The sequence below is a fragment of the Xanthomonas sp. NCPPB 1132 genome, from assembly GCF_056629235.1.
The window spans coordinates 3,720,211-3,777,527 of record NZ_CM152819.1 but is presented as its reverse complement, the minus strand read 5'-3'; the positions used below and the strand labels follow the sequence as shown (position 1 = coordinate 3,777,527).

Below are 57,317 nucleotides of genomic sequence, written 5' to 3'. Positions count from 1 at the left end.
GGCCTGGGCCGCGACCACACCCTGTTCGCGCTGGTCGACGGCAAGGTCGAGTTCTCGGTGAAGGGCGCCAAGAAGCGCCGCACCGTGAGCGTGGTCACCGAGGCGTAAGTCGCCGGTGTCCAGGGCCTGCGCCGTGGCGCAGGCTTGCTGACGAAAGCCCCGCTTCGGCGGGGTTTTTGTTTTGCGGCTGGGAATGGGGAGTGGGGAATCGGGAATGGCAAAGGCGCCTCCCGTGAACTCGCCCTGTCCTGGTTGCGTCAGGCAATGCAGTGATGGATTTTGCCGATCTGCGGCTGCGACATAGAATCGTCGCCGCGGTGACGGCTCGCTTTTTCCATTCCCGATTCACCATTCCCCATTCCCGGTTGTTATCCATGAAACTCGTAGACGAAGCGGAAATCCAGGTCACGGCCGGCAATGGCGGCAATGGCTGCATCGGCTTTCGCCGCGAGAAGTTCATCCCGCTGGGTGGGCCCGATGGCGGCGATGGCGGCAACGGCGGCAGCGTGTGGCTGGTCGCCGACGAGAATCTCAACACCCTGGTCGACTTCCGCCATCAGCGCGCGTTCCGTGCGCAGCGCGGCGAGAACGGCATGGGCCGGCAGATGTACGGCAAGGCCGGCGAGGACCTGACCATCACCGTGCCGGTCGGCACCGTGGTGATCAACGTCGAGACCGACGAAGTCATCGGCGACCTGGTCGCGCACGGCGACCGCCTGCTGGTCGCGCAGGGCGGCAAGGGCGGCCTGGGCAACATGCACTTCAAGAGTTCGGTGACGCGCGCGCCGCGCAAGGCGACGCCGGGCGAGGAGGGCGAGGAGCGCACGCTCAAGCTGGAGCTGAAGCTGCTGGCCGACGTCGGCCTGCTGGGCTTCCCCAATGCCGGCAAGAGCACCTTCATCCGGGCGGTGTCCGCGGCCACGCCGAAGGTCGCCGACTATCCGTTCACCACGCTGTACCCGAACCTGGGCGTGGTCAGTGTCGAGGCCTATCGCAGCTTCGTGATCGCCGACATTCCGGGGTTGATCGAGGGGGCCGCCGACGGCGCCGGCCTCGGTGCGCAGTTCCTGCGCCACCTGCAGCGCACCCGCCTGCTGCTGCACCTGGTGGATCTGGCGCCCATGGAAGGCGGCGTGGACGGCGTGTCGCCGACCGAGCAGGTGCGCGCGATCGAGCGCGAGCTGCAGAAGCACGACCCGGAGCTGCTGGCCAAGCCGCGCTGGCTGGTGCTGAACAAGGCCGACCTGATGTTCGAGGACGAGGCGCGGGCGCTGGCCGAACAGGTCGTCACCGAGCTGGGCTGGACCCAGCCCTGGTACCTGGTCTCGGCGCTGGGCCGCGAAGGTACCTGGCCGATCATGAAGGACGTGATGGCGTTCTTCGATCGTCAGCGCGAGGACGCGCTGGATGCGGCCGCCGATGCCTCCTGAGTCCCGCGCCGTGCGACGGCGCGCAGCGTGGGATGACGCGCACACGAAAAACCCGGCCAAGGCCGGGCTTTTTCATGGTGCTGCCGGAAGCGTAGGCGCTTCCGGCGTCGACGGCGGCCGATCAGGCGGCGGTCTTGATCGCCTTGATGCGGGCGCTCAGGCGGCTCTTGTGGCGGGCAGCCTTGTTCTTGTGGATCAGGCCACGCGAGCTGAAACGGTCGAGGATCGGCTGGGCGATGGCGAAGGCGGCTTCGGCGCCGGCTGCGTCGTTGGCGTCCAGGGCCTTGATGACCTTCTTGACGGCGGTGCGCAGCATCGAACGCTGAGCCGTGTTGCGCGCGTTGCGCACGACGGTCTGCTTGGCGCGCTTCTTGGCGGACTTGATATTGGCCACGGTGGTGGTTTCCTGGAAAGCTGTGTGGTGGATAAAAACAAGCGGGAGAGTATGAAGCGTCCGAATATTCGCGTCAAGTCAATTGTCAAGAGGGCCGTCGCATGAGCCAGCCGCGCATGCTTCGCGGGCTGCTGTCGTTCAGCAGCATGACCATGGTGTCGCGCCTGCTGGGCCTGGTGCGCGACCAGGCCATCAACTACTCCTTCGGCTCGAACGCCACCAGCGATGCGTTCTGGGTGGCGTTCCGCATTCCCAACTTCCTGCGCCGGCTGTTCGCCGAAGGCTCGTTCGCCACCGCCTTCGTGCCGGTGTTCACCGAGGTAAAGGAAACCCGGCCGCACGCCGACCTGCGCGCGCTGATGTCGCGGGTGTCAGGCACCCTGGGTGGAGTGCTGCTGCTGGTCACCGCGCTGGGGCTGCTCTTCACCCCGCAGATGGCGATGCTGTTCAATCCTGGCTCGATCGACAATCCGGCCAAGTTCGGGCTGATCGTCGACCTGCTGCGGCTGACCTTCCCGTTCCTGCTGTTCGTGTCGCTGACCGCGCTGGCCGGCGGTGCGCTCAACAGCTTCCATCGCTTCGGCCTGCCGGCGCTGACCCCGGTGATCCTTAACCTGTGCATGATTGCCGGCGCATTGTGGCTGGCGCCGCGGCTGCAGGTGCCGATCCTGGCGATGGGCTGGGCGGTGCTGGTGGCCGGCGTGCTGCAGTTGCTGTTCCAGTTGCCGGCCCTGCGCGGCATCGACCTGCTGACCCTGCCGCGCTGGGGCTGGCAGCATCCGGACGTGCGCCGGGTGCTGACCCTGATGGTGCCGACCCTGTTCGGCTCCTCGATCGCGCAGATCAATCTGCTGCTGGACACGGTGATCGCCTCGTTCCTGTATGCCGGCTCGCAGAGCTGGCTGTCGCAGGCCGACCGCTTCCTGGAGCTGCCGCTGGGTGTGTTCGGGGTGGCCCTGGGCACGGTGATCCTGCCGGCGCTGTCGCGGCACCACGTCAAGACCGATCGCGCCGGGTTCTCCAACGCGCTGGACTGGGGGCTGCGTACCACCTTGCTGATCGCGGTGCCGGCGACCCTGGGCTTGATGTTGTTGAGCCAGCCGCTGGTGGCGACCCTGTTCCAGTACGGCAAGTTCACCGCCTTCGATACGCGGATGGCGGCGATGTCGGTATTCGGGCTGAGCTTCGGCCTGCCGGCGTTCGCCCTGCTCAAGGTGCTGCTGCCGGCGTTCTACTCGCGCCAGGACACGCGCACGCCGGTGCGTGCCGGCGTCGCCGCGCTGGTCGCCAACATGGCGCTGAACCTGCTGTTCCTGGCGATCCTGTACCAGTTGTGGGTGCCGGCCGAGTTGCGCGCGCAGGGCGTGCGTGCGGCGCTGGAGGCGGTGCCGGGCCTGCACCTGGCGCTGGGCCTGGCCAGCGCGGTGGCCAGCTACCTCAACCTGTCGCTGCTGTGGCGCTGGCTGCGCCGCGACCAGGTCTACCAGCCCAAGCCGGGCTGGGGCGGTTACCTGCTGCGGCTGGGCCTTGCCTGTGCGCCCATGATTGCGGTGCTACTGCTGGGTCAGCATTGGCTGCCGGCGTTCACCGGGATGGACAAGTGGCACCGCATCGGCGGCCTGCTGCTGCTGGTCGGCGGTGGCGGCGCGGTGTACCTGCTGGCGTTGCTGGCGCTGGGGTTCCGGCCGCGGGATCTGCGGGAACAGTGAGGCGCGGGGCCCGGGGCCCGGGGCTGGGCCCCAGGCCCGGGATTCGGGATTCGGGATTCGGGATTTTGCGCGGATGCGCGGGATGGCTTGAATTGCTTGCCTAAGACAACGCTGACGGTGTTCCAACCGGGCGCCATTCTTAGGGCGCACCGGGCTGCTGTTGCCGCTCATGGCACAACTAACCGATCGGCGGGAAGCCCAGCCCGCCTTCGGGTACAGCCAGATCGCCGCTCACAACGCCGTCCGCGGCAAGGCCTGCTGCATCCTCGGCAGGGCACGTTTCGGCGCGGCTGCCGGCAATTCCGCTCATCCGTCCTGATTCGCAGCAATTTGCCAATGCCTGCTGTTCCATCGGTCGATTCCGATCTCGCCTTCGTTGCTATCGGCACAGGCTGATCAGCGTTTTCCCAATGCGCCTTGCGCGTCTCTAATGGCCTTGACGAACCCCTGTTTGTCTTTCGGAGAGACCAGGGTTGTGTTCTGGCCGTGATGTATTTCAAGGCGATCAAGAGAGAGGGCTGGGCTGGAAACTGGATTTGATGAGGGCCTGATGTCGCCAATCTGATCCAGCGGTATGCGTTGCCTGAACGGGCCGCTGCGAACAATGAGGGCTTCTGGTCCAACGGTGTAAGCCGTGGAAAGCAGAAGCCAGACAGGCAGCACGACACCGATGACCATGACCAATGCCGCCGTTAGCAGGCCGCCATTGGATCGTCCATGCAGCGCAGCTGCGACGGTCACTAGAGAGACAGTGATCACTGTCAGCATGATGGCCGCTAACCACCAGTCGATCTTTGATCTAAACGTCATCACTTGCTCCGGCTCTCACTTTGAGGTGCTAGACCGCAGACCCTGAGTGAATAGGCCTGGACCGCGGATATCGCTGTTCCGAGTTGGGCCTCGTCGAAGCGGAAGAGGCCTGCACTGGCCATGGCGCGCATGAATGCATCCACTTCGCGTGAGATCAGGTCTCGATACACCTGGGTTTGAAGTTCCGCGTTACCAAGGATTGCTCCAAGCCGCAGCGTGCGCTGGCTGTTCCTAACCAACAGCGGATCAAGCCTTGTCATGCTTCCATTGAACGCACCTCCGCGATCGTCAACGAGTTGCGGGAGTTGTGGCGAACTGCCGGAGGTGCTGACCTGAGTAAGAACGGCAGCTGCAGAAACGACTGCCACCATCAGATAGACCACTGCGGTAACCGCGGCGCCGGCTGTCACGGCCGCAACACAAATGGTCACGGTTGTGCAGAACATAGGCGTGACGCGCCCAGAGGAAGTCAGATGGTAGAGCGCTGCCAAGTCGTCTTCCGTTGGGGTGCCGGAGCTGTGGGTGATGAGCTCCAGAAGTGCCTGGTCCTGTTCTTTTTCCGTGACCAGTCCTTCAGAGCGAAGAATCTTGGCGATTTCATCATAGTTCCCTTGCAGCGCAGTCGCGATGCGGTTGGTCAGCACCGACGTGTCGGGCTGCTCGAAGAGCCCGGCTGCCTTAAAGAGTTTGATTGCACCATCCCAGTCTGAATTCTCTAACGCGCGACGAACAGCTGGATCGCTTGCGCAGGCAAGCATCCTGGTGACTTCGCTATTGAGTATCTTGTCAGAGCCGTCGAGCCCATGGGATCGAAGGAATTTCTCTGGGGACGCACGGAAGCGGGTTGAATCTTCGCTAGAGGTCAATACGCCATCAACGACTTGTGCGACTCGCGCCAATTCCGCCCACGAATCAGCTGGAAGACCGGTCTGCGAAAGCGGAAGCATGAACCTTGCCGCCGCCTGGCCCCCGTCGGCTTGAACGCTCAGCGGGGTTCCGTAGAGTCTTTCGGAGCTGGCGCCGCTGGCGCTGGCTGTGGCGGCGACCGGAGCAACCAGGGCGGCCTGTATGAATTTCCTTCTCTTCATGTGGTCTCCTCTTCCTTGTCTGAGATGGGGGAGGTTTCTTTGCTCGAAGCTTCCAGGGCTCGCTTCAGGTAGAACCTTGTCATGACTTCCGGCGCAAGCTGCTGATAACGGGATAGCACTGCGCGCTTTACCTCGTCATTTTTATGAAGAATTGCGCAGGCTTGGCAGATGTGGACGACGCCATCAAGAATCTTGGCGGATTCCTTGCCTAGAACACTTTCGATGATCGCGTATGGACCATCCGTGTGTATCCAGAATTTGAGGAAGTCTTGGGACTGGCCGTAATAGAGTTCGTCCATGTTGCTGCCGTTACAACGGCCGAGGCGCATCTCTGGAATATGCTCGAGTGTCAACCCGCAGCACGCGGACAGGTTGTCGTGAGGCGTGACAACGACGTTTGAGAAGATCTGGTCGCAGCCATTTCTCAAGCTTTCGTGGTCGATTTCCTGGTCTCGATCGTCCGCGTCCTTGTGGAAGGGCATCCAGCTGTTGGACTGAATGCGTAGAAATCCGCCCCTGAGCAACTTCTGTACTCGTGGATCCGATGCCAGATGGCGATAGTGGCGGTTTCTTTCTTCGTCGGCCTCGACGGTGATCAGTGTTGGGATCATGCGGTCGGTGACGGCTTGGGCTGCGTTGATGACGCTGTCCTGGGAGACGAATTCCTGGTGATCTTTTCCGGTGCTGATGTTGAGTTCCGAGAGGCCTGAAGCCGCCAGCTCTGCGGCGACATGATGGGCGGATCGTGTTGTCTTGCCCCAGGAGCCATTCGAAACGATGCGTGTCAAGAGCCCTAGGCTCGTACACAAAGCAACGGCTTCATAAAGGTCCTCTTTCAGAAGGGTGGCCTCGCCGCCGCTGAAGACAACTATCTTGAGGTTCTGAAACTTACTCTTGGCTTCCTTGATGCGAGCCAGAAGCGCTTCGCGCTCGAGCCTTCCTGCTACTTTGGGGCTTGATTCGAAGCAACATTGCCTGCATGCAGCGGTGCAGGTGTATGTGCACAGAATCGTCAAGGTTTGAGGATCGATCAGGCGAGCGCGATAATCCCTTGTCTCAGTCATGAGATTTCCACTCCTTGGTCAGGGATTTCTATTCCGTTAGATATTCATGTTGATAGCATCGGTCGATGTCCTGGTCAAGCTCGACGCACATCGATAGTGGTGTACCGGCCACGTAATCGAGCTGGGCAGTGATCTCGCCTGAGTGCTTGGGCCGGACATGCGTGGCTCAGCGATCGACAGTCACGACCGACTGTTCGGACGCGTCTGTTCTCGTTGCGCCTCGGTGCACCGATCTCTTCAAGTGCGCGTGCCCCAGGTATGCGCGTGACCAAACCGCATGACGAAGCGCAGGTGCGTGGTCTTCTCCAGCCCGCGATGTCCAGTCCGGCACGCGCTCCCGGTATGGGGGGCGAAGAGCCGGCGCAGTGCCGTGCTGTCCAGCCGCGATGTCTCGCAGGCCTCGTCCGCCAGATCGAACCGGCGCTGCACGACTAGCCAAGTCCCAAGCCAAGCCCAGGCCCAGGCCCAGGCCCCCAGGCCCCAGGCCCCAGGCCCCTAGGCCCCCAGGCCCCCAGGCCCCCAGGCCCCCAGGCCCCCAGGCCCCCAGGCCCCCAGGCCCAAGGCCCAAGGCCCAAGGCCCAAGGCCCAAGGCCCAAGGCCCAAGGCCTCGGGTCCCGGGTCCCGGGTCCAGCCGTTATACTCAACGGTTACGCATCATCGGCCGGCGCGCTTCAGCGCCGGCGCTTCGGACCGAGGAATGAGCAGGCTGTTTAGAGACGTCGAGGGCGGGACTCTGTTCCCGCAGGGAAGCGTGGTCTGCATCGGCGCCTTCGATGGCCTGCACCTGGGCCACCGCGCGCTGGTGCGGCAGGCGATCGCGCGCGCGCGCGAAGCGGGCGTGCCGGCGGTGGCGCTGAGCTTCGAGCCGCTGCCGCGCGAGTTCTTCGCCCCGGCCGCGCCGCCGCCGCGGCTGACCCTGGCCCGGGCCAAGGTGCAGGGCCTGCTCCAACTCGGCATCGACAGCGTCGGCCTGCTGCGCTTCGACCGGCGCATGGCCTCGATGAGCGCGGAGGACTTCGTGCAGCGCGTGCTGGTCGAGCGCCTGCGTGCGCGCGAGGTCTGGATCGGCCCGGCGTTCCGCTTCGGCCACAAGCGCGGCGGCGACATCGCGCTGCTGCGTGCGCTGGGCGCCCAGCACGGCTTCGCCGCCGACGAGATCGCGCCGGTGCACCTGCGCGAGGAACGCATCTCCAGCACCCGCATCCGCGAGCTGCTGGTGGCCGGCGAGTTCGCCCATGCCGCCGAACTGCTCGGCCGCCCGTACGCGATCGGCGGGCGCGTGGTGCGCGGCAAGCAGCTCGGGCGCACGCTCGGCTATCCCACCGCCAACCTGCGGTTCGGCCGGACCCCGGCGCTGTCCGGCATCTACGCCACCTGGGTGCACGGGGTGGCGGCGCAGCCGTGGCCGTCGGTGTCCAGCTTCGGCACCCGCCCGACCGTGCAGGGCGTGGAGCCGCTGCTGGAAGCGCACCTGTTCGATTTCCAGGGCGACCTGTACGGTCGCCACATCGAGGTGGAGTTCGTCGCCAAGCTGCGCGACGAGGAAACCTTCGCCGATCTGCCGGCGCTGACCGCGCAGATGCACCGCGACGCCGCGCTGGCGCGGCAATTGCTCGCCGCCCCTGCGGTGGCGGGCCTGCCGCCCGTGTCCGCCGCCCCGCGTGCGGACCTCCCCCTGAAGACCACCGACCGGTAACTGCCCGTGACCCAGGACTACAAAGCCACCCTCCATCTGCCGGCGACCGAGTTCCCGATGCGCGGCGACCTGCCCAAGCGCGAGCCGGACATCCTGGCACGCTGGGAGAGCGAGGGCCTGTACACGCGGCTGCGCGACAACGCCCAGGGCCGGCCGCTGTTCGTGCTGCACGACGGCCCGCCCTACGCCAATGGCGCGATCCACCTCGGCCATGCGGTCAACAAGATCCTCAAGGACATCATCGTCAAGTCCAAGTACCTGTCCGGCTACGACGCGCCGTACATCCCGGGCTGGGACTGCCATGGCCTGCCGATCGAGATCGCGATCGAGAAGAAGTTCGGCAAGGTCGGGGTCAAGCTGGATGCGGTGCAGTTCCGGCAGAAGTGCCGCGAGTACGCCAACGAGCAGATCGACATCCAGCGCCGCGACTTCAAGCGCCTGGGCGTGATCGGCGACTGGGACAACCCGTACCGCACGCTGGACTTCCATTTCGAGGCCAACGAGATCCGCGCGCTGGCCAGGATCGTCGAGAACGGCCACCTGACCCGCGGCGTGAAGCCGGTGCACTGGTGCTTCGACTGCGGCTCGGCGCTGGCCGAGGCCGAGATCGAGTACGCCGACAAGCAGTCGCCGACGGTGGACGTGGCCTACACGGCCCGCGACGGTGCGGCGCTGGCCGCCGCGTTCGGTGCGACCCTGCCGGACGGTGCGGACGTGGCGGTGCCGATCTGGACCACCACGCCGTGGACGCTGCCGGCCTCGCTGGCGGTGTCGCTGGGGCCGGAGCTGGTCTATGCGCTGGTGGAAGGCCCGGCCCGCGATGGTCGCCGCCGCTGGCTGGTGCTGGCCGATGCCCTGGCCGAGCGCGCGCTGCAGCGCTACGGCGTCGATGAGGTGGTGGTGCATGGCCGCGTCGCCGGCGCGGCGCTGGAGCACCAGGTGCTGGCGCATCCCTTCTACGACGAGCGCGACGTGCCGGTGATCCTCGGCACCCACGTGTCCGATACCGACGGTACCGGCGCGGTGCACACCGCGCCCGGCCACGGCCAGGAGGACTACGCGGCGGTCAAGCCGTACGGGCTGCTGGAGCGCTACAACGCCGCGCAGATCAACCCGGTGGACGCACGCGGCGTGTACCTGCCGTCGACCCCCGCGGCCGACGGCACGGAACTGGCCGGGCTGCACATCTGGAAGGCCAACGACGTCATCGCCGACCTGCTGGCCGGGCGCGGGCTGCTGCTGGCGCGCGCCAGCATGGTCCACAGCTACCCGCATTGCTGGCGGCACAAGACCCCGATCGCGTTCCGCGCCACGCCGCAGTGGTTCATCTCGATGGAGCAGGCCAACCTGCGCGCCGAGGCGCTACAGGCCATCGAGGGCGTGCACTGGTACCCGGCCTGGGGCCAGGCACGCATCGCCGGCATGGTCGCCGGACGCCCGGACTGGACGATCTCGCGCCAGCGCACCTGGGGCGTGCCGATCGCGCTGTTCGTGCACCGCGAGACCGGCGAGCCGCATCCGCGCAGCACCGAGCTGATGCGCCAGGTCGCCGACCGCGTCGAGGAGGGCGGGGTGGACGTGTGGTACGCGCTGGACGCCGCCGAGCTGCTCGGCGACGAGGCGGGCGACTACGACAAGATCACCGACATCCTCGATGTCTGGTTCGATTCCGGCGTCACCCACGAGGCGGTGCTGACCGAGCGCGGCCTGCCCAAGCCGGCCGATCTGTACCTGGAAGGCTCCGACCAGCACCGCGGCTGGTTCCAGTCCTCGCTGCTGACCGGCGTGGCGCTGGACCACGCGGCGCCGTACCGGCAGTGCCTGACCCACGGCTTCACCGTGGACGAGCACGGCCGCAAGATGTCCAAGTCGCTGGGCAATGGCATCGAGCCGCAGGACATCATGAAGACGCTTGGCGCGGACATCCTGCGCCTGTGGATCGCCTCGGCCGACTACAGCAACGAGATGTCGCTGTCGCAGGAGATCCTCAAGCGCAACGCCGACGCCTACCGGCGCCTGCGCAACACCGCGCGCTTCCTGCTCGGCAACCTGCACGGCTTCAACCCGGCCGTGCACCTGCGGCCGCTGCCGGAACTGGTGGCGCTGGACCGCTGGATCGTGCACCGCGCCTACGAGGTGCAGGAGCAGATCAAGGCCGCCTACGCGCGCTACGACTTCGCCGCCATCGTGCAGGCGCTGCTGAACTTCTGCAGCGTGGACCTGGGTTCGCTGTACCTGGACGTGACCAAGGACCGGCTGTACACGATGGCCGAGGACTCGCTCGGCCGGCGTTCGGCGCAGACCGCGATGTTCCATGTGGCCGAGGCCTTCGTGCGCTGGATCGCGCCGATCCTGAGCTTCACCGCCGACGAACTGTGGGGCTACCTGCCTGGCGCGCACCTGGGCAACGTGCTGTTCGCGACCTGGTACGAAGGCCTGGCGCCGTTGCCGGAAGACGCGGCGCTGAGCGCGGCCGACTTCGAGCAGTTGCTGGCGCTGCGCGAGCAGGTGGCCAAGGTGCTGGAGCCGATGCGCGGCAATGGCGTGATCGGCGCGGCGCTGGAGGCGGAGATCACCGTCGCCGCCGACGCCGCCACCGCGGCGAAGCTGCAGCCGCTGCAGGAGGAACTGCGCTTCCTGTTCATCAGCGGCGACGTAGTGGTGCGCGAGGCCACGACCGACGAGATCTTCGTCAGCGCCCAGGCCACCGAGAAGCCCAAGTGCGTGCGTTGCTGGCACTACCGCGCCGACGTCGGCGCCGATCCGGCGCACCCGGAACTGTGCGGCCGCTGCGTCAGCAACATCGAAGGACCGGGCGAGGAGCGCCGCTGGTTCTGAGTCCTGTCCCCGGCCACGCGATCTGCGCGCTGCCGGGGCCAGCGGCGGCGCCGTGGCTGCGGCGCCGGCCGTCCTTCCTTTCCTTATTCGCCCAAGGCGGACTTCCCGCATGACCGCACGACCCAACCCCTCCGCCCTGATCTGGCTGCTGCTGTCGGCCGTGGTGATCGGCCTGGACCAGTGGAGCAAGGCCTGGGTGCTGTCCAGCCTGCCCGAGTTCACCGCGGTGCCGGTGATTCCCGGCTTCTGGAACTGGTACCGGACCTACAACACCGGCGCGGCGTTCAGTTTCCTGAGCCAGGCCGGCGGCTGGCAGCTCTGGTTCTTCACCGCGCTGGCGGTGGGCATCAGCGCCCTGCTGGCCTGGTGGCTGGCGCGCACCCCGCGCGGCGAGTGGCGCAGCGCGCTGCCGTACGCGCTGGTGATCGGTGGCGCGATCGGCAACGTGATCGACCGGCTGATGCACGGCCACGTGGTCGATTTCATCCAGTGGTACGTGGGCGAGCACTACTGGCCCTCGTTCAACATCGCCGACTCGGCGATCGTCGCCGGCGCCATCGGCATCGCCCTGTTCGGCGTGTTAGACGGCAAGGCGAAGCGAAAAGCGGGATAATCGGTGCCACTCTCCCTGTCGAAGCGCCTGGCCCCCTGCGGCCGGCGGATCTAGCTAATGGATGTCCTGCTCGCCAACCCCCGCGGCTTCTGCGCCGGCGTCGATCGCGCGATCGAGATCGTCAAGCGGGCGATCGAAACCCTGGGCGCGCCGATCTACGTGCGCCACGAGGTGGTGCACAACCGCTTCGTGGTCGACGACCTCAAGCAGCGCGGCGCGATCTTCGTCGAGGAACTGGACGAGGTGCCCGACGGCAACACGGTGATCTTCAGCGCCCACGGCGTGGCCCAGGCGGTGCGCCAGGAGGCCGAGCGGCGTGGGCTGAAGGTGTTCGACGCGACCTGCCCGCTGGTGACCAAGGTGCATTTCGAGGTGGCCCGGCACTGCCGCGCCGGCCGCGACGTGGTGCTGATCGGCCATGCCGGCCACCCGGAGGTGGAAGGCACGATGGGGCAGTGGGACCGCGAGTGCGGCACCGGCCGCATCTACCTGGTCGAGGACATCGAGCAGGTCGCCACGCTGGACGTGCAGCAGCCGGACAACCTGGCCTACACCACCCAGACCACGCTGTCGGTGGACGACACCCGCGGCATCATCGAGGCGCTGCGCGCACGCTACCCGGCGATGCAGGGGCCGAAGAACGACGACATCTGCTACGCCACCCAGAACCGCCAGGACGCGGTGCGCGACCTGGCCAGGGAGTGCGACCTGGTGCTGGTGGTCGGTTCGCCGAACAGCTCCAATTCCAACCGGCTCAGCGAGCTGGCGCGGCGCGACGGCGTGGAGTCCTACCTGATCGACGGTGCCGACGAGATCGACCCGGCCTGGATCGCCGGCAAGCGTCGCGTCGGCCTGACCGCCGGCGCCTCGGCGCCGCAGGTGCTGGTGGACGGGGTGATCGCGCGGCTGCGCGAACTCGGCGCCGATGGCGTGTCGGAACTGGCGGGCGAGCCGGAATCGATGGTGTTCGCCCTGCCCAAGGAGCTGCGGCTGCGGCTGGTCGACTAGCGGGCGCGTTCGGTCGCGCGTTTGTGCGATGGATGGGCGTATCTGTCGTGGCACACGTAGGAGTGGCTTTCAGCCGCGACTGGCGTTCCCGGTGAAGCCGGTCGCGGCTGATCCCCGAAAAGGGGACAAGAGCCGCTCCTGCGAGATGACGTGATGTGGTGCTGCCGCGTGGCAAGCGCCAAGGTTCACTGGCGATGCAAGCCGCGCTGCCGTCCCTGCGCATCGAACTCGATGCCCATGGTGACGCGGTCGCCTTGCACGCCGTCCGGCATCCAGCGCAGGCGCCCTCGCCGGCCGATCAGTACGTAGACGTGATCCACCTTCTTCGGCTCGGCCTGCAGCGTCTCGCCCTGCTCCCGCAGGGCGGTGGCCACCCGGTAGGCGCCCTCGAAATCGATGTCCTGCAGGGCGGCGGTGTCGGTGGCCGGCTTGAGGAAGGGCCCGAACATGCCCGGATTCACCGGCGCGTCCTTGTGCCAAACGTCGTCGTGAAAACTGTATTCGTCCACGTGGTCCGGCTGCGCGGGATCCAGCAGCTCGAGCCCGATCCGGTTGTCGTAGAAATGCACGGCATGGAACGCGCGCAGGTCGTGGCCCTGCAGCTCGGGCAGGTCCGCCAGCGCCTGCCGCGCCGCGCGCAGCCGCTGCGGGTCGAACAGCAGGTTGCCGCGTGGTGCCGGCGTCGGCGCCGGCTCGGTGTCGGCAGCACGGGCAGCCGGGGTCGGCGCCGCCAGCGATTGCGGCGTGGAGGGGGACTGCAGGGTAGCCCCTGGGCCCGCCGCCTGCAGGCGCGATCCCGCCTGCAGGGTGGCGCGGATGGTGTCCCAGGCGCCGCCGGCGAAGGCGAGGCCGCCGAGCAGCAGCACCACGCCGGCGAAGACCAGTGGGGTGGACGGCGTCTTCATGGCAGCTCCAGGTCGGCGTGGGCGGGGTGTTGCGGGTCGTACAGCACCGACACCGTCTCGCGCGGCAACTGCCCGACGTCGAGCAGCGACACGAACCGTCGCATCGTCGCTTCATGCGGGTTGCCCGACGCGTCCGCGAACGCCACGCGGAACTCCACCTGCGGCTGCTCGTTGAGGGTGGTGCCGGTCTGGCGCACCTCCAGCACCCGTGCACGGGCGCGCAGGCCGCGGTACTTCAGGGTCTCGTCGGTGGCGTTGCGGCGGATCACGCGCAGGATCACGCGCAGCGCCAGCACGTAGCCGTTGAGCACCAGCGCACTCATCAGCAGCGGGTGGTTGAAGGACAGGAAGGTCCAGCCCAGGCCGCGGTTCTGCAGGCGCCAGGCCACCACGTAAGCCGCACCGACCAGGACTACCAGCAGCAAGGCGCCGGCCGCGCGTCGCCACAGGCTGGCGCGGTCCAGGGCCGGCTCGGCGTCCTCCAGCACCAGGTTCGGGGTGGCGCCCGGCGTGGTGCTCAGCCGCAGCGGCACGGTGCGCCCGCTCTCGAAGCGGCGTTGCGCCGGCTTGCGGTCCACGATCAGCAGGGTGTCGCGGATGGGGGTGCCGGACAGGTTGTCGAAGGCCAGGGTCAGCGACAGCTGCGGCCAGCCCTTGACCTCGACCCCGGTCGGGGCGGCGCGTTCGATCAACGCCTCGCGGCGCACGCCGTGGGCGAGCAGGTGGCGCACGCGGTGCAGGGCGCGCCCCGGCATCAGCAGCAAGGTGTCCAGGTAGGCGTAGAGCAGGTGCAGCCACAGGCCCAGCGACAGCGCCAGCAGGGTCAGCGCCCATGCGGGCGAACTGGGCTGGGCCAGTACGCGTGGCCAGTCGCTGCCGAAGTAGAGGATGCAGGGGAAGGGGATGGCGAAAAACAGCAGGAACGCGAGCCAGAACCAGGCGAACAACTTCACGATGAGCAGGGGATGGGTGCGTCGGGGGCGGGAGGGTAACCCATCGATTGCGGTACTCGCGCGAAGGCCTAGGCAGCGATTGACCCCGGCCCGGGCCGACGCCTAGAATTGCCAGTTCCGCCGGAATAGCTCAGTCGGTAGAGCGGCGCATTCGTAATGCGTAGGTCGCAGGTTCGACTCCTGTTTCCGGCACCAGTCGTATGAAAAGCCCCGGCCCAGGTCGGGGCTTTTTCTTTGGTAGCGGGTGTTGGAACTCGTTGATCGGTCAGGGGACGCTAGCGGCCTCGCGTGCGCTGTTCGTCGCTTGCTACTAAGTGCGGCTAGCTGTGATCTCTCAGTAGATTGTTCATCCGGGGTATCTCTGGAAGATGGGGGTTACCAAGCCAACCCAGCCCCAGGAGCCCCGGATGAATCTGCATAAACATGTCCGTTTGAGCGCGTGAGGTCGAGTCCTGCTGGTGGAGCGCATCCTGGTGCATGGTCTGCGCGTGGAGGAGGCGGCGCACGCCGCCGAGGTCAGCGTGCGAACTGCCTACAAGTGGCTCAGGCGGTTCAGGGAAGAAGGCCGGCGGGACCGATGGATCGCTCCTCGCGGCCACGTCATTGCCCGCACGCTATTGCGCAGTCCATCGTGGATCAGGTCCTTGAGCAGCGCCGCTGCCGGCAAACCTACCGCCAGATCGCTGGGGCAGCTTCATGTGGCAACAAGCACCATTGCCCGGTTACTGCGTCACGCCGGCCTGCACCGGCTGGCCGAGCTGGAACCGGCGCTGCCGCACAATCGCTATGAATACGCTCGACCCGGCCAACTGCTGCATCTGGGCATCAAGAAGCTGGCCCGTTTCCGCCAAACCGGCCACCGCGTGATCGATGATCGGACGGTCACCTCACGTGGCATTCGGCACCATGTAGCCCGATGAGCGCGGTACCAGTGCCTGCAGGGTCCTGATGCAGGCGGTTCGTTATTACCGTAGCCTGGGCGTGCGCTTGGAGCGCGTGTTGACCGACAACGGCGCCTGCTACCAATCACGCCGCTTCCGACGCCTTGTCCGACGGCTCGGCCTGCGACATCTGCGAACCCGATCCTATACGCCACACACCAATGGCAAGACCGAACGGCTGGTGCAGATCAGCCCGCGAGAATGGGCTTATGCACACTCCTATATCGACTCCACGCAACGCGTCATGGCTGCATCGCTACAACTTGCATCGACCAAACGCCAGCCTCGGCTACAAGCCTCCCATCTCCCGAATTCCTCTGAACAACGTGATGGAGTTTACACACCTAGCGATCAAGGACTTATCCTGGCCGCATGGGTTCAGTGAGGCCTCGTACTATCTGTGGCGCAGCAAGTTCCGCGGCATGAGCGTGCCCTCCAGGAACTTGAGGCCGAGAACGCGCGGCTAAAGAAGTTGCTGGCCGAGCAGCTGTTCGAGAACGACCTCATCAAGGATGCGTTGCGAAAAAAGTGGTGAGCGCACCGGCGCGTCGTACGCTGGTGCGTGAGTGGATCGGGCGTGGTGCCAGCGAGCGTCGTGCGTTGGCAGTGATCGGCATGAGCGCTAGCGCGCTGCGCTATTGCCCGCGCGAAGATCGCAACGTCGAACTACGCGAACGAATCTGTGCGTTAGCGTATCGCCATCGCTGCTATGGCGTGGGGATGATTTATCTCAAATTGCGAAAAGAAGGATGCATCGTGAACTACAAGCGTGTCGAGCGGTTGTACCGCGAGCAGCAGCTGCAGGTCCGGCGTCGCAGACGCAAAAAGGTCCCAATAGGAGAGTGTCAGCCGCTGCTGCGGCCAGCGCAGGCAAACCAGGTCTGGTCGATGGACGTCGTCTTCGGCCGCATTGCCGAAGGGCGGGTGACCAATTGTATGGTGATCGTGGCTGATGCAACCCAAGAAGCGGTCGCCATCGACGTGGAGTGTGCAATCTCGGGCCACGGGGTGACGCGCGTACTGAACCGACTGTCCCACAGTCGCGGTTTGCCGCAGGTAATCCGCACTGACAACGGCAAGGAGTTTTGCGGTAAGGCAACGGTCGCCTGGGTGCATGCCCGTGGCGTGCAGTTGCGGCTGATCCAACCAGGCAAACCGAACCAGAACGTCTACGTCGAATCCTTCAACGGCCGGTTACGCGACGAATGCCTCAACGAGCACTGGTTCTCGACGTTGCTCCACGCGCGCACTGAGATCGAACGCTGGCGACGCGAATACAACGAGGACCGACCCAAGAAAGGAATTGGCGGCATTACGCCGTCCGCTTATGCCCAGCATCTGGCAAACACCGATATCATCAATCCCGGACTCTAAACCCGATCGCTACTCAGGGTGGGGGGATGTCGCTCCACCCCCTAACACAATCGAGGGATTCAATCTCGGGGGGGGGGGCATTTAAGCTAAAGCGTCGAATAGATTCTTGAAAAGCTTTGCAACTTCGCCGCCCTGGCTCCACACAAACCATATCGCGGCTACCACAGAAACCCCATGAACATCACGCTTCTTTACCCGGAACACGTAATAAGCGTCGGACCTTGAATCACTGGAATCACTGGATTCTGTTATTTCATTGCGTCTCATGAGCGGCCTCGTCACTTTTTTAAAAGGTGTCAGGCGCAAGCCTGACACCTTAAGCTCGACTATTAGACAATCACATCCGTCGAAGAGTCAGGAGAGGCTGCATACTCCTTCATTGCATTCCATGCGGAACGGGCGGCTTGGCCGACCATAACGCCCCAGGTGTAGGTCATTCCATCACCGCCTGACACCAATTCAACTTCAGATGCGCACAATTCTTTCATTGGGAGGTCCTCTTACTTCGGCGCCATGTAGCTGGTGCCGTTGAAGCCATCTAGCACCCCGCCAACGAAGTCCCCAATCTCGTTGCGCTCGTGATAAATGCCTACTGCAATGGCTATAAGAACCGGTACACTGCCGCCGGAGACTTCGTGGACTTGATCAAGGCTCAATTCATTCATAACAAGTTCCATATGTTGTGGGTGTGCGCTAATATTTCGGCGGTTACGCTCCCTCCTCCATCCGAGGTGCAATGCAGGGAGCGTTTCTGAGCTTATTCATCCCTGAGTTGGAAGTCAATACCGAGCGCACCGTTGAGGCTTGTTGCACGCGCATTCCGAGCCCGCTGGGCGGGAAGCGCTCGCCTGAGAGATTTCCAGCAAGACCCACTTGAGTCTAGGGGGGGATTCATAGAACTATAGTGCTTCTAAAAAAGGGAAGATTGCATGGACGCTGTTGTTCAATCCGAGTCTGCAGAGTGCGGCTTAGCGTGTCTGGCCATGGTGGCGTCTCATCATGGCAACAACATCGGACTTCGGGAGCTTCGGCGTCGCCACCCTCTCTCGCTGAAAGGGGCCACACTTGCCCAAGTTATGGAAATTGGAGCGAGGCTTGGCTTCCGCTGCCGTCCCTTGCGTCTGGATCTTGAACATCTGAGTCAATTGCAGTTGCCTTGTATAGCGCACTGGGATCTTAATCACTTTGTTGTGATCAGTAAGGTCCGCCGCAATCGTATCACTATTTTGGATCCCGCCTATGGTAAGCGTAAGCTTTCCCTTGAGGAGGTTTCGCGTCACTTCACCGGGATTGCACTTGAGCTTCATCCGACGGCCGAGTTTCGAGCTATTCCTCGGCCGCCATCGGTTTCCCTTGCTCAGTTGACAGGAAGGGTCGAAGGGCTCTGGGGGGCTCTTGGCCTGCTTTTGATGATGTCTGTTGCTCTTCAGGTCTTCGTTCTGATAGCACCTTTTTTCATGCAATGGACTGTGGATCAAGTGCTCATTGCTTCGGATAGGGATCTGCTGACCGTGCTAGGTGTCGGTTTTAGCCTGGCACTTGTGCTTCAGGTCTGTATTGGTCAAATCCGCGGCAGGGCTGTCATTTATTTGTCAAGTAAATTAAACCTTCAGTGGACTGGAAGCGTTTTTCGGCACCTTCTAAGCCTGCCTTTGGATTTTTTTGAAAAACGTTATATTGGCGATATCACTTCTCGAATGGGTAGTGTCCAAACTATACAGCGAACGCTAACGACCAGTTTTGTCGAGGCGCTGATCGATGGCCTCATGACTTTTGTGACCTTGGGGATGATGCTGCTATACAGTTGGAAGCTCACGCTGGTCACATTGTTGGTAGTTGCGCTGTATGCAGCCACGCGTGGCTGTGCATTTGCACCGCTCCGCCGAGGTACTGAGAAGCAGCTTATCGCAGGAGCTCGGCAGCAAAGTCATCTATTGGAGTCCATTCGGGGAGTCCAATCCGTGAAGGTTGCCGGTCGCGAATCAGTTCGTCAGAGTGGTTATTTCAACCTCATGAACGATACGGTTAATCGAGATGTTTGGCTCTCTAAGTTTGCTCTGAGCTTCGGTGGTGCCAGCCAGCTGGTGTTTGGCTTGGAGCGCATCGCTGTGATCTGGCTTGGGGCACTGCTTGCAATGAAAAATGTATTCTCAGTGGGCATGTTGATCGCTTACCTCGCATACAAGGACCAATTTTCGCAACGCGTAGGCGCATTGATTGACAAAGCCGTGGAGTTTCGTATGCTGCGTCTCCACGGTGAGCGCCTATCTGACATAGTTCTCTGCGAGCCAGAGGGTCAATCTGGTATTGAAGACGCGTTGCTGCCGGAGGTATTGCGTATTGAGGTCGAGGGTCTGGGCTTCCGTTATGCGCCTGGGGAAAAATGGGTACTGAAGGACGTCAGCTTTGTAGTGGAGGCTGGTGAGTCGGTAGCCATCATCGGCCCGTCTGGCTGTGGTAAGACTACGCTAGTAAAAATTCTTCTTGGACTTCTGTCGCCGACTGAGGGGTGCGTCCGAATCGGTGGTGTGCCATTGTCGAAGATCAGCAAAGATGCATATCGCAGCATGATCGGAGCGGTGATGCAGGATGACCAGCTTTTCGCAGGGAGCATTAGCGATAACATTGCCTTCGAAGATGCTCAGTACGATGACAATCGAGTGCGTGAGGCGGCCAATTTAGCTGCGGTACATGAGGAAATTTCTGTCATGCCCATGGGCTATAACAGTCTCATCGGAGATATGGGTGCGACTCTTTCGGGAGGGCAGAAGCAACGAATAATTCTCGCACGAGCCTTGTATCGTCAGCCGCAATTGCTTTTCTTGGACGAGGCCACCAGTCACTTGGATGTTGAGCGAGAAAGGCTTGTAAATGAGGCTGTTAGGAAGCTTGACCTCACCCGAGTGATTATTGCTCATAGACCAGAAACCATCGCTAGCGCTGACCGTGTGCTGGTCATGCGCTCGGGAGCAATTGCGCATGTTCTTGAGCAGAGCTTGTCAGAAGAAAAACGGGGCGATGTCGGGGAGGTCATTGCATGAATGGCCTTTTTCGGAAAGAAGCGATTGATGCTAAACGACGAAGCTGGCTCGGCGAGATTTCGCTCGCACAGCCCGTCCGTTTCTGGTTGTTGGCAGTCTTTGCTGCGATGGCTGCCCTTTCGATTATCGGTTTTCTTTGCTTTGGGGAGTATTCGCGCAGATCACGGGTTTTTGGGGAGATTGTGCCCGATTTGGGGCTCTCCACCGTCGTCGCTCCGTCGGCAGGTGTGGTAGCGAGACTTGATGTCGAAGAAGGGGACCAAGTGAGTCGTCAGGAGGGATTGCTGACGATAAATGTGCCGCGGGTCACGTCATCAGGCCAAGATGCGGCATTTGCTTTGATAGACGCGCAACGTGCTCGCATCACTAGTGTAGGAGCGATAAGTGATTTTCAGGATAAGCAGCTTGCGGCGCAGCAGAAAGGTGCCAAAGCGCAGCGCTCTGCAATGATGCGCGAACTTTCGCAGATTGAATCCGAGATAAAGACCCGAGGTGAGCAGGTAAGAATCGGGCGTGAAACCGTTGCTCGCTATCGGAGCGTGGAGGACGATCATTATGTAAGTCTAGTTCAGATAAATCAACAAGAACAATCGATGCTTGAGATGATCAACGCGCAGCAGGCATTGCAACGTCAGGCAACCTCGCTTCGGCGTAACTTGGCGGAACTGGATCAACGCCTTGCAGAAATTCCAGAGCAAAGACTTTCTGCCAAAGCGGCGACTGATCGGGATCTCGCAGCATTGAAACAAGAGGCGGTTCGTATGGAGGCCGATGGTGAATTGCTTATTCGAGCGCCAGTGACAGGACTGGTGGCCAGTCGACTGGTTGAAGCAGGTCAGGCTGTGCAAACCGGTCAGCCTATTCTTAGTTTACTTCCTAGTGGATCTGAACTAAGGGCGCAGCTGCTAGTACCAAGTTCTGCGATTGGTTTCGTAAAGAACGGAGATCGCGTTATCCTGCGATATCAGGCATATCCTTACCAAAAGTTTGGAGCCCATCGGGGGACAGTAATTCGCGTCTCTCGCAGTGCTTTAACAGCGACGCAGGAGCAAGGTGATTCGAAGCAATCTGTTTATCGAGTCTTGGTCTCACTAGATCAGCAAGGTGTGTTGGCATATGGAAAGACCGAGCCGCTTCGACCAGGCATGCAGCTTGAGGCTGATATCATGGGCGAGCGACGCAAGCTCTACGAATGGTTGCTGGAACCCCTCTATTCAGTGACCGGCAGGCTAGGGGATTAAGTTTCTCCTGCTTGATCGGCCGATTGCTTAGGAGTGGGCGTAACACATGGCCTTTTCGACACCTTGCTTGCTCTTCTATTGCCATGCTGGCGCGCTCTCGCCGCGCGGCTTGTATGAGACCGTCAACGGCTTGCCATCGCGCTTCAACTGCACAGTGAGGTTGCCCTTCTGCTCCCCCTGCAACTGATCCTGGCCAACCGGGCGAGTGATTTCATCGCCGTTTTGAACGCCGGCCTTGGCAGTCGCCGAGCCGGGGATCAGGTCGCGGACGATGCGCGGGGATTCGGTCAGCACCGCGGGTGCGAAGCCGAGTCCGTAGTGTCGGATGGGGTGCGAGATGCGTTCGAAGCAGGGGCCGAAGGCGTCGCTGGCCGGTAGCGGGGCTGCGCCGTCGAGCATGGCGTGCAGCTGGCGGGCCGCGTCTTCGCCCAGGTTGTCGCGCAGCAGCGCTTCTCAGTCGGCGGTGCCGAGCGTTTTGCCGCCTTGCCGGCGGTGCTGCATCGCCAGGATCAGGTCGTCCAGGGATTTGCGGCGGCCGCTGGCCTTGCGCATGGCGTCGTCGACGGTGACGAAATACAGGAAGCGGCGGTCGTAGGGCAGGGTGCGGATGCGGGTGTCCTGCCAGAACTTCGTGGACACCTCGTTCTTGGGCGCGTTGCCCTTCCAGAGGAAGGTGAGCGGCCGCGCTGCACCGGCATTGGCCGTGGCGCTGTAGCCGACGAAGAACACCGAGGCCATCAGCTGCCCGGTCGAATCGTCGTGGATCGGCAGCAGTCCGGCCTCGGCCGCGTAGCGCGGCGTGCCATGGCCATCGACGGCGACGCTGCCGGCCGAGCGCACGTCGGCATGGACCGGCACCGCCGCCGACACGCTGGTGACGCCCGTCAGGCACAACGCCGCGGCCGCTGCGAACGGGCGCAGCCAGGCATTAGCGCGACAGCACGATCTGGCAGACGGCATGGACGTCGCCATGGTCTGCTTGGTTGTCCCCTGTGAAGCGTGCCGGCGCCCGATGCGAGGGCGCGACGGTGGTTGGCTGGCCCGCGCCAACCCCTGGCGCCGCGGGCTCTGTGTTGAGATCAAGCAGAAGAAGGCGGTGGCGCGGCCGTAGCGCCGGGGCGGGGTCGACCGGATCGCCGAGCCGGTCACGCCATGGGGGAGCGCGACGGTAGGCCGTCGTGGAAGCATAAAGACCCCACCCAAGCGGCTCCGGTCGTGCCCAGTTTCATCTCAGATGGTGGCGAGATGGACGGCGTCCGCCGCGCGTCGTGGGCCGCATGCGGCGCTCGGTCGCAGGCAGGTGCGGCAATGTGTCGCACATAAAAACGCGGCCTGGCGCCCGCCCGGGCTTGTCAATGACTTCCGGAGTTGCCGCACGGCAGCATAAAATGCGTCGTTGATCGCGCATGCCGGCCCGGATGCCGCGGCGGACGCGGGACAGCCCTCGCTACGGCGCCCCGCCTCCCGCTCCCGCGCGGTTCGCATCCCCTACGCAATTGGATCGTTCGATGATTCCGTTGAAACAACTCCGGCGCTCGCTGCGCTCCGGTCTGTTGCTGCTGGCCGCGCTGCTGCTGGCCGGCTGCAACTCGGCCATCCTCAACCCCAAGGGTCAGATCGGCCACGACGAGAAGACGCTGCTGATCACCTCGGTGGTGCTGATGCTGCTGGTGGTGATCCCGGTCATCGTGATGACCCTGGCCTTCGCCTGGCGCTACCGCGCGTCCAACACCAAGGCCCGCTACGAGCCGAACTGGTCGCACTCCACCGCGATCGAGGTGGTGGTGTGGTCGATCCCGTGCATGATCATCCTGGTCCTGGCGGTGCTGACCTGGCGCTCCTCGCATGCGCTGGATCCGTACAAGCCGCTGGATTCCAAGGTCAAGCCGATCACCATCGAGGCGGTGGCGCTGGACTGGAAGTGGATGTTCATCTATCCGGAGCAGGGCATCGCCACGGTCAACGAGATCGCGTTCCCGGTCGACACGCCGCTGAACTTCAAGATCACCTCCGACACGGTGATGAACTCGTTCTTCATCCCGCACCTGGGCACGCAGATCTACGCGATGGCCGGCATGGAGACCAAGCTGCACCTGATCGCCAACGAGCCGGGCGAGATGTTCGGCCTGTCGGCCAACTACAGCGGCCACGGCTTCTCGAAGATGGGCTTCGCCGCGCATGCCACCGACCGCGCCGGCTTCGACGCGTGGGTGGCCAAGGTCAAGGCCTCGCAGAAGACCCTGGACCAGGCCGAGTTCCAGGTGCTGGCGGCCAACCGCAACGACAAGGCCGCCTACCCGGTGACGTACTACGCCTCGGTGCAGGACGGCCTGTTCAAGTCGTTGATCGACAAATACATGATGGGCAAGGGCCACAAGATGGAAGGCCACGACGCTCATCCGGCATCGGCTGCTGAGCCGGTCGCCATGTGCACTTCTGGAGACAAGTGATGCTAGGCAAACTCACGCTCGAGGCAGTTCCGTACCACGAGCCGATCATCATGGCGGCCCTCGGCGGCGCCGGCCTGCTCGGCCTGCTGGTGGTGGCCGCGGTCACCAAGTACAAGCTGTGGGGCTACCTCTGGAAGGAGTGGTTCACCTCGGTCGACCACAAGCGCATCGGCGTCATGTACATCGTGGTGGCGCTGGTCATGCTGCTGCGCGGCTTCGCCGACGCGGCGATGATGCGCACCCAGCAGGCGATCGCGCACGGCGGCAACGAGGGCATCTTCCCGCCGCACCACTACGATCAGATCTTCACCGCGCACGGCGTGATCATGATCTTCTTCATGGCCATGCCGTTCATGACCGGCCTGCTGAACCTGATCGTGCCGCTGCAGATCGGCGCGCGTGACGTGGCGTTCCCGTTCCTGAACTCGCTGAGCTTCTGGCTGTTCGTGGCCGGCGCGGCGCTGGTCAACATCTCCCTGGGCGTGGGCGAGTTCGCGCAGACCGGCTGGCTGGCCTACCCGCCGCTGTCCGGGCTGGAATACAGTCCAGGCGTCGGTGTCGACTACTACATCTGGGCGTTGCAGATCTCGGGCCTGGGCACATTGCTCACCGGCATCAACTTCTTCGTGACGATCATGCGCATGCGCGCGCCGGGCATGACCCTGATGCGCATGCCGATCTTCACCTGGACCGCGCTGATCACCAACATCCTGATCATCGCCGCGTTCCCGATCCTGACCGTGGCGCTGGCGCTGCTGGGTGCGGACCGCTACCTGGGCACGCACTTCTTCACCAACGACGGTGGCGGCAACGCCATGATGTACGTCAACCTGATCTGGATCTGGGGCCACCCGGAGGTCTACATCCTGATCCTGCCGGCGTTCGGCATCTTCTCCGAGCTGATCGCCACCTTCAGCCGCAAGCGCCTGTTCGGCTACACCTCGATGGTGTACGCGACCTCGTGCATCGGCGTGCTGTCGTTCATCGTGTGGCTGCACCACTTCTTCACCATGGGCTCTGGCGCCAACGTCAATGCCTTCTTCGGCATCACGACGATGATCATCTCGATCCCGACCGGCGTGAAGATCTTCAACTGGCTGTTCACCATGTTCCGCGGCCGCGTGCACATGACCGCACCGGTGCTGTGGACCATCGGCTTCATCATCACCTTCGTCATCGGCGGCATGACCGGCGTGATGCTGGCGATCCCGGCGGTGGACTTCGTGCTGCACAACAGCCTGTTCCTGATCGCGCACTTCCATAACGTGATCATCGGCGGCGTGGTGTTCGGCTACCTGGCGGGCCTGACCTACTGGTTCCCGAAGGCGTTCGGCTTCAAGCTCAACGAGAAGCTGGGCAAGGCCTCGTTCTGGTGCTGGATCATCGGTTTCTTCATCGCCTTCATGCCGCTGTACGTGCTCGGCTTCATGGGCATGACCCGGCGCATGAACAGCTACAACCATCCGGAGTGGGCACCGTGGCTGATGGTGGCCGCGGCGGGTGCGGCGATCATCGGCACCGGCATCTTCCTGAACCTGGTGCAGATCGGCTACAGCATCTGGAAGCGCAAGGACAACCTGGACCTGACCGGCGACCCGTGGGACGGCCGGACCCTGGAGTGGGCGACTTCCTCGCCGCCGCCGTTCTACAACTTCGCGGTGCTGCCGCACATCGACGACCGCGACCAGTTCTGGGAAGACAAGCTCAAGGGCAAGGGCTGGCCTCGTCCGGCCAAGTACGAGCCGATCCACATGCCGCGCAACACGGCGGCGGGTCTGTGGATCGGTGCCTTCAGCGTCGTCATGGGCTTCGGTCTGACCTGGCACATCTGGTGGATGGCGGCGATCGGCCTGGTCGGCATGATCGGCAGCTTCATCGCGCGCACCTTCGATGACGACATCGATTACTGGGTCCCGGCGGAGGAAGTGGAACGCATCGAGAACGCGCGTTTCGCCCTGCTGGAACAGCAACACGCGGCCAACGCCGCAAAGGCGGTCTGAACCATGGCTTCCACGACGCTCGATCCCCACGCCGCCCACGCGGGCGGCCACGACCACGACCACGAACATCACGACGCGGGCGGCAACACCGTCTTCGGGTTTTGGGTCTACCTGATGAGCGACTGCCTCATCTTCGCCGGCCTGTTCGCCACCTACGCGGTGCTGGCCGGTGCGACGGTGGACGGCCCGACCGCAAAGGAACTGTTCGATCTGAAGTTCGTGCTGGTGGAAACCTTCCTGCTGCTGTTCAGCAGCCTGGGCTTCGGCCTGGCGATGATCTCGGCCAACAAGCGCAGCATGGGCGGCCTGTATGGCTGGCTGGCGGTCACCGCGGCGCTGGGCCTGGGCTTCCTGGGCATGGAACTGTACGAGTTCCACCACCTGATCGAAGAGGGCGCCGGCCCCGGCCGCAGCGCGTTCCTGTCGGCCTTCTTCACCCTGGTCGGCACCCACGGTCTGCACGTGGCCTCTGGCCTGCTGTGGATGACCGTGCTGGTGATCCAGATCGCGAAGAACGGCCTGACCCCGCGCAACATGACCCGCCTGGCGTGCCTGAGCCTGTTCTGGCACTTCCTGGACGTGATCTGGATCGGCGTGTTCACCATCGTCTACCTGCTGGGAGCGCTGTAATGGCCAACCATCATTCCTCCGACACGCACGCCGAGCACGGCCACGGCGGCGGCCTGAAGTCCTACCTGGTCGGCTTCGTGCTGGCGGTGATCCTGACCGTGATCCCGTTCGGCATGGTGATGAGCGGGGCGTTCCCGCGCGGCGTCACCGTCATCGTCATCGCAGTGCTGGCCGCGGTGCAGATGCTGGTGCACCTGATCTACTTCCTGCACATGGACCGTTCGGCCGAACAGCGTTCCAACGTGCACGTGGGCCTGTTCTCGCTGCTGATCATCGGCATCGTGGTGGTCGGCTCGCTGTGGGTGATGCACAACCTCAACGTCAACATGATGCATTGAGGGCGGGCACCGCCGCAGGTTCGCAAAGGCCGCCTCCGGGCGGCCTTTTGCGTTCTACGGTCCGGCGCGGCCGCCCTGCAAGGTGCAGGCGGCCGACAGGCGCGATGTCGGCATCGCGGGTTTTGTGCGATCGGCGTACCGAGGCGACCCGCGCGCATCGGCGCAGGGCGGCCGGCCGCGACGACGCGCGGCGCGCCGCCGTCAGCTGCGGTCCGCGCCGAGCGTCGCGGAGAGTTTCAGCAGGACCTGCGCGTCTTCCGCGCTGAGGCGATCGAGCAGCCAGGTTCTGACCGCGGCGGCGTGGATCGGCCGCGCCGCCGCGATCTTCTCCCGGCCCAGGGCAGTGATGGCCACCGTCACCACGCGCGGTTCGGCGTCGCTGCGGCGGACCAGGCCGCGAGTCTGCATGCGCGTGAGCTGATGCGACAGCCGGCTCTTGTGCCACCCCATGGAATCTGCAAGCGCCTGCTGGCGCAGCTCGCCCTTGCCCAGATCCACCAGTCGCGACAGCACGCCGAAGTCGCTGCCGGTCAGGCCAGCGTGGTCGGCCAGGTCCTTTTCGACGGCGGCCATCACCGTCTGGCCCATCTGCTTGAAGGCGTGCCAGATTGCCAGTTCGCCTGCGGAGAGTCGTGCGTGTTTCATGCGGTCACCATAGGCGGCACTGGTTGACATGGCAACCCGAAGGGCGTACTTCTAGGTTGACATGACAACCTATGCGTGGCCGCTGGCAGGCGTGCGATGCCAGTCGGGCGGACACGCGGTTCCTGGAGGCGATGGCGATGTCCGCAATGACGTTCGCAGGTGTGGATGTGGTGGTGACCGGCGGCAGCGACGGCATCGGATTCGGCCTCGCGCGGCGCTTCCTGGCCGCGGGCGCAAACGTGCTGGTCACCGGCCGCGATGCAGGCAAGCTCGAGCGCGCCGCCCAGGCCGCGCCCGGCCTGCAGACCCTGGTCAACGACATCGGGGTCGCCGAAGAGCGCGAGCGACTGGCGCAGTACCTGCACGCGCGGCATCCCCGGCTGCGCGTGGTCGTCAACAATGCCGGCATCCAGCGACGCGTCGCGCTCGCCGATGACCAGGCGCCCTGGGTCGAGCGCCAGCGCGAGATCGACATCCTGTTCGCTGCCGTCGTGCATCTGAACCATCTGCTGGTCCCGCTGTTGCTGCAGCAGGGCGCGCCTGCGCTCATCGCCAATGTCTCTTCCGGCGGCGCCTTCGTTCCGCAGCCGTTCGCGCCGGTCTACAGCGCCTGCAAGGCGGTGCTCCACAGCTATACGCGCAATCTCCGCTTCGCGCTTGCCGCGACGCCGGTCAGGGTCGTCGAGATCATTCCACCCGCGGTGCGCACGGCGCTGGCAGGCCCTGGCATGGCCCACGGCGCGGAACTGGACGACTTCTGCGATGCCATCTTCGCCGGCCTCGCGGCGGGGCAGGCCGACGAACTTGGCTTCGGAATGACCGATACGGCGGAGTTTCGGCAGCGTCTCGACGTGGAGCGTGCCGTGTTCGATGGATTCTCCGGACGCTTTCCCGTTCGCAGGTATTGAAGCGCGATCTGCGGCCTCTTCGGGCTCGCCTCTCGTCGAGCGCGGCACGAACCGGCCGCGGCGATCGCCGGGGCATGACCTATGGCATGGCACGCGGCGGCGGCGCAGGCATAGCATGGGGGTTTGCCTGTTCGCTGTCGTTCGCCCCACTGGAGACCCCATGAACAAGTCCACCGCCTGGATGGCGCCGTTGCTGCTGGCCGCCACTGTCGCGTTCCAGGCCTCGGCGCAGACCGTTCCGCCGCGCGACGTGCCGTTCGCCGGTACGCTGAAGATCGACGTCGACGCCACCGATCTGGCCCATCGCATCTTCCGCGTGCGCAGCACCATTCCGGCCACGCCGGGGCCGATGACCCTGCTGTATCCGCAGTGGATCCCCGGCAACCATTCGCCGACCGGTCCGATCGACAAGCTCGCCGGGCTGGTGATCAAGGCCAACGGCAAGGTGCTGCCGTGGACGCGCGACCAGTACGACGTCTACGCGTTCAAGATCGACGTGCCCGCCGGGGTCAGCGAGATCGTCGCCGAGTACCAGTTCCTGTCCTCGCAGGGCGACGGCCAGGGCCGGGTGATGATGACCCCGGAGATGCTCAACCTGCAGTGGAACACCACGGCGCTGTATCCGGCCGGGGTGTACGCGCGCAACATCAAGGCGCAGGCCAGCGTGACCCTGCCGGCCGGCTGGAGCTATGCCACCGCGCTGGAGACTGCCACGCGCAGCGGCGACACGGTGACCTTCAAGCCGATCGATTTCGACGACCTGGTCGACTCGCCGATGTTCGCCGGCAAGTACTACAAGCGCATCGTGCTGGACGACAAGGGCAAGGCGCCGGTGGCGCTGAACGTGTTCGCCGACAAGCCCAAGTCGCTGGAGGCCAAGCCCGAGCAGGTCAAGGCGCACGAGGCCCTGGTGCAGCAGATGGACAAGCTGTACGGCGCGCGCCACTTCGACCACTACGAGTTCCTGCTGGCGCTGACCGACAAGCTCGGCGGCATCGGCCTGGAGCATCATCGTTCCAGCGAGAACAGCGGCCCGCTCGACTACTTCACCGAGTGGGACAAGAGCTGGGAGATGCGCGACCTGCTCGCGCACGAGTTCAACCACTCCTGGAACGGCAAGTACCGCCGCGGCGCCGACCTGGCCACGCCCAACTTCAACGTGCCGATGGGCGACAGCCTGCTGTGGCTGTACGAGGGCCAGACCCAGTTCTGGGGCGAGGTGGTCGCCGCACGCGCAGGGTTGTGGACGCAGGACCAGGCGCGCGACATGCTGGCCAACGTCGCCGCGACCTACCAGCGCGGCCGGCCCGGCCTGGCCTGGCGCGCGCTGCAGGACACCACCAACGACCCGACCATGTCGATGCGCCGGCCGCGCGCCTACCGCAGCTACCAGTTGAGCGAGGACTACTATTCCGGCGGGCAGATGGTCTGGCTGGAGGTCAACGCCAAGCTGCGCGAGCTCAGCGGCGGCAAGCGCTCGCTGGACGATTTCGCCAAGGCGTTCTTCGGCATGCACGACGGCGCCTGGGACGTGAACCCCTACACCTTCGACGACATCGTCGCCACGCTCGATGGGATTGCCCCGTACGACTGGGCGACCCTGCTGCGCAGCCGTCTCGATGGGCACGGTTCGTTGGTCGGCGGCATCGAGGCCAGCGGGTGGAAGCTGGTCTATACCGACCAGCCGAACGCCGCCAACAAGACCAGCGAGGCGCGCAACAAGAGCCTGGACCTGAGCTATTCGCTGGGCCTGAGCCTGGACCAGCAGGGCCAGGCGCAGTCCGTGCTGTGGGACAGCCCGGCGTTCAACGCCGGCCTCATCTCCGGCAACCGCGTGGTGGCGGTCGGTGGCCAGGAGTACAGCGCCGAGGCGCTCAAGGACGCGGTCACCGCGGCCAAGGGTGGCAGCGCGCCGATCGAACTGCTGGTCAAGCGCGGCGACCGCTACGACACCGTGCGCATCGCCTACCACGGCGGGCTGCAGTATCCGCACCTGGAGCGCATCGCCGGCACGCCGGATCGCCTGAGCGAGTTGTACAAGGCGCGTTGAGGCGGTGAAGGCCCCCGCCCGGCGTCGTCATGCCGGGCGGCGGGGAGCTGCGTCCGCGTCGCGCAGTGCGGCAAGTGATCGATCGCCGCCGCTGCGTTGAGGAGGCATACGGTGCGTCTGTCGTAGGAGCGGCTTCAGCCGCGACGGGGCATTACCGGTAACGCTCGTTCGCGGCTGAAGCCGCTCCTACAAAAATGCGTGGTTTTTCGGTTCGCCGATGCCGTTGGACGAGCGTGGGGCACCTCCGTCGCGGACCTTGAGACCGCCAGCCACTATGCTGATGCATTGTCTGAGCGGACCAGAACCAGATGGCGAAAGCGAAAACGGCCTATGTCTGCGGCGAGTGCGGCGCCGAGTACAGCAAGTGGCAAGGCCAGTGCGTCGAATGCGGCGCCTGGAACACGCTGAGCGAGATCGTGCTGGAGAGCGCGGCCACGGCCAAGGCGCCGGCCGCGGCGCGCCGCAGCGGCTGGGCCGGCAAGGCCGAGACGCCGAAGATCACCGCGCTCAAGGACGTGGAGCATCGCGACCAGGCGCGCGTGTCCACCGGCATCGGCGAGTTCGACCGGGTGCTGGGCGGCGGCCTGGTGGAAGGCGCGGTGGTGCTGATCGGCGGCGACCCCGGCATCGGCAAGTCGACCCTGCTGCTGCAGGCGCTGGCGAAGATGGCCGGCACCCTGCCGGTGCTGTACGTGACCGGCGAGGAATCGCTGGGCCAGGTCGCCGGCCGCGCGGTGCGCCTGGACCTGCCGCTGGACGGCCTCAACGCGCTGGCCGAAACCGGCATCGAGCACATCCTGCAGCACGCCAGCGCGGCGCGGCCCAAGCTGATCGTCGCCGACTCGGTGCAGACCCTGTGGACCGAGGCGTTGACCGCCGCGCCCGGCTCGGTCAGCCAGGTGCGCGAGAGCGCGGCACGGCTGGTGCGCTATGCCAAGGAGACCGGCACCGCGGTGTTCCTGGTCGGCCACGTCACCAAGGAGGGCGGCATCGCCGGCCCGCGCGTGCTCGAACACATGGTCGATGCGGTGCTGTACTTCGAGGGCGAGAGCGGCAGCCGCTTCCGCCTGCTGCGCGCGTTCAAGAACCGCTTCGGCGCGGTCAACGAACTGGGCGTGTTCGCGATGGGCGAGAAGGGGCTGAAGGAAGTCTCCAACCCGTCGGCGATCTTCCTCTCCGGCGGCAGCGCGCACCAGCCCGGCAGTTGCGTGATGGTCACCCGCGAGGGCACGCGGCCGCTGATGGTGGAAGTGCAGGCGCTGGTCGACGCCTCGCCGCTGTCCAATCCGCGGCGCGTGGCGGTGGGCCTGGAGCAGAACCGGCTGGCGATGCTGCTGGCGGTGCTGCATCGCCATGGCGGCATCGTGGTCGGCGACCAGGACGTGTTCGTCAACGTGGTCGGCGGCATCCGCGTGCAGGAGACCGCGGCCGACCTGCCGGTGCTGCTGGCGGTGCTGTCGTCGCTGCGCGACCGGCCGCTGGCGGAGAAGACCATCGCCTTCGGTGAGGTCGGCCTGTCCGGCGAGATCCGCCCGGTGCCCAACGGCGAGGACCGGCTGCGCGAAGCCGCCACGCACGGCTTCAAGCGCGCCATCGTGCCCAAGGCCAATGCGCCCAAGACCGGTACGGTGAAGGGCATGGAAGTGATCGCGGTGGAGCGTTTGTCGCAGGCGTTGGAGGCGGCGAGCGAGTGAGTGCGGCGTGCCGCGCGGGCCGTCCTCCTGCAGGGCGGCACGTATTTCGCGGTCCCTGCAGGAGCGGATCATCCGCGACCGGCACAGTCGTGTCGCGGCTGACGCCGCTCCTGCAGCGCTCCACCGCCTTGTCAGGCACGCTTCATCGGCAGTGCACGTCGGACAATGCAACTCTGATATCGCCCTTGTAGTCGACATAGCCCATCGATCGCACGCATTTGTTCTCTCCGTCGATGCGCACGGGGCCTGCCTCATAGGCATAGGTGCCGTCGTCGCGATCCCACCACGGATCCCATTGCCACACGCCGCAGGTGTCCTTGTTCGGCTTGCAGACATACACCTCCACACTGGTGGTCAGCGGTTTGCCCCATGTCGGGCCTGCGTGGGAAAACACCGCGCAGTTCTTGCCGTTGGCGCTGTTGTAGTACATCTGCAGTTCGCCGACCTTTTCGCCGCCGATGCGCACCGGCTTGTAGTCGATCAGGGTGCCGCCGCACGCATCGGCGCGTGCCTTGCCGGCATGGCCAAGGGCGAACAAGGCAAGCAGTGCAAGAGCGAGATAACGCATAGAGACCTCCATCCATTGGGTGGCATGTAGTCCAGCGTCACGTGTCCCTGGCGGATCGGCGGATCGGCATTGCCTTGCGCAATGCGGGACATGCAGGACCACGTTGCATACGCCCGATCCTGCCGCCGAGGCTAGCGCGATCCGCAACGGAGTGCGTGAAAGCGGCGGAAGCTCGGTTGTGCTGCGAGCGCTGCGGTGCAGCATCGCGCGTTGCGCGTTCGAGAAAATCGCAGCATGGCCGGGCATCGCACAGGTCGCGTGGAGTGGTGGCCTGATGCAACTGCTGGATTGGTCCGCTACCGTGGTAGCGGCACGGAGGGCTGCGTCATGCCACTGAGCGCCTGGCACTTACCGGCCTGTGACGCCGGGACGACGGCGGCGTTGCAGACGCCGCCGCCGTGTCGATCCCGATTTTCGTGCGACGGCTGGGTGCGCCGCTCAATCCTTGCGGTAGACCACGCCGAGCTTGTCGATCTCGTCGCCGTCGCGGCCGGTGAAGCCGGCGATGTGCCAGCCGCTGGGTGCGGTGAGCGTGTAGGTCTCGGCGGTCGGCGTGCCGGCGCTGAGGCTGCGGCCCTGGTTGGTGCGCAGGCTCAGCGAGAACAGCCGGGTGTGGCCGTTGTACTGGCCCACGCTCAGCGTGGCCGAGGTCAGTCGTTCGTTGGCCGCCAGGTGCAGCGTGACCGGATCGCCGCCACTGCCGCCGTGGGCCAGGGTGCTGCCGTTGTCCAGGCCCAGCGCGATGCCGTCCAGGCGCTCGGCGCCACGCAGGGTCACGCTGGCGATGGTGCGCTGCTCGGCGCCCTTGGCGATGTCGTTGAACGGCGTGCCGTGCGGACCGCCGAACTGGTCGCTGGTGCGCACGGTGGTGCCGACCGCCCAACCGAACTGCGCGGCCAGCGGGTAGTGGTCGGACAGCGGCTTGCCGGCGCTGTCGTAGAAGTTGCCGTCGTCGAGCTTGTAGCGGTTGGCGACCAGGGTCAGTTGCGGCGCGTCGCGGTACAGGATCTTGTCCACCACCTCGCAGTCGTTGGTCGGCGGGGTGCCGCACAGCAGCGGCGCGGCGCCGGCCGCCGGGGCGCTGCCCTTGACCAGTTCCACCCAGGCATCGGTCAGGCCGTTGCCGGCGATCAGCGTGCGGATGTTGTCGTCGATGCGGGTGTAGCGGGTGTTGGAGTCCATCATCACCAGCACCGCGTTGCCGGCCGACCAGGTCTGGATGAACTGCGAGAGCTGGCTGATGTTGGCGCGCCGCGCGGCCAGGTCCGCGCTCTCGGTGCCGGCGTTCGGGTGCGCGTTGTACACGTCGAGCAGCACGCCGTCGTCCAGGCGCACGCGCATGTAGCTGAAGCCCTTGGGGGTGAGGCAGTCGGTGCCGTTGCACTTGTCCCACTTGATGCGGGTGAAGTCGTCGAAGCGGTAGTTGCTCAGCGTGTTGAGGCCGTCGCCGATCGCCGCGCCGCCGCTGGTGGGCGTGCGGTAGGGGTGCTGGTCGCCCGCGTACAGCGTGGCGTGGTAGTTGAAGTCTTCCTGCACGTTGATCAGGCCGTAGGGCGCCAGCTTCGGTGCGATCTGGGCGGTGTTGGCGGCCGGGTTGCTGCTGGAAATGCCCTGCGGCAGGCCGGCGACGTTGTAGGTGAGTACGTCGAGCACGCCGACGTCCGATTGCGCGTGGACCACGCCGGCGCAGGCCAGGCTCAATCCGATACCGTAGCTCACGAGGGTGCGTAGATGCTGGATCATGAATCGCCTCTTGCGGGTTGGGAGGAACAGCGGGTGGCGCGAGCGCCAGGGGGCGGTGCCGGAAGGCACCGATGCCGCCGCGCGACCGGCAGGGGCCGGCGCACGTGGCGTCATGGGGTCAGGAACTGCGGATCGAGCGTGGCCTCGACCGCCGCGGCGAAGGCCGACAGCGGGCAGTCGTAGGCGGCATCGGCGCGGCTGCACTGCGGGATGAACACGGGCGACTCCAGCGGCGGCGCCTGCACCGTCAGGGCGCGGCGTTCGCGCAGCTGCGCCAGGCTCTGCGCGGTGTAGCGCAGGCGGATCACGCGTTCGCCGTCGGCGCGGCGCCAGCGCTCGAACACCAGCGCGCCGCCGGGCACGGTCTGGTCGGGCTGGTAACCGGGCAGTTGCCAGTGCAGGTCGAGCATGCCGGCCAGCAGGGTCAGGGTGCCGTCGTGGCCGGACAGCACCACCAGCCGCGCCGCGCCGCCGATCGGTGTGGCGTGCGTGGTCTGGCCGCTGCCCTCCAGCAGCGTGGCCAGCAGCCGCGCCGCCAGCGGCGAGGCGGCCATGCGCGCCACCGCCGGCGCGCGCAGGCGCAGGGCGAACTCGGCCTGGTGCGGGGCGAAGGCGCGCAACAGGCTGGCCTCGTCGACGCCGTGCCAGCCGAGCGCGGCGAAGTCCTGGCCGTCGGCCCAGGCCATCAGCAGGCTTTCGCTGAGGCCGGAGGCGGCCGCGGCCGGGCCTTCGATGCCGGGGATCGCATCCTCGGCGTCGCCCAGTCGCGCCGGCACCGCATCCAGGCGCAGCTTGCCGCTGCCGGCGTCGGCCGGGCAGGGCCGTTGCGCGCACTGCAGCAGCAGTTGCTGCAGGCTGTCGATGGCATCCGCCTGGGCCGCGTTCCAGGCCTGCGCGTCGCCGCCGATGCGGCCGGCGATGGCCGCACGCATCCGTGCCACTACGGCGGGGTCGCGCAACGCGGGTGCGCCGTCGAACAGCGGGTCGGAGGTACCGTCGGCGACGCTGTGCACCGGGTTGGCGCAGCCCGGGGTCAGCGTGCTGGCCAGCGCCTGCGCCGAGGCGAGGGTGCGCTGGGTGCGGTTGGCCCAGTAATACGCGGCCGCGCAACCGTCGCCGGCGAACAGCCCCAGCGGTGCATAGCGCGCGCGGTAGTAGGCGCCGAACAGCTGTTCTAGCGCCGCGCCGTTCGCGGTGAGATAGCCGGCCGGCACCGCGAAGCGCGGCCACGGGTGCGCCGAATAGCGCTCCAGTTGCTCCGCGCTGGACATCGCCGCACGCACGCCGTGGCGTTTGAGGATGACGACTTTTTCCAGCGTTTCTGTCGCGGCCGGTTGCGCGTGTGCCGCGGCGCAGCCCAGCGGCATCAGGGCGAACAGGACGAGGGTGGCGAGGCGCGGCAGTGATGGCATCGGCAAGCTCCAGGCAGAGGCGGTGCGCCGCGCGGCGGTGTGCGGCGCACGGTGCGGTGGCGGGCACCCGCGGTCATGCAGGCCGCGGGCGCCGGCTGGCTGCCGCGCGTGGCGGCAGCGCGGCAGATCAGAACCGTGCGCGAAGGCCTACCGACCAGGTGCGGCCGTAGTCGGTGTAGCCGCCGAACAGGCGGTCGCCGACGTACTGGCGCTGCACCGCACCGGTGAGATTGATCGCGTTGACGAACACCGACAGGGTGTCGTTGACCTTCCAGGCCACGTTCGCGTCGAGGCTGCCGAACTGGTCGCTGTTGAGCGTGGCGACGTTGGCGGTGCCGACCGCGTTGACGATGTCGTCGCTCCAGCTGTAGCTCACCCGCGCCATCAGCGGCCCCTTCTCGTAGAACAGCACCGCGTTGTAGGTGTTCTTGGCCACGCCTTCGAGGCTGTCGGTGAAGGTGCGGCTGCCGTCGCGGTAGGTGGCCTCGCTGTCGGTCCAGGTGTAGTTGAGCTGCATGCCGAGTCCGTCCAGCGGCGCCGGCAGGCCGGCGAAGACCTGCTGGTAGGCCACTTCCACACCCTTGACGCTGGCCTGGCTGCCGTTGGTCTTGGACGAGAGCAGGTAGGTCTGGCCCTGGTACTGCAGGTTCGACATCTGGGTCTGGATGAAGCTGGAGATGTCCTTGTAGAACACGCCGCCGGTCAGCGCCGAGGTGCCGTCGATGTACCACTCGAAGGTCAGGTCGTACTGCCAGGCCTCGAACGGGCGCAGCGACGGGTTGCCGCCGCTGGCGGTGAGAATCTCGCCGCTGGAATTGAAGGTGAGCTTGGACGACAGGTCGGTGAGGTCGGGGCGGGTGATGACCTTGGCCGCGGAGCTGCGCAGCACCATGTCGTCGCGCACGTCCCAGGCGGCGTTGAACGAGGGCAGCGCGTTGCTGTAGCTGCGGGCGAAGTGCACCGGTTGCGCGCTGCCGTTGACGTCGGCATGGCCGTCGGTGGTCTGCTCGGTGCGCACCAGGCGCACGCCAAGGTTGCCGCGCAGCTCGCGGCCGGCCAGTTCGCTGCCGAAGTCGGCCATCGCATAGGCCGAGCCGATCTTCTCCTGTACCTCGTAGGAGTTCTGCAGGTCGGCGCTGTTGGGCGTGTTGACCAGGTCCACGGCGGTCGGCCAGGTACCGAAGAAGCGCGATTCGATCGGCGCCAGCCAGTGTCGCGGCAGGTTGCCGTTGGCGTCGGCGAGCATGTCGTCCACCGGCAGCGCGGTGAAGTTGCCGGCCGGGAAGCGCACGCCGGCGATGCTGGTCAGCAGCAGGTCGGCGCGATCGTAAGTGCGCGAGCGCTGCCGGTACTTGGCGCCGACCTTGAGGTCGCGGAAGAAGCCGTCGCCGAGCGCGCGCTTGGCGTCGAACTGCAGTGCGTCCTCCTTGTCGCGCGCGTCGATCTCGCGCCACTCCAGGCGCCGGCCGGCCACGCTGGCCGGGTTGGTCGGATCGAAGCCGTTGGTGAAGCGCCAGTCGGGTACGTTGTCGCCATCGGCCTGCGGCATGTCCACGCGCATCGACAGATTGGTGCCGCTGCGCAGGCGCGTGCGCCGGATCGGATCGGAATCGTAGCTGTGCGCCTGTGAGTGGAACGCCACCGCGCCGAGCGTCCACGCATCGCCGCTCCAGGTGCTGGACAGGCGCGCGCTGCGGTTGTCGTCGGTGATGCCGGAGGTCTCGCGCGAGATCTGCACCTGGCCGTTGCGGTAGTCGAAGCCGGCGATGCCGTCGTGCGCCACGCGCAGGTTGCTGAGCTTGGCCAGGCTGTCGAAGCCTACGCCCAGGCTGTACTCGTCGTAGTGCACGGTCTGCTTGGCGTACAGCAGGTCCAGGTTGGTTTCCCAGGCCGCGCTCGGCTTCCACTGCAGCGAGGCGGCGATGCCGGTGCGCTCGCGCTGCTCCAGTTCCAGCGTCGGGCGCAGGCCGGTGGGCACGTAGTGGGCGCCGGGCACGCCCGGTACGCCGTCGCGGTAGTAGTCCCAGCTCACTTCGTTGACCCGGTCCTGGCGCAGGCTGCGCTGCGCATAGGCGCCGGACAGCAACACGCCGAAGGTGCCCTCGGCGTTGACCCAGTTGAACAGTCCGGACACGCGCGGATCGTTGGCGTGGGTGCGCTGCGCCTGGCTCGATTCCAGCGACACGTTGGTCAGGGGTTTGCCCAGTTCCAGCGGGCGAAAGGTGCGCACGTTGACGATGCCGCCGATCGCGCCTTCGTCCAGGTCGGCGGTGGGGCTCTTGATCACCTCCAGGCCGGCGACCAGTTCCGCCGGCAGGGTGTCGTAGCGGAACTGGCGGCCGGTCTGGCCGGAGGTGCGCACGTTCTCGTTGACCGCCATGGTCTGGCCGTTGAGCGTGGTCACCTGGAAGTTGGGGCCGAGGCCGCGCACGCGCACGTACACGCCTTCGCCGCGGTCGCGCACGATCGACACGCCGGGCACGCGCTGCAGCGCTTCGGCGACATTCTGTGCCGGCAGCTTGCCGATGTCCTCGGCGGCGATCACGTCGACCACGCTGTCGGCGTAGCGCTTCTCGCGCAGTGCGGCGCTGAGGCTGCCGGCGTAGCTGCCGAGCACCTGGATGCCGTCCAGTTGCTTGACCGGTGCGTCCGCGGTCGCTGTCGGTACCGGTGTTGGTGCGGCGGTCAGCGCGGCCGGCGCGGTGCTGGCGGTCTCGGCCGGCGCGCTCGCGGCCTCGATGGTCACCGTGGTCGGGGTCAGGAAGCGATAGCGCAGCCCGGTGCCGTCGAGCAGTTGCTGCAGCGCCTGTTCCGGCGCCGCGCCAGCGCGGCTGCCATGCGTCTGCGGATTGCCGGTGCTGCCGGCGGCATAGACGAACTGCAGGCCGGTCTGCCGCGACAGCGCATTGAGCGCGCGCGCCAGCGGCTGCGCGGGAATCGCATCGACCGCGACGGGCGCGGTCTGCGCGCCGGCGGTGCCGGCATGCAGGGCGAGAGCGATGGAAAGGAACAGGGTGCGGCGCATCGTCGGGTCCTGTGAGAGCGGGGGTGGTGGTGCGCGCGGCATCGCCCTCGGGCGTTTGCCTGCGCTGTCCCCGGACTACGAGGCGCGACGGCGAAGATCGGGCACCGTTTTTCGATGAATTTTCTGTGACATGTGCAGGGCGTGCTGGCGTCGCGTGCGCGCACGGATGCGCGTGCACGATGCGTGTGACGTGTTGATGGCACGCGACGGCGTACCGACCCTGAGCTGCACGACGCGTGCGTCGCGCATCGCGTGCGACGCGCTTGGCCCGGCTACTGCAGGCGCGCCGACGAGGGCGCGCGGCTGCGCACGTGGATGCCGTCGGTGCTGGTGCGCACCTGCAATGTCGGCTGCGCATCGAGGAACGCACGCAGCGCGGCGACGTCGTCGCCACGCAGGTTGCCGGTCAGCCGCATCGCCCCGGCGTCGGCATCGTCGATCAGCAGGCTGGTGCGGTTGAGCCGGTTGAAATCCTCGGCGACGTTGGCCAGCGGTTCGTCGCGGAACACGATGCGGTGTTGCCACCACGCGTGCATGGCGGCGACATCCTCGTTGCCCAGTTCGACCCGGCCGTCGGCGGTGTCGATGCGTGCGCTCTGGCCGGCACCGAGATCGGCCAGCATCGGCTGCTGCGGCCGATCCTCGCGCCACACCTGCACGCGCCCGGACGACACCTCGATGCGCGCCTGGTCTGGGTGCAGGGCGATGTCGAAGGTGGTGCCGATGTCCTGCACGCGCAGGCCGCCGGCCTGCACCTGCAGCGGGCGGCGGTCGACGGCGACGACGAAGCTGGCCTGGCCCTTCAGCAACTGCAGCGTGCGCCTCCACGGGGTCAGCGTGGCGCGCACCTGGGTCTGCGCATTGAGTCGCACCACGCTGCCGTCGGCCAGCTGCACGCTGCGCTGTTCGCCGAGCGCGGTGCGGTAGGTCTGGGTGCGCGGCCAGGCCCAGCCGACCAGCACCGCCATCGCGCAGACCGCGGCGGCCGCGGCCAGGCGCCAGCGCGAGGCGGCATGGACGCGCGGCGCGCGCGCCGGTGCCGCCGCTGGCACGCGCCGGGGCAAGGGCAGGGCGATCACGTTGCCGCTCGCGGCACCATCGGCGGCGGCGTCGCTGGCGAGCAAGGCGTCCACGTTCAGGTCCATGCCGCGCAGCGCCTCGCCGAGGTCGCCGGCCACGCGCTGCATCGCCAGATACTCGCGCAGGTGCTGCGGCGAGGCGGTCAGCCAGTCCAGCAACTGCTGTTCCTGTTGCGCATCCAGCGGCTGCATGCGCTGCAAGGCATGCCAGTGCGCGGCATCGGCGATGGCGCTGCGCGAAGAGAATGCGCTGTCGTTCACCAGCGGTCTCCGCTGTCGGCCAGCGCGCGTCGGCAGGCCGACAGGCCGCGCACCACGTGTTTCTTGACCATGTGCGGCGACACGCCCATGCGTTCGGCGATCTGCTTGTAGCTCAGCCCGTCGCGGTACTGCATCACCAGCACCGCACGGGTGCGCGCGGGCAGGTCGGCGAGCAGGGCCTGCAACTGTTGCTGGCGCTGCCGCCGGTGTGCGCTGTCTTCCACGTCGTCTCCCGCCGCCAGCAATTGCGAGAACTGCTCCATCTCGTCGATGCGCAGCGGCGCCTGGCGGCGACGCGCGGCCTGTTCGCGCGCCAGGTTCTGCGCGACGGTGTACAGATAGGCTTCGGGATTGGCGATGGCCTCGCCCTGCTGCCGATGCGCGCGCAGCAGCCGCAGATAGGTCTCCTGCACCATGTCCTCGGCGTCCTCGCGTGCGCCGCGGCGCACGAAGAAGCCGCGCAGCACCGGGCCGTGTTCGGCGAACATGCGCGCCCATGTGCGTTTGGGGTGAGCCGCCACCGCGCCTGCCTTGTCCCTGGGGTGCCGGGCAGGCTAGAAGCTGCAGATGACGGTTCGGTGACGTGGGGGGCGATGCGCGGGGAACACGGCGGTGTTCGCCACTTCCTGTGGAGCCGACTGTTATGCGGTGGCGACGCGCGACGTGGTGCGCTTTCTGGTGGCGTAATGCGTCGGGACTGAAGTCCCTCCCACAGTGCACACGGCGGGCTTGCCGCAAGCTCCTGTAGGAGCGGCTTCAGCCGCGATGGGCTCTACCGAGAACGCCTGTCGCGGCTGAAGCCGCTCCTACGAAAGCATGGTGGATGCATCTGGCCGCGTCCGCTAATGCGAATCGCGCGCCACCGCGTCGCCGCTGCCGCCGACCAGGAAGTCCAGGTCCGCGCCCAGGTGCGCCTGCTGCACGTGCTCCACGTAGAGCTTGCTCCAGCCGCGCGTCGGCGCCGGTGGCGGGGTCCATTCGCTGCGCCGGCGCAGCAGTTCCTCGTCGCTGACCTCCAGGTGCAACGCGCGGCCGGGGACGTCGAGTTCGATGATGTCGCCGTCGCGCACCAGCGCCAGGGTGCCGCCGGCGGCGGCCTCCGGCGAGGCGTGCAGCACCACGGTGCCGTAGGCGGTGCCGCTCATGCGCGCGTCGGAAATGCGCACCATGTCGGTGACGCCGGCGCGCAGCAGCTTCGGCGGCAACGGCATGTTGCCGACCTCGGCCATGCCCGGGTAGCCGCGCGGGCCGCAATGCTTGAGCACCATGATGCAGTCGGCGTCGATGTCCAGCGCCTCGTCGTCGATGCGCGCCTTGAAGTCCTCGATGCTCTCGAACACCACCGCGCGCCCGCGGTGCCGCAGCAGGTGCGGCGAGGCGGCCGACGGCTTGATCACCGCGCCGTCCGGCGCCAGGTTGCCGCGCAGCACGGCGATGCCGGCCTCCGCGCGCACCGGCGCGTCCAGCGGGTGGATCACCTCGCGGTTCCAGCACGGCGCCTGCGCCACGTTCTCGCCCAGGGTGCGGCCGTTGACGGTGCGCGCGCCCAGCGCCAGTTCGCTGCCGAGTTCGCGCATCACCGCCGGCAGCCCGCCGGCATAGTAGAAGTCTTCCATCAGGTACTGGCCGGACGGTTTGAGATTGACCAGGCACGGCAGCCGCGAGCCCAGCCGGTCCCAGTCGTCCAGTTGCAGCGGCACGCCCACGCGGCCGGCCAGGGCGAGCAGGTGCAGCACCGCGTTGGTGGAGCCGCCGATCGCCGCATTGACCTTGATCGCGTTGGCGAAGGCGTCGGCGCTGAGGATCTGCGACATGCGCAGATCCTCTTCCACCATCTGCACGATGCGCCGCCCGCTGAGCCGCGCCAGCCGCGCGCGGCGCGCGTCCACCGCCGGGATCGCCGCGTTCTCCGGCAGCGACATGCCCAGCGCCTCGACCATGCTGGCCATGGTCGAGGCGGTGCCCATGGTCATGCAGCTGCCCTTGGAGCGCTGCATGCACGCCTCGGCCTCGACGAAATCGTCCTGGCTCAGGGTGCCGGCGCGCACCATCTCCGACATCTCGATCACGCCGGTGCCCGAGCCCAGCGCTTGCCCGCGCCAGTTGCCCGACAGCGACGGCCCGCCGGACACGCCGATGGTCGGCAGGTCCACGCTGGCCGCGCCCATCAGCAAGGACGGGGTGGTCTTGTCGCAGCCCATCAGCAGCACGACGCCATCCAGCGGATTGGCGCGGATCGATTCCTCCACGTCCATGCTGGCGAGGTTGCGGAACAGCATCGCGGTGGGGCGCATCTGCGTCTCGCCCAGCGACATCACCGGGAACTCCAGCGGGAACCCGCCGGCCTCGTACACGCCGCGTTTGACGTGTTCGGCCAGTTCGCGCAGGTGGCCATTGCACGGGGTCAGTTCCGACCAGGTGTTGCAGATGCCGATCACCGGGCGGCCATCGAACATGTCGTGCGGATGGCCGGCGCTCTTGAGCCAGCTGCGGTAGTAGAAGCCCTGCTTGCCTTCGCGCCCGAACCACGCCTGGCTGCGGCGCGGCGGTTTGCTGGGTGAGCCCATGTCGGCGGATTCCTCGAGTCCAGGACGCCGGGATCCGCCTTGTGCGCAAGCCGCCCCCGGATGCTTTACGCCGGGGATGCTAGCGGGCATATTGATACGTGAAAAATAGCAAATATCTCCGAATGGATATTTGTTTTCATATATCGAAATCCTATCCACCTAGAGCGAAACGGCATGGACAACTCGGCAAGCGCAGCGCCTTCCTCCCTCGGCAACGCAACCTACGGCAGCCTGCACGGGCGCCGCGTCTTCATCACCGGCGGCGGCTCGGGCATCGGCGCCGCGCTGGTCGAGGCCTTCGCCGCGCAGGGCGCGCAGGTGGCCTTCGTCGACATCGCGGCCGAGGCCAGCGCCGCCCTGGCCGAGCGCCTGGCCGCGGCCGGCCTGACCGCGCCGTGGTGGCGTCGCTGCGACGTCACCGACGTGGCCGCGCTGCAGGCGGCGATCGGCGACGCGGCGGCCGAGCTGGGCGACTTCCACGTGCTGCTCAACAACGTCGGCAGCGACGACCGCCACGCGCTCGACGCGGTGACCCCGGAGTACTGGGAGCGCTGCGTGTCGATCAACCAGCGTGCGGCGTTCTTCGCCATCCAGGCGGTGGTGCCGGGCATGCAGCGGCTGGGCGGCGGTTCCATCGTCAACCTCGGCTCCACCGGCTGGCAGAGCAAGACCGGCGGCTACCCGGTGTACGCCACCGCCAAGTCCTCGGTGAACGGCCTGACCCGCGGCCTGGCCCGCGACCTGGGCGCGGCGCGGATCCGCATCAACGTGCTGACCCCGGGCTGGGTGATGACCGAACGCCAGGTCACCCTGTGGCTGGACGAGGCCGGCGAACGCGAACTGGCGCGCAACCAGTGCCTGCCGGACAAGGTGATGCCGGAAGACATCGCGCGCATGGCGCTGTTCCTGGCCTCGGACGAGGCGCGCGCGATCACCGCGCAGGAGTTCGTGGTGGACGGCGGCTGGACCTGAGTGGTGCGGGATCCGGGCATCGCGCGTCGCGGCTGAAGCCGCTCCTACGAGAAGCAGTACGCAGGTCGTAGAGGCATTGTGGGAGGGACTTCAGTCCCGACGCGATCGGCTGTCCCTGGCAGTGGCAGGTGCGTCACGCATTGCGCGTCGCGGCTGAAGCCGCTCCTACGGCAGACGCAATCAGTCGTCCGTCGACAGCGACGGTGCGGCGGTGCCGTAGACCGTGGTCGCCGCCTCCTGCAGCGCCTGCAGCACGATCCGCGCGCCCGGCGACAGCAGCCAGTCGCGGCGGGTGATCAGGCCGAAGGCGTCCATGCGGCAGGACAGCGCCACCGGCACGATCGCCACGCTGCCGTGGTCGGCGAAATGCCGGGCCACGTCCTCCGGCACCACCGCCAGCGCGTCGCCATGGCGCAGCAACTGCGGCAGCACCACCAGCGCCGAGGTCTCGATCACCCGCTTGGGCGCTTCCAGCCCGGCGTTCTGGAACATCAGTTCGAAGCGATGGCGCAGCACGCTGCCGTCCGGCGGCACGATCCACGGCGCCTCGGCCAGCACCGCCAGCGTCGGCAGCGGCCCCGCCAGCAGCGGATGGCCGGGGCGGGCGATGGCGCAGACCTTTTCCTCGGCCAGCGCCTGGTAGTGCAGGTGGCGCTTGTCGTGCCGCGCGAACAGCCGCGCCACCACGATGTCCAGCTTGTTCTGCGCCAGTTGCTCCAGCAGCACGTCGCTGCCGTCCACGCGCAGGCTCACCCGCAGCAGCGGATGCTGCGCGCCGACCTGGGCCAGCGCCGACGGCAGCAGGCTCATCGCCGGGCCGGCGATCGCGCCGACGCCGACGCTGCCGGCATAGCCGGCCTTCAGCGCCTCGATCTCGGCGCCGGCCTCGCCCAGGCTGGCCAGGGCGATGCGGGCGTGGCGGATCATCGCCTCGCCGTACCAGGTGGCGCGCATGCCGCGCGGCAGGCGCTCGAACAGCGGCACCGCCAGCATGTCCTCCAGGTCCTTGAGCAGCTTGGAGGCGGCCGGCTGCGACATGTTCAAGGTCTCGGCGGCACGGTGGATGTTGCCTTCCTCCTCGATCGCCAGCAGCAGCATCAATTGCCGGGTCTTCAGGCGGGCGCGGACGAACCAGGGCGGGGCAGCGGGCATGGCGCTCAGAGCGATATGAATGTTCGTATACGTTAAGCCAAAACCGATATTTGTTGCATATAGGTCGTCCGGCCAGAATAGGTCGGGCGCATCGCGCCGCGCGTGTCCCGCGTCGCCCGCTGCGCGTCCGCATCCCGACAGGCGACCGATGCATGCGATTGATCCAGTTGCTCGATGACGCAGGCAGCCCCGGCGTCGGCGTGGTGGAAGACGACGGCCGCCAGGTGCGGCTGCTGCGCGAGGTGGCGTCCACCTATGCGCTGGCCAACGCGGCGCTGGCCGCCGGCAATAGCCTGGAGGCGCAGGTGCAGCAGCTGCGCGGCGAGCGTGTGCTCGACTACGCCGCGCTGCTGGCCGCCGGCCGGGTGCTGTCGCCGCTGACCCATCCGGACCCGGCGCATTGCCGGGTCACCGGCACCGGCCTGACCCACCTGGGCAGCGCCGCCACCCGCGATGCCATGCACCAGAACCTGCAGCAACAGGCGGCGCAGGGCACGCTCACCGATTCGATGAAGATCTTCCAGCTCGGCGTGGACGGCGGCATCCCGCGCGATGGTCAGCCCGGCGCGCAGCCGGAGTGGTTCTACAAGGGCGACGGCAGCAGCCTGGTCGCGCCGGGTGCGCCGCTGCCGTCGCCGGATTTCGCCCTGGACGGCGGCGAGGAGCCGGAACTGGTCGGGCTGTACGTGATCGGCGTCGACGGCGTGCCGTACCGGCTCGGCTTCGCGCTGGGCAACGAGTTCTCCGACCACGTCACCGAGCGCCAGAACTACCTGTACCTGGCCCATTCCAAGCTGCGTGCCTGCGCGGTCGGCCCGGAGCTGCGCTGCGGCGCGTTGCCGCGCGACCTGCGCGGGCACAGCCGCATCCGCCGCGGCGATGCGGTGATCTGGGAGAAGCCCTTCGTCACCGGCGAGGCCAACATGTGCCATTCGCTGGCCAATCTCGAGTACCACCATTTCAAGTACGCCGCGCACCGCGTGCCCGGCGACGTGCACCTGCACTTCTTCGGCACCGCCACGCTGAGCTTCGCCGACGGCGTGCAGGCGCAGCCCGGCGACCGCTTCGAGATCGAACTGGCCGAGTTCGGCGCGGCGCTGGTCAATCCCTTGCAGCGCGTCGACAGCGGATTCGCCCTGGGCGGCGTGCGCGCGCTGTAGAACCGCACGGAGGTAGGCATGACCCGACGTTTCCAGAGCTACATCGACGGCCGCTGGGTGGCCGGCGACGACCTCGCCCCCGACGAGAATCCGTCCGACCTGTCGGCACCGGTCGGCGAAGCCGGCAGCCTCGACGCGGCCACGGTGCGCGAGGCGATCGCCGCCGCCAACGCGGCGCAGTCGGCGTGGGCCGCGAGCACCCCGCAGCAGCGCGCCGACGCGCTGGACGCGGTCGGCAGCGAGATCCTGGCGCGCAAGCAGGAACTGGGCGCGCTGCTGGCCTCGGAAGAGGGCAAGACCTTGCCGGAGAGCATCGGCGAGGCGGCGCGTGCCGGGCAGATCTTCAAGTTCTTCGCCGGCGAGGCGCTGCGCATTCCCGGCGAGACGCTGGCCTCCACCCGGCCCGGGGTCAACGTCGAGATCACCCGCGAGCCGGTCGGTACGGTCGGCATCATCGCGCCGTGGAATTTCCCGCTGGCGATCCCGGCGTGGAAGATCGCGCCGGCGCTGGCCTACGGCAACACGGTGGTGTTCAAGCCGGCGGAGATCGTGCCCGGCTGCGCCTGGGCGCTGGCCGAGATCCTCAGCCGCGCCGGCCTGCCCGACGGCGCGTTCAACCTGGTGCTCGGCAGCGGCCGCACGGTCGGCCAGGCGCTGGTCGGCGAGCGCGGCATCGATGCGCTGAGCTTCACCGGCTCGGTGCCCACCGGCAACCGGCTGCTGCGCCAGGCCGCCGAGCGCGGGCTGAAGATCCAACTGGAGATGGGCGGCAAGAATCCGCTGGTGGTGCTGGCCGATGCCGACCTGGACCTGGCGGCGGAGATCGCGGTCAACGGCGCCTACTTCTCCACCGGCCAGCGCTGCACCGCGTCGAGCCGGCTGATCGTCGAACGCGCAGTGCACGACGACTTCGTCGCACGTGTGCGCACGCGCCTGGCCGCGCTGAAGATCGGCCATGCGCTGGAGCCGGGCGTGGACATCGGGCCGGTCGCCAGCGCCAGCCAGTTCGAACAGGACCGCGACTACCTGCGCATCGCCCGCGAGGAAGGCGCCGAACTGCTCTACGGCGGCGAGGCGCTGGAGTGCGCGCACCGCGGCTACTACCTGCGCCCGGCGCTGGTGGCCGCGCAGCCGCAGCACCGCATCGCCCGCGAGGAGGTGTTCGGCCCGGTCGCCACGGTGCTGGTGGCCGACGACTACGAACACGCGCTGGCCCTGGCCAACGACACCGAATTCGGCCTGTGCGCCGGCATCGCCACGCGCTCGCTGAAGCACGCCACGCATTTCAAGCGGCACGCGCAGGCGGGCATGGTGATGGTCAACCTGCCCACCGCCGGCGTCGACCCGCATGTCCCGTTCGGCGGACGCAAGGCCTCCAGCTACGGCCCGCGCGAGCAGGGCCGGTATGCGGTGGAGTTCTACACCACGGTCAAGACGGCTTATACATCCGCACCATGAACTGATCGAATCAGCGCACGCCGGCCTGGGAGGGTGGGCGGCGCGTCGCGGCCTCCGGGCCCGTCCGCCGCCAGCGTGCCATCAACGAGGAGGGGCTATGCAGAAGCACACGTCGGGAATGCGGGCGCTGGGAATCGCGGCACTGCTGGGGATGGCGCTGGCCGCGTGTTCCGGCGGCAAGGACGCCGGCAAGGCGCACGGGCAACTCACCGTCGGTTTCAGCCAGGTCGGCGCCGAGAGCGAATGGCGCACCGCCAACACCGCTTCGATCAAGCAGGCCGTCGCCAATGCCGGCATGACGCTGAAGTTCTCCGATGCGCAGCAGAAGCAGGAGAACCAGATCAAGGCGCTGCGCTCGTTCATCGCCCAGCGCGTGGACGTGATCGCGTTTTCGCCGGTGGTGGAGTCGGGTTGGGAGACGGTGCTGCGCGAGGCCAAGGCCGCGAAGATCCCGGTGGTGCTGACCGACCGCGCGGTGAAGGTGTCCGACGACAGCCTGTACGTGACCCTGATCGGCTCGGATTTCGTCGAGGAAGGACGCAAGGCGGCGCGCTGGCTGGTCGAGCGCTCGCCGCTGAAGGATGGCGACAAGCCGGTGCGCATCGTCGAACTGCAGGGCACCGTCGGCTCGGCGCCGGCGATCGATCGCATGAAGGGCTTCAAGGAGATCCTGGCGGCGCATCCGCGCTTCCAGATCGTGCGCTCGCAAAGCGGCGACTTCACCCGCGCCAAGGGCAAGGAAGTGATGGAGGCGTTCCTGAAGTCGGAGGGGCGCAACATCGACGTGCTCTACGCGCACAACGACGACATGGCGATCGGGGCAATCCAGGCGATCGAGGAAGCCGGCCTGAAGCCGGGCAAGGACATCCTGGTGATCTCGGTGGACGGGGTGAAGGGCGCGTTCGAGGCGATGCAGGCCGGCAAGCTCAACGTCACCGTCGAATGCAATCCGCTGCTGGGCCCGCAACTGGTGCAGGCCATCCGCGACCTCAAGGCCGGCAAGCCGCTGCCCAAGCGCATCGTGGTGGAGGAGTCGGTGTACACCCAGGACCAGGCCGCGGCCGAACTGCCCAAGCGCAAGTACTGAGGCCGCGCGCATGCATCCGCTGGTGCTGGAGGCGCAGGGACTGAGCAAGGCCTACGCCGGCGTGGCCGCGCTGGAGGACGTGGCGCTGCGCCTGCGCGGCGGCGAGATCCACGCGTTGATGGGACAGAACGGCGCCGGCAAGTCGACCCTGATCAAGCTGCTCACCGGCGTGACCGCCGCCGACGCCGGGCGCATTGCGCTGGACGGCGCGGTGGTCGCGCCGGCATCGCCGCAGCAGGCGCAACGGCTCGGCATCAGCACCGTGTACCAGGAAGTGAATCTGTGCCCGAACCTGTCGGTGGCCGAGAACCTGTTCGCCGGCCGCTACCCGCTGCGCGGCTGGCTGCGGCGCATCGACTGGCGCCGGGTCGAGCGCGAGGCCGAGGCCGGTCTGCAGCGTCTGGGCATCGCCATCGACGTGCGGCGCGCGCTGGGCAGCTATCCGGTGGCGGTGCAGCAGATGGTGGCGATCGCGCGCGCGGTCGGCGTGTCGGCGCGGGTGCTGATCCTCGACGAACCCACCTCCAGCCTCGACGAAGGCGAGGTGGCCGAACTGTTCCGGGTGATGCGCGCGCTGCGCGACGGCGGCATGGCGATCCTGTTCGTCACCCACTTCCTGGACCAGGTGTACGCGGTGGCCGACCGCATCAGCGTGCTGCGCAACGGCCGCCTGGTCGGCGAATACACGCCGGCGGAATTGCCGGCGCCGCAACTGGTCGCGGCGATGGTCGGGCGCGCGCTCGACCCGGCCAGCGCCGCGGCCGCCGCGGTGCGCGCGGCCGCGCCCGAGGACGCTGCGCCGCTGCTGCAGGCGCAGGGTCTGGGCCGACGCGGCCAGTTGCAGCCGGTCGACCTGCAACTGCGCCAAGGCCAGGTGCTGGGCCTGGCCGGCCTGCTCGGCGCCGGCCGCACCGAACTGGCGCGGCTGCTGTTCGGGCTGGACCGTGCCGATCGCGGCCGCGTGGCGATCGACGGCCGCGACGTGGCGCTGCGCGGCCCGCCCGACGCGATCGCCCACGGCCTGGCGCTGTGCCCGGAAGAACGCAAGACCGAGGGCATCGTCGCCGAACTGTCGGTGCGCGAGAACATCGTGCTGGCGCTGCAGGCGCGCATGGGCCTGCGCCGGTTCCTGGCGCCGGCCGAGCAGCTGCGCATCGCGCAGGGCTACGTGGACGTGCTGGGCATCAAGACCGCCAGCCTGGAGACGCCGGTGGGGCTGCTGTCCGGCGGCAACCAGCAGAAGGTGGTGCTGGCGCGCTGGCTGGCGACGCGGCCGCGGCTGCTGATCCTGGACGAACCCACCCGCGGCATCGACATCGCCGCCAAGCAGGAGATCATGACCCGGATCCTGGCCCTGGCCCGCGAGGGTATGGCGGTGCTGTTCATCTCCGCCGAGGTCGCCGAGATCGCGCGCATCGCCGACCGCATCGCGGTGCTGCGCGAACGCCGCCTGGTCGGCGAACTGCCCGGCGGCTGCGGCGAACGCGCGATCTTCGAGCTGATCGCCGGGAGCGCAGCATGAGCGCCGCCGCCACACACGACGCCACCGTGGAGCGCTGGCCGGCACGGCTGCGCACGCACCCGCTGTTCTGGCCGCTGGCGACGCTGGCCGTGTTGCTGCTCGGCAACGGCCTGTTCGACCCGGGCTTCCTGAGCCTGCAATGGCGCGACGGCCACCTCTACGGCAACCTGGTCGACATCGGCAACCGCGCCGCGCCGCTGGCGCTGGTGGCGATGGGCATGACCCTGGTGATCGCGGTACGCGGCCTGGACATCTCGGTCGGCGCGGTGGTGGCGATCGCCGCGACGGTGGCGGCGTGGATGATCGGCAGCGGCGAACACAGCCGCTTCCCGCTGTGGGCGGTGCTGCTCGCACCGCTGCTGGTGGCGGCGCTGTGCGGGCTGTGGAACGGGTTGCTGGTGGTCAAGGTCGGCATGCAGCCGATCATCGCCACGCTGATCCTGATGGTGGCCGGGCGCGGCATCGCGCAGCTGATCGGCGACGGGCAGATCCTCACCATCTACTACCCGCCGTATTTCTACCTGGGCAACGGCTTCCTGCTCGGTCTGCCGTTCGCGCTGTTCGTGGTCGCGGCGGTGTTCGCGGCGTTGCAACTGCTGCTGGGGCGCACCGCGCTGGGGCTGTTCGTGCGCGCGATCGGCCACAACCCGCGCGCGGCGCGGGTGGCGGGCGTGCGTTCGCGGCTGATCGCGGTGCTGCTGTACGTGTTCTGCGCGTTCAGCGCCGGCCTGGCCGGGTTGCTGATCAGTTCCAACGTCAAGAGCGCCGACGCCAACAACGCCGGGCAATTGATGGAACTGGACGCGATCCTCGCGGTCACCCTCGGCGGCACGCTGCTCGATGGCGGCCGCTTCAGCCTGGCCGGCAGCGTGATCGGCGCGCTGATCATCCAGACCCTGACCGCGACCATCTACGCCTTCGGCGTGCCGGCGCAGGTGACCATGCTGATCAAGGCATTGCTGGTGTTCGCGGTGATGCTGCTGCAATCGCCGCGCTTCCGCGCCAACCTGCGTGGCTGGATCCGGCGGCCGCCGCCGCAGGTGCGGCCATGAGCGCGGCGGCTCCACGCCTGGTCGGGTCCGGCCTGCGCAAGGCGGCCGGCATGCTGCAGGGCGCGCGCCTGCCGCTGGCGATCACCGTGGCGCTGTTCGTGGCCATGCTCGCGGCCGGCGGGGTGCTCTACGACGGCTTCCTGGCGCCGCAGGTGCTGGCCAATCTGCTGATCGACAATGCCTTCCTGTGCATTGCCGCGGTGGGCATGAGCCTGGTGATCCTCAGTGGCGGCATCGACCTGTCGGTGGGCGCGGTGCTGGCGTTCACCACCGTGCTGTCGGCCTCGCTGGTCGAGCGCCATGGCTGGTCGCCGCTGGCGGCGATCCCGCTGGTGCTGCTGCTCGGCAGCGTCTTCGGTGCGTTCATGGGCCTGCTGATCCAGCGCTACCGCTTGCAGCCGTTCGTGGTGACCCTGGCCGGCATGTTCCTGGCGCGCGGCGCCAGTTACCTGATCAGCGTCGATTCGATCCCGATCACCGACCCGCTGTACACCGCGATCGCGCAGGCGCGGCTGCCGCTGGTCGGCGACGCGTCGCTGTCGGTCGGTGCGTTGATCGCGCTGGCGATGGTAGCGCTGGGCATGTGGCTGACCCAGTGCACCCGCTTCGGCCGCTGCGTGTACGCGCTTGGCGGCAGCGAGGCCTCGGCGCGGCTGATGGGCCTGCCGGTGGAGGCGACCCAGGTGCGTGTCTACGCCTTCAGTGGCTTCTGCTCGGCGCTGGCCGGGGTGGTGTGCACGTTCTACATGCTGTCCGGCTACAGCCTGCATGCGCAGGGCCTGGAGCTGGACGCCATCGCCGCGGTGGTGATCGGCGGCACCCTGCTCGCTGGCGGCAGCGGCTACGTGATCGGCACCCTGTTCGGCGTGCTGATCCTGGGCGCGATCCAGACCCTGATCGTGTTCGACGGCACGCTCAGTTCGTGGTGGACGCGCATCGTGATCGGCGGCCTGCTATTGCTGTTCTGCCTGCTGCAGCGGTTGCTGACCCGGCGCCTGCCGGCGGCGGATGCGGATGCCTGACCCAGGTCGCCGCGTGGCGCCAGCGCGCCCGCGCGTGCGCGCCTGCGTTGCCGGCGGCAGCACCCGCTAGCGGGGCGCCAACGTCGCGGTGTCGTCCTGCAGCGGGGTGGCCGCGATCCAGTCGATGTCCGGTGCGTACCGCGAGCGCAGCAGGATGTCGGGCGCCCGCTGCGAGATGTAGTGGACGCCGTCGGCGTCCGGCACCTCTTCGCCGGAGATCTGGATGCGATTGCGCCCGGTGTGCAGTTCGACCGGTACGCTCAGTTCCCACCAGTTGTTGCGGTGGAAGCTGTGCGGGAAGCTCGCCAGTAGCGGCGGCGCCCCGTTGACGCGGATGCGCCCGATGCGCGCCAGCGGATCGGGGTTGTAATGGCTCGCCTTCGACTGCTCGTCGTTGGCGTAGCGCAGGGTGAGCATGTACGAACCGGTGCGCGCGACCGCGACCGAGTCGAAGGTGAGCGTATTGCCGTTGCCGGGTGCGCCGCCGATCCCGGTGACCGCCTCGCCGCCGCTGGCGAGCGTGGCCTTGGTGCGCTGCGTGCTGCCGGCGAGCGTCGCCTGTTCGGCTTCGTAGTGCGGGCCGAGCACGGCGCCGGGGCCTACACGCAGGCGATCCAGCAGCGGGCGCTCGGCGCTGCCGCCGACCACGATCTTGTTGATCCCGCCCATCAGGAACACGCGCTGCGCAGGTGCCTGCAGCGGATGGCCGTTGACGGCGAGCGACAGCGCGCCAGGCGTGGCCAGATCCAGCGACAACGGCGTCAGGCCTGCCTGCGATGCATACACCCAGAAGGTGGCGGTGGCGCCGGCGGGCAGCGCCACCGCGCCGGCGCCGGAGACGTCGTCGCGGTCGTAGCGCGCCTGCGCGCCGCCCTCCAGTCTGGCGAGTTCGGCTTCGTAGACCTGCGTGTCGCTGGCGGGATCGGGCAAGGACAGACTGATGCGATCGATCAGTGCATTGCCGTGCGTATGCCGGCGCCGGTCCGCGCTCGCGCTGGCGATGCTAAGCACATGGCGGCCCGCGCGCAGTGCGATGCGCAGGTCGGCGTGGTCCCACACCACCGGCTTGTAGCCGAGCGGCAGCATCACCTCGCGTTCGCTGGCCGCGTCCCCGTCGATGCGCACGAAGACATTGGTCGGCCCGAGCGCGGCGACCAGCGGATCCTGGTTGAAGCTGTTGGCGAGGATGCGCAGATCGTACACGCCGTCCTGCGGCACCTCGATGGGGAAGTCCAGGCGCACGTCGCGCGCGGTGGCGAATCCGCCGACGGCATAGCGGCCGGAAGTGAAGAAGCGATCGAGCGCCTGTGGCGAGCCTTCCGGGCCGCGCCGTTCGTAGCCGCTGCCGTGGTGCGCGGCGTCCTCGGCTTCGTACTGCCGCCGCCAGCGCAGTGGCGGCGTTCCCGCGGGGCCGCCGTGCGTGCCGGGCATGACCACCAGGCTGTAGGCCGATTCGGCCGCCAGCGCTGGCAACGCGCCGTGGCCGAACTGCAGATCGATGCCGTCCGCGACGACCGGCACCTGCACGTCCGCGAGCAGGGGCGGCGCAGCGGCGTCGCCGAGCTGTCCGGTCCAGGGGATTTCGTGCACCACCACGCGGGCCTGCGCGCCGAAGCTGGCATGGGGAACGTGGGTCAAGGACAGCGTGGCGGGTCCACTGCCGCCGCCGAACAGGACCCGCGCCTGCGTCTGCTGCGGGTCGAACGCGGCCACGGCCTGCAGGCTGTCGTCCTGCCCGGGATGCGGTGGCGTGACCGCCACGGTGCGCATGCCGCGCATCGCGGCATAGGCGTTCAGCAGCCACCACTGGCCGTTGCCGCGATTGGCCTGGACGGCCGAGTCGCTCAGGTTGCCGTCGATGTTCCAGTACGCCAGATCGGCATCGACCTTCGCCGCTTCGATCGCTGCCGCCCACTGCACGATCTGCCCCGGCACTGACGTGTGGTAGTTGAACGCGTATTCGTCGATGTTGATCGGCAGGTGCCGGCCGGCCAGCGCGGTGCCGGCGAACAGTTCCTGCTCCCAGCCGCGGAAGCGGGCCACACTGCGCGTCAGCGACGCGGGATTGGTCAGTTCGTGCCAGGTGACCACGTCCGGCAGGGTGCCCGCGCGCAGCGCATGGTGCAGGAAACCCTTGTCCTGGTCGTACAGGATGCTGGTGTTGGGGCCGGCGATGCGCGCGTCCGGCAGGATGGCGCGGATGCGTCGCCATGCACGGTCCCACGCGTCGAAATAGGCGCTCGGGTCGCTGCGCCAATCTACGCCGTTGCAACTGTCCGGACCCGCCTGTCCGGGTGCGGCGGCCTTGGCGAACATGTTGCCTTCGGGCTCGTTGAACGGCACGAACACCACGTGTCGGCGGTACTGCGCGGGCAGCGCCTTGACCTGTTCGACCTGGCGCGCGATCTCGTCCAGATAGTGCGCCACCGACTGCGCGCAGTCGCCCTGCGTCCAGCGGTAGGGGAAACCGCGGTGGATGTCGGTCATGTAGATGTAGGTATCGCCCCCGGAGCCGCTAGCGATGGAACGGGTCACCTCCAGCGCATCGGCACCGGGATGCTGCAGCCCGTCCTGCGCCTTGGTCGCCACACTGCGCAGGCCGATGCCCTCGACCAGGTTCGGGGACGGCAGGCGCGCGTCGTAGAGGCCGTAGAGACTGCCGGACGCGCCGCCGTGGAACGGGCCGGTGTCCTGCTCCAGGTCGACGGTGAGGCGATCGGCGGCGATCGCGGTGCCGGCGCAGGTGACCAGGCAGGAAGCCAGCAACCGCGAGATGGGGGAACGAGCGAATGCACGCATGGGCGAGAGGTAGGCAGTGGCGCGGTAGGTCTGGCGGGGCGCAGAACAGCGCAGGCCGGGCCTTGGCGGCAGGATAGGGCAGCCGTCCGGCGCCGACCAATCACGTAAATCGGCCGCGCGATACGCAAACTGGAATGGTGCGCTGCGCACGCCGCCGATCGCGATGGCGCGGCGGCGCATGCCGCGTTGGGCGCTGGCGCAGCGTGCCGGCGTAGAATCCGGCAACCGCAAGCGGAGTGCCGACATGCTGACCATCTGGGGCCGCCACAACTCGAGCAACGTCCGCAAGGTGCTGTGGTGCGCCGAGGAGATCGGCCTGGCCTACACGTCCATCGAGGTTGGCGGCGCCTTCGGCGGCAACGACGCACCGGCCTATCGCGCGCTCAATCCCAATGGCCTGGTGCCGGCGATCGAGGACGATGGCCTGGCGCTGTGGGAATCCAACGCCATCGTGCGCTACCTGGCCGCGCGCTACGCGCCTGGCACGCTGTACCCGCAGGATCCGGTGCTGCGCGCGCACGGCGACAAGTGGATGGACTGGACCACCTCGCGCTTCGCCGGTGCCTTCCGCGACCTGTTCTGGGGCGTGCTGCGCACCGCGCCCGAACAGCGCGATGCGGCCAGGATCGCCGCCGCGCTGGAACAATCGGCCGCGTTGCTGCGCACCGCCGACGCCGCGCTGGCGCAGCAGCCGTGGCTGTCGGGCGAGCACTTCGCGATGGGCGACATTCCGCTGGGCAGTTTCGCCTACGCCTGGTTCGAGATGCCGATCGAACGCCCGGCGCTCCCGCACCTGCATGCCTGGTACCAGCGCCTGCAGCAACGCCCGGCCTACCGCAAGGGCGTGATGACGGCGCTGACCTGAGTGCGGCGCGCACGGCCAGCGCGTCGTCGCGGCGGCGGCGGCCATGCGCGTGCGCTGTTCGCACATGTGCGAGTCCATCTGACGGCAAGGAGCCGCCTCCCTTGATCGAGCCTCCCAAGATCGTGCTGTGCATTCCCGGCCCATGGCTGGATCGGTCCGACCTGCTCGCGCGCATCGTCCAGGACAGCGGCGGCTACCTGTTCGCCGGGCAGGTGCTGATGCACATGGACAGCGGCCAGGCGTGCGAACTGCACTACGAGCCGCACGACGCACGCATGATCGACGCGTTCGCCGCTGCCGGGCCGCACTGGCGCGGCTCCGCGGACATGGCGCGCGTCGGGACGCACGCCTCGGTCGTCTACCTGATCGGTGCCGGCGGCTCGCGGGTGCGCACGGAGGCGATGATGCGCGCGGCCGCGGCAGTGCTGGATGCCGGCGGCCTGGGAGTGAAGGTCGAAAGCAGCGGCGTCGCCCACAGCCCGGCCGATTGGCGGCAGCTGTGCATGACTCTGTCGCAAGGCAGTGCCCATCGCGCCTATGTACTGAACATCACCGGCGAGCAGGTGCATTCCTGCGGCATGCACCAGTTCGGCATGAAGGACGCGATCGTCGCGGCGCAGGCGGCACCCGACCCGGTCGGCCTGCTGCACGCCTTCACCTGCTACCTGTTCAACGAAGCGCCCGACGTGCGCGCCGGCCATACCTTCTCGGTGGCGGCGGACGCGCCGCGCTACCGGCTCCAGGCCGAGGCGAGCAGCCAGTTCCAGTCTGGCGATCTGTTCGCCAATCCCTATGGACTGTGGCGGCTGGCGCCGCTGTGACCGCGGGTTTCTCCCCGCATCCGGTTACGCGGATCGGGGCTGCCGTCGTCGAACGCCTGCGTGGCCTCAGGGGCGTCCGCCCGCCACCGCCGGCAGCGCGTCACCGCCCGCGCGGCGCATCACCCAGTTGAACAGCGGGGTGGCCATCAGCGTGGAGGTGATGGCCATCAGTACCAGGATCGAGAACAGGCCCTGCTCGATCACCCCGGCCTGCAGGCCGATGTTGATGATGATCAGCTCCATCAGGCCGCGCGCGTTCATCAGCGCGCCGATCGCCATCGCATTGCGGTTGTTCTCGCCACTGATCCGCGCCGCGGCCCAGCAGGCGATGCCCTTGCCCAGGAACGAGGCCAGCAGGACCGCGCCGGCGGCCAGCAGGATCTGCGGGTCCAGCAGCACGCTCAACTCGGTCTTGAGGCCGGAGAAGGTGAAGAACATCGGCAGCAGGAACACCACCACGAACGGCTGCAACTGCTCGCGCAGCTTCTCGGTCAGCGCGCCCTTGGGCAGGCAGGCGCCGAGCAGGAAGCCGCCGAACACCGCGTGGATGCCGATCGCATCCATCGCCCAGGCGCTGAGGCAGAACAGCATCAGCACCACCGCCAGCACGCTGGCGCTCAGCGGCTGGTCGGGGCGCACGTGGTCGGCCAGGCGGCGCAGCCAGTGGCGGCCGACCAGCAGCATGAACAGCGCGTAGCCCACGCCGCCGCCGATCGCCAGATAGGCGCTGCCCCAGCTGCCGCCGAAGCTGGCCAGCACCACCGCCAGGATGCACCAGGCCGCGGCGTCGTCGACCGCGCCGGCGGTCAGCGCCAGGGTGCCCAGTGGGCTGTTGGTGAGACCGCGCTCGTGGATGATCCGCGCCAGCATCGGGAACGCGGTGATGGCGATGGCCGCGCCCAGGAACAGCGAGGCCTCCAGCAGCTTGGCCT

46 protein-coding genes, 1 tRNA gene and 2 pseudogenes (2 of these 49 only partly in view) are annotated in these 57,317 nt (G+C 67.1%); 28 read left to right on the top strand and 21 right to left on the bottom strand.

The genetic code is table 11. The features are described 5' to 3' along the window. Together rpmA and cgtA are read left to right on the top strand one after the other, a co-directional pair. Positions 1-108: the 3' portion of a 50S ribosomal protein L27 gene (gene rpmA / locus AC1G9L_RS16105; protein ID WP_010341169.1), read on the top strand. 153 nt of this gene lie to the left of the window's left edge; only the last 108 of its 261 coding nucleotides appear in the window; its start codon lies beyond the left edge, outside the window; its stop codon occupies positions 106-108. Between the two features lie 266 nt (positions 109-374). Beyond that, positions 375-1,430, top strand: a complete 1,056-nt coding sequence (gene cgtA / locus AC1G9L_RS16100) for an Obg family GTPase CgtA (RefSeq protein WP_019800033.1) — start codon at positions 375-377, stop codon at positions 1,428-1,430. Positions 1,431-1,551: 121 nt separating this feature from the next. On the opposite strand, the gene rpsT is transcribed toward cgtA, so the two are convergent. Then, a complete protein-coding gene (rpsT, locus tag AC1G9L_RS16095; protein ID WP_010341167.1) occupies positions 1,552-1,824 on the bottom strand; it encodes a 30S ribosomal protein S20 in 273 nt (90 codons plus the stop codon). A 116-nt stretch (positions 1,825-1,940) separates the two neighbouring features. On the opposite strand from rpsT, the gene murJ reads away from it, so the two are divergent. Continuing rightward, complete coding sequence (gene murJ / locus AC1G9L_RS16090; protein ID WP_481071167.1) at positions 1,941-3,533, top strand: murein biosynthesis integral membrane protein MurJ; 1,593 nt, start codon at positions 1,941-1,943, stop codon at positions 3,531-3,533. 178 nt (positions 3,534-3,711) lie between these two features. Here the strand turns inward: murJ and AC1G9L_RS16085 are convergent, their stop codons facing one another. The 4 genes from AC1G9L_RS16085 to AC1G9L_RS16070 are packed head-to-tail and all read right to left on the bottom strand — an operon-like array spanning position 3,712 to position 6,495. Continuing rightward, positions 3,712-3,885 (bottom strand): hypothetical protein, encoded by a 174-nt coding sequence (locus AC1G9L_RS16085; protein WP_481069496.1) that lies wholly within the window; start codon positions 3,883-3,885, stop codon positions 3,712-3,714. A 44-nt stretch (positions 3,886-3,929) separates the two neighbouring features. Then, positions 3,930-4,343, bottom strand: coding sequence for a PH domain-containing protein (locus tag AC1G9L_RS16080; RefSeq protein WP_481069495.1), 414 nt, complete (start codon positions 4,341-4,343; stop codon positions 3,930-3,932). Beyond that, positions 4,343-5,431, bottom strand: a complete 1,089-nt coding sequence (locus tag AC1G9L_RS16075) for a hypothetical protein (RefSeq protein WP_019800031.1) — start codon at positions 5,429-5,431, stop codon at positions 4,343-4,345. The genes AC1G9L_RS16080 and AC1G9L_RS16075 overlap by 1 nt, the downstream gene beginning before the upstream one ends. After that, entirely contained in the window at positions 5,428-6,495 is a 1,068-nt protein-coding gene (locus AC1G9L_RS16070; RefSeq protein WP_481069494.1) for a radical SAM protein, read from the bottom strand. The genes AC1G9L_RS16075 and AC1G9L_RS16070 overlap by 4 nt, the downstream gene beginning before the upstream one ends. A 697-nt stretch (positions 6,496-7,192) precedes the next feature. Here AC1G9L_RS16070 and AC1G9L_RS16065 point away from each other — a divergent pair. The 4 genes from AC1G9L_RS16065 (at position 7,193) to ispH (ending at position 12,650) form a co-directional block, all read left to right on the top strand. Next, a complete protein-coding gene (locus tag AC1G9L_RS16065) occupies positions 7,193-8,191 on the top strand; it encodes a bifunctional riboflavin kinase/FAD synthetase (protein ID WP_481069493.1) in 999 nt (332 codons plus the stop codon). A 6-nt stretch (positions 8,192-8,197) separates the two neighbouring features. Further along, the gene (gene ileS, locus AC1G9L_RS16060; RefSeq protein WP_019801836.1) at positions 8,198-11,029 is read left to right on the top strand and encodes an isoleucine--tRNA ligase; all 2,832 of its coding nucleotides are present in this window, start codon (positions 8,198-8,200) and stop codon (positions 11,027-11,029) included. Between the two features lie 109 nt (positions 11,030-11,138). Next, positions 11,139-11,642: a signal peptidase II gene (gene lspA / locus AC1G9L_RS16055; RefSeq protein ID WP_019801837.1), complete on the top strand. Its 504-nt coding sequence runs from the start codon at positions 11,139-11,141 to the stop codon at positions 11,640-11,642. 57 nt (positions 11,643-11,699) lie between these two features. Continuing rightward, positions 11,700-12,650 (top strand): 4-hydroxy-3-methylbut-2-enyl diphosphate reductase, encoded by a 951-nt coding sequence (ispH, locus tag AC1G9L_RS16050; protein WP_019801838.1) that lies wholly within the window; start codon positions 11,700-11,702, stop codon positions 12,648-12,650. 185 nt (positions 12,651-12,835) lie between these two features. Here ispH and AC1G9L_RS16045 read toward each other — a convergent pair whose 3' ends face one another. Beyond that, entirely contained in the window at positions 12,836-13,555 is a 720-nt protein-coding gene (locus tag AC1G9L_RS16045) for a hypothetical protein (RefSeq protein ID WP_481069492.1), read from the bottom strand. Continuing rightward, a complete protein-coding gene (locus AC1G9L_RS16040) occupies positions 13,552-14,508 on the bottom strand; it encodes a hypothetical protein (protein ID WP_019799040.1) in 957 nt (318 codons plus the stop codon). The genes AC1G9L_RS16045 and AC1G9L_RS16040 overlap by 4 nt, the downstream gene beginning before the upstream one ends. A 119-nt stretch (positions 14,509-14,627) precedes the next feature. On the opposite strand from AC1G9L_RS16040, the gene AC1G9L_RS16035 reads away from it, so the two are divergent. The 3 genes and pseudogenes from AC1G9L_RS16035 to AC1G9L_RS16025 all read left to right on the top strand — a co-directional run bounded on the left by AC1G9L_RS16035 (position 14,628) and on the right by AC1G9L_RS16025 (position 16,823). Beyond that, positions 14,628-14,703, top strand: a tRNA-Thr gene (locus tag AC1G9L_RS16035). A 257-nt stretch (positions 14,704-14,960) separates the two neighbouring features. Then, positions 14,961-15,781 (top strand): annotated as a pseudogene (locus tag AC1G9L_RS16030) (leucine zipper domain-containing protein); the annotation flags it as partial. Beyond that, positions 15,779-16,823: pseudogene (locus tag AC1G9L_RS16025) on the top strand (IS3 family transposase). The pseudogenes AC1G9L_RS16030 and AC1G9L_RS16025, both read left to right, overlap by 3 nt. Positions 16,824-17,323: 500 nt before the next feature. On the opposite strand, the gene AC1G9L_RS16020 reads toward AC1G9L_RS16025, so the two are convergent. Then, positions 17,324-17,488, bottom strand: coding sequence for a hypothetical protein (locus tag AC1G9L_RS16020; protein WP_481069491.1), 165 nt, complete (start codon positions 17,486-17,488; stop codon positions 17,324-17,326). A 264-nt stretch (positions 17,489-17,752) separates the two neighbouring features. Here AC1G9L_RS16020 and AC1G9L_RS16015 point away from each other — a divergent pair, with 264 nt between their 5' ends. Together AC1G9L_RS16015 and AC1G9L_RS16010 are read left to right on the top strand one after the other, a co-directional pair. After that, the gene (locus AC1G9L_RS16015) at positions 17,753-19,864 is read left to right on the top strand and encodes a peptidase domain-containing ABC transporter (protein ID WP_481069490.1); all 2,112 of its coding nucleotides are present in this window, start codon (positions 17,753-17,755) and stop codon (positions 19,862-19,864) included. Further along, on the top strand, positions 19,861-21,105 hold the full coding sequence (locus AC1G9L_RS16010) for an HlyD family secretion protein (protein WP_481069489.1): 1,245 nt from the start codon (positions 19,861-19,863) through the stop codon (positions 21,103-21,105). Before AC1G9L_RS16015 ends, AC1G9L_RS16010 begins: the two co-directional genes overlap by 4 nt. Before the next feature lie 75 nt (positions 21,106-21,180). Here the strand turns inward: AC1G9L_RS16010 and AC1G9L_RS16005 are convergent, their stop codons facing one another. Then, a complete protein-coding gene (locus tag AC1G9L_RS16005) occupies positions 21,181-21,504 on the bottom strand; it encodes a hypothetical protein (protein ID WP_019799034.1) in 324 nt (107 codons plus the stop codon). A gap of 54 nt (positions 21,505-21,558) precedes the next feature. Continuing rightward, positions 21,559-22,065 (bottom strand): hypothetical protein, encoded by a 507-nt coding sequence (locus tag AC1G9L_RS16000; protein WP_481069488.1) that lies wholly within the window; start codon positions 22,063-22,065, stop codon positions 21,559-21,561. 548 nt (positions 22,066-22,613) lie between these two features. Here AC1G9L_RS16000 and cyoA point away from each other — a divergent pair. Genes cyoA through cyoD form a run of 4 tightly spaced genes read left to right on the top strand, consistent with a single transcriptional unit; the run spans position 22,614 to position 26,523 of the window. Further along, positions 22,614-23,555 (top strand): ubiquinol oxidase subunit II, encoded by a 942-nt coding sequence (cyoA, locus tag AC1G9L_RS15995; RefSeq protein ID WP_010341159.1) that lies wholly within the window; start codon positions 22,614-22,616, stop codon positions 23,553-23,555. Beyond that, positions 23,555-25,555 (top strand): cytochrome o ubiquinol oxidase subunit I, encoded by a 2,001-nt coding sequence (gene cyoB / locus AC1G9L_RS15990; protein ID WP_010341157.1) that lies wholly within the window; start codon positions 23,555-23,557, stop codon positions 25,553-25,555. Before cyoA ends, cyoB begins: the two co-directional genes overlap by 1 nt. Positions 25,556-25,558: 3 nt before the next feature. Beyond that, on the top strand, positions 25,559-26,185 hold the full coding sequence (cyoC, locus tag AC1G9L_RS15985) for a cytochrome o ubiquinol oxidase subunit III (protein ID WP_010341156.1): 627 nt from the start codon (positions 25,559-25,561) through the stop codon (positions 26,183-26,185). Next, positions 26,185-26,523: a cytochrome o ubiquinol oxidase subunit IV gene (cyoD, locus tag AC1G9L_RS15980; RefSeq protein WP_010341155.1), complete on the top strand. Its 339-nt coding sequence runs from the start codon at positions 26,185-26,187 to the stop codon at positions 26,521-26,523. The genes cyoC and cyoD overlap by 1 nt, the downstream gene beginning before the upstream one ends. 201 nt (positions 26,524-26,724) lie before the next feature. Here cyoD and AC1G9L_RS15975 read toward each other — a convergent pair whose 3' ends face one another. Then, a complete protein-coding gene (locus tag AC1G9L_RS15975; protein ID WP_019800890.1) occupies positions 26,725-27,168 on the bottom strand; it encodes a MarR family transcriptional regulator in 444 nt (147 codons plus the stop codon). A gap of 137 nt (positions 27,169-27,305) precedes the next feature. Here AC1G9L_RS15975 and AC1G9L_RS15970 point away from each other — a divergent pair, with 137 nt between their 5' ends. The 3 genes from AC1G9L_RS15970 (at position 27,306) to radA (ending at position 31,820) form a co-directional block, all read left to right on the top strand. Beyond that, a complete protein-coding gene (locus AC1G9L_RS15970; RefSeq protein WP_481069487.1) occupies positions 27,306-28,076 on the top strand; it encodes an SDR family NAD(P)-dependent oxidoreductase in 771 nt (256 codons plus the stop codon). Between the two features lie 160 nt (positions 28,077-28,236). After that, positions 28,237-30,126 carry a M61 family metallopeptidase gene (locus AC1G9L_RS15965; RefSeq protein ID WP_019800892.1) on the top strand — a complete coding sequence of 630 codons (1,890 nt, stop codon included), beginning with the start codon at positions 28,237-28,239 and terminating at the stop codon, positions 30,124-30,126. 308 nt (positions 30,127-30,434) lie between these two features. Then, positions 30,435-31,820, top strand: coding sequence for a DNA repair protein RadA (gene radA / locus AC1G9L_RS15960; protein WP_019800893.1), 1,386 nt, complete (start codon positions 30,435-30,437; stop codon positions 31,818-31,820). Positions 31,821-31,962: 142 nt separating this feature from the next. On the opposite strand, the gene AC1G9L_RS15955 is transcribed toward radA, so the two are convergent. From AC1G9L_RS15955 to AC1G9L_RS15925, 7 genes are all read right to left on the bottom strand, one after another. Next, positions 31,963-32,388 carry a hypothetical protein gene (locus AC1G9L_RS15955; RefSeq protein WP_481069486.1) on the bottom strand — a complete coding sequence of 142 codons (426 nt, stop codon included), beginning with the start codon at positions 32,386-32,388 and terminating at the stop codon, positions 31,963-31,965. 438 nt (positions 32,389-32,826) lie between these two features. Then, complete coding sequence (locus AC1G9L_RS15950) at positions 32,827-34,131, bottom strand: jacalin-like lectin (protein ID WP_019800895.1); 1,305 nt, start codon at positions 34,129-34,131, stop codon at positions 32,827-32,829. A 110-nt stretch (positions 34,132-34,241) separates the two neighbouring features. After that, positions 34,242-35,543, bottom strand: coding sequence for a histidine-type phosphatase (locus AC1G9L_RS15945; RefSeq protein WP_481069485.1), 1,302 nt, complete (start codon positions 35,541-35,543; stop codon positions 34,242-34,244). Between the two features lie 127 nt (positions 35,544-35,670). Then, on the bottom strand, positions 35,671-38,568 hold the full coding sequence (locus AC1G9L_RS15940; protein ID WP_019800850.1) for a TonB-dependent receptor: 2,898 nt from the start codon (positions 38,566-38,568) through the stop codon (positions 35,671-35,673). Between the two features lie 272 nt (positions 38,569-38,840). Next, on the bottom strand, positions 38,841-39,839 hold the full coding sequence (locus tag AC1G9L_RS15935) for a FecR family protein (protein WP_481071166.1): 999 nt from the start codon (positions 39,837-39,839) through the stop codon (positions 38,841-38,843). A gap of 65 nt (positions 39,840-39,904) precedes the next feature. Continuing rightward, complete coding sequence (locus tag AC1G9L_RS15930) at positions 39,905-40,429, bottom strand: RNA polymerase sigma factor (protein ID WP_209029497.1); 525 nt, start codon at positions 40,427-40,429, stop codon at positions 39,905-39,907. 321 nt (positions 40,430-40,750) lie between these two features. Continuing rightward, on the bottom strand, positions 40,751-42,475 hold the full coding sequence (locus AC1G9L_RS15925; protein WP_019800946.1) for a dihydroxy-acid dehydratase: 1,725 nt from the start codon (positions 42,473-42,475) through the stop codon (positions 40,751-40,753). Between the two features lie 174 nt (positions 42,476-42,649). Here AC1G9L_RS15925 and AC1G9L_RS15920 point away from each other — a divergent pair, with 174 nt between their 5' ends. Continuing rightward, entirely contained in the window at positions 42,650-43,447 is a 798-nt protein-coding gene (locus tag AC1G9L_RS15920) for an SDR family NAD(P)-dependent oxidoreductase (RefSeq protein WP_481069484.1), read from the top strand. Positions 43,448-43,627: 180 nt separating this feature from the next. Here the strand turns inward: AC1G9L_RS15920 and AC1G9L_RS15915 are convergent, their stop codons facing one another. After that, a complete protein-coding gene (locus AC1G9L_RS15915; protein ID WP_481069483.1) occupies positions 43,628-44,599 on the bottom strand; it encodes a LysR family transcriptional regulator in 972 nt (323 codons plus the stop codon). 152 nt (positions 44,600-44,751) lie between these two features. Between AC1G9L_RS15915 and araD1 the strand changes: the two genes are divergently transcribed. The 6 genes from araD1 (at position 44,752) to yjfF (ending at position 51,900) form a co-directional block, all read left to right on the top strand. Then, a complete protein-coding gene (gene araD1 / locus AC1G9L_RS15910) occupies positions 44,752-45,759 on the top strand; it encodes an AraD1 family protein (protein ID WP_481069482.1) in 1,008 nt (335 codons plus the stop codon). Positions 45,760-45,777: 18 nt separating this feature from the next. Continuing rightward, entirely contained in the window at positions 45,778-47,217 is a 1,440-nt protein-coding gene (locus tag AC1G9L_RS15905) for an aldehyde dehydrogenase family protein (protein ID WP_019802347.1), read from the top strand. Between the two features lie 97 nt (positions 47,218-47,314). After that, positions 47,315-48,304 (top strand): ABC transporter substrate-binding protein, encoded by a 990-nt coding sequence (locus tag AC1G9L_RS15900; RefSeq protein ID WP_481069481.1) that lies wholly within the window; start codon positions 47,315-47,317, stop codon positions 48,302-48,304. Positions 48,305-48,314: 10 nt separating this feature from the next. Further along, the gene (locus tag AC1G9L_RS15895; protein WP_295932823.1) at positions 48,315-49,826 is read left to right on the top strand and encodes a sugar ABC transporter ATP-binding protein; all 1,512 of its coding nucleotides are present in this window, start codon (positions 48,315-48,317) and stop codon (positions 49,824-49,826) included. Continuing rightward, complete coding sequence (locus AC1G9L_RS15890) at positions 49,823-50,878, top strand: ABC transporter permease subunit (RefSeq protein ID WP_019800933.1); 1,056 nt, start codon at positions 49,823-49,825, stop codon at positions 50,876-50,878. The genes AC1G9L_RS15895 and AC1G9L_RS15890 overlap by 4 nt, the downstream gene beginning before the upstream one ends. Further along, complete coding sequence (yjfF, locus tag AC1G9L_RS15885; RefSeq protein ID WP_019800934.1) at positions 50,875-51,900, top strand: galactofuranose ABC transporter, permease protein YjfF; 1,026 nt, start codon at positions 50,875-50,877, stop codon at positions 51,898-51,900. The genes AC1G9L_RS15890 and yjfF overlap by 4 nt, the downstream gene beginning before the upstream one ends. A gap of 66 nt (positions 51,901-51,966) precedes the next feature. On the opposite strand, the gene AC1G9L_RS15880 is transcribed toward yjfF, so the two are convergent. Continuing rightward, positions 51,967-54,945, bottom strand: a complete 2,979-nt coding sequence (locus tag AC1G9L_RS15880) for a cellulosome protein (protein WP_481069480.1) — start codon at positions 54,943-54,945, stop codon at positions 51,967-51,969. On the opposite strand from AC1G9L_RS15880, the gene AC1G9L_RS15875 reads away from it, so the two are divergent. Continuing rightward, positions 54,944-55,564 (top strand): glutathione S-transferase family protein, encoded by a 621-nt coding sequence (locus tag AC1G9L_RS15875; RefSeq protein ID WP_481069479.1) that lies wholly within the window; start codon positions 54,944-54,946, stop codon positions 55,562-55,564. The two genes, AC1G9L_RS15880 and AC1G9L_RS15875, sit on opposite strands and share 2 nt — an antisense overlap. Positions 55,565-55,665: 101 nt before the next feature. Then, a complete protein-coding gene (locus tag AC1G9L_RS15870) occupies positions 55,666-56,385 on the top strand; it encodes a hypothetical protein (protein ID WP_019800937.1) in 720 nt (239 codons plus the stop codon). Between the two features lie 66 nt (positions 56,386-56,451). On the opposite strand, the gene AC1G9L_RS15865 is transcribed toward AC1G9L_RS15870, so the two are convergent. Beyond that, on the bottom strand, positions 56,452-57,317 hold the 3' portion of the coding sequence (locus AC1G9L_RS15865) for a cation:proton antiporter domain-containing protein (RefSeq protein ID WP_019800938.1). Its footprint extends 400 nt past the window's final position; 866 of the gene's 1,266 nt are visible here — the last part of the coding sequence; the start codon falls outside the window, past its right edge; it ends in the stop codon at positions 56,452-56,454.

Coding starts and splice junctions, on each gene's coding strand:
- AC1G9L_RS16000 (WP_481069488.1), bottom strand. CDS start 22,065: ATGCCGTCTGCCAGATCGTGCTGTCGCGCTAATGCCTGGCTGCGCCCG.
- AC1G9L_RS15975 (WP_019800890.1), bottom strand. CDS start 27,168: ATGAAACACGCACGACTCTCCGCAGGCGAACTGGCAATCTGGCACGCC.
- AC1G9L_RS16010 (WP_481069489.1), top strand. CDS start 19,861: ATGAATGGCCTTTTTCGGAAAGAAGCGATTGATGCTAAACGACGAAGC.
- AC1G9L_RS16005 (WP_019799034.1), bottom strand. CDS start 21,504: ATGCTCGACGGCGCAGCCCCGCTACCGGCCAGCGACGCCTTCGGCCCC.
- AC1G9L_RS15935 (WP_481071166.1), bottom strand. CDS start 39,839: ATGCAGCCGCTGGATGCGCAACAGGAACAGCAGTTGCTGGACTGGCTG.
- murJ (WP_481071167.1), top strand. CDS start 1,941: ATGCTTCGCGGGCTGCTGTCGTTCAGCAGCATGACCATGGTGTCGCGC.
- cgtA (WP_019800033.1), top strand. CDS start 375: ATGAAACTCGTAGACGAAGCGGAAATCCAGGTCACGGCCGGCAATGGC.
- AC1G9L_RS15900 (WP_481069481.1), top strand. CDS start 47,315: ATGCAGAAGCACACGTCGGGAATGCGGGCGCTGGGAATCGCGGCACTG.
- AC1G9L_RS15905 (WP_019802347.1), top strand. CDS start 45,778: ATGACCCGACGTTTCCAGAGCTACATCGACGGCCGCTGGGTGGCCGGC.
- AC1G9L_RS15880 (WP_481069480.1), bottom strand. CDS start 54,945: ATGTCGGCACTCCGCTTGCGGTTGCCGGATTCTACGCCGGCACGCTGC.
- lspA (WP_019801837.1), top strand. CDS start 11,139: ATGACCGCACGACCCAACCCCTCCGCCCTGATCTGGCTGCTGCTGTCG.
- araD1 (WP_481069482.1), top strand. CDS start 44,752: ATGCGATTGATCCAGTTGCTCGATGACGCAGGCAGCCCCGGCGTCGGC.
- cyoB (WP_010341157.1), top strand. CDS start 23,555: ATGCTAGGCAAACTCACGCTCGAGGCAGTTCCGTACCACGAGCCGATC.
- AC1G9L_RS16070 (WP_481069494.1), bottom strand. CDS start 6,495: ATGACTGAGACAAGGGATTATCGCGCTCGCCTGATCGATCCTCAAACC.
- AC1G9L_RS15890 (WP_019800933.1), top strand. CDS start 49,823: ATGAGCGCCGCCGCCACACACGACGCCACCGTGGAGCGCTGGCCGGCA.
- cyoD (WP_010341155.1), top strand. CDS start 26,185: ATGGCCAACCATCATTCCTCCGACACGCACGCCGAGCACGGCCACGGC.
- AC1G9L_RS15940 (WP_019800850.1), bottom strand. CDS start 38,568: ATGCGCCGCACCCTGTTCCTTTCCATCGCTCTCGCCCTGCATGCCGGC.
- AC1G9L_RS16045 (WP_481069492.1), bottom strand. CDS start 13,555: ATGAAGACGCCGTCCACCCCACTGGTCTTCGCCGGCGTGGTGCTGCTG.
- AC1G9L_RS16020 (WP_481069491.1), bottom strand. CDS start 17,488: ATGAATGAATTGAGCCTTGATCAAGTCCACGAAGTCTCCGGCGGCAGT.
- AC1G9L_RS16080 (WP_481069495.1), bottom strand. CDS start 4,343: ATGACGTTTAGATCAAAGATCGACTGGTGGTTAGCGGCCATCATGCTG.
- AC1G9L_RS16085 (WP_481069496.1), bottom strand. CDS start 3,885: ATGGAACAGCAGGCATTGGCAAATTGCTGCGAATCAGGACGGATGAGC.
- AC1G9L_RS15920 (WP_481069484.1), top strand. CDS start 42,650: ATGGACAACTCGGCAAGCGCAGCGCCTTCCTCCCTCGGCAACGCAACC.
- AC1G9L_RS15925 (WP_019800946.1), bottom strand. CDS start 42,475: ATGGGCTCACCCAGCAAACCGCCGCGCCGCAGCCAGGCGTGGTTCGGG.
- AC1G9L_RS15915 (WP_481069483.1), bottom strand. CDS start 44,599: ATGCCCGCTGCCCCGCCCTGGTTCGTCCGCGCCCGCCTGAAGACCCGG.
- AC1G9L_RS15955 (WP_481069486.1), bottom strand. CDS start 32,388: ATGCGTTATCTCGCTCTTGCACTGCTTGCCTTGTTCGCCCTTGGCCAT.
- radA (WP_019800893.1), top strand. CDS start 30,435: ATGGCGAAAGCGAAAACGGCCTATGTCTGCGGCGAGTGCGGCGCCGAG.
- AC1G9L_RS15945 (WP_481069485.1), bottom strand. CDS start 35,543: ATGCCATCACTGCCGCGCCTCGCCACCCTCGTCCTGTTCGCCCTGATG.
- yjfF (WP_019800934.1), top strand. CDS start 50,875: ATGAGCGCGGCGGCTCCACGCCTGGTCGGGTCCGGCCTGCGCAAGGCG.
- ispH (WP_019801838.1), top strand. CDS start 11,700: ATGGATGTCCTGCTCGCCAACCCCCGCGGCTTCTGCGCCGGCGTCGAT.
- AC1G9L_RS16075 (WP_019800031.1), bottom strand. CDS start 5,431: ATGAAGAGAAGGAAATTCATACAGGCCGCCCTGGTTGCTCCGGTCGCC.
- cyoC (WP_010341156.1), top strand. CDS start 25,559: ATGGCTTCCACGACGCTCGATCCCCACGCCGCCCACGCGGGCGGCCAC.
- AC1G9L_RS15950 (WP_019800895.1), bottom strand. CDS start 34,131: ATGATCCAGCATCTACGCACCCTCGTGAGCTACGGTATCGGATTGAGC.
- AC1G9L_RS15970 (WP_481069487.1), top strand. CDS start 27,306: ATGTCCGCAATGACGTTCGCAGGTGTGGATGTGGTGGTGACCGGCGGC.
- AC1G9L_RS16065 (WP_481069493.1), top strand. CDS start 7,193: ATGAGCAGGCTGTTTAGAGACGTCGAGGGCGGGACTCTGTTCCCGCAG.
- AC1G9L_RS15965 (WP_019800892.1), top strand. CDS start 28,237: ATGAACAAGTCCACCGCCTGGATGGCGCCGTTGCTGCTGGCCGCCACT.
- cyoA (WP_010341159.1), top strand. CDS start 22,614: ATGATTCCGTTGAAACAACTCCGGCGCTCGCTGCGCTCCGGTCTGTTG.
- AC1G9L_RS15895 (WP_295932823.1), top strand. CDS start 48,315: ATGCATCCGCTGGTGCTGGAGGCGCAGGGACTGAGCAAGGCCTACGCC.
- AC1G9L_RS15875 (WP_481069479.1), top strand. CDS start 54,944: ATGCTGACCATCTGGGGCCGCCACAACTCGAGCAACGTCCGCAAGGTG.
- AC1G9L_RS16015 (WP_481069490.1), top strand. CDS start 17,753: ATGGACGCTGTTGTTCAATCCGAGTCTGCAGAGTGCGGCTTAGCGTGT.